The 57,671-nt window shown below is 44.7% G+C and carries 48 protein-coding genes, 1 tRNA gene, 1 rRNA gene, 1 pseudogene and 2 riboswitches (1 of these 53 running past the window's edge); of the genes and pseudogenes, 47 read left to right on the top strand and 4 right to left on the bottom strand.

Features of this window, described 5'->3' with window-relative positions:
• From MUB50_RS13515 to MUB50_RS13385, 27 genes are all read left to right on the top strand, one after another.
• Positions 1-283, top strand: partial view of a class C sortase gene (locus MUB50_RS13515; RefSeq protein WP_244791626.1) — the end only. The gene continues 578 nt to the left of window position 1, outside the view; 283 of the gene's 861 nt are visible here — the last part of the coding sequence; its start codon lies off the left edge, out of view; its stop codon occupies positions 281-283.
• A 3-nt stretch (positions 284-286) separates the two neighbouring features.
• Entirely contained in the window at positions 287-1,207 is a 921-nt protein-coding gene (locus MUB50_RS13510) for a class C sortase (protein WP_244791624.1), read from the top strand.
• Positions 1,197-2,777, top strand: coding sequence for a pilin N-terminal domain-containing protein (locus MUB50_RS13505; RefSeq protein ID WP_244791622.1), 1,581 nt, complete (start codon positions 1,197-1,199; stop codon positions 2,775-2,777). Before MUB50_RS13510 ends, MUB50_RS13505 begins: the two co-directional genes overlap by 11 nt.
• 188 nt (positions 2,778-2,965) lie before the next feature.
• Positions 2,966-3,067, top strand: a riboswitch (SAM riboswitch).
• Between the two features lie 86 nt (positions 3,068-3,153).
• A complete protein-coding gene (gene metK, locus MUB50_RS13500; protein WP_227574293.1) occupies positions 3,154-4,356 on the top strand; it encodes a methionine adenosyltransferase in 1,203 nt (400 codons plus the stop codon).
• A gap of 142 nt (positions 4,357-4,498) precedes the next feature.
• Positions 4,499-5,656 (top strand): sensor histidine kinase, encoded by a 1,158-nt coding sequence (locus MUB50_RS13495; protein ID WP_118625737.1) that lies wholly within the window; start codon positions 4,499-4,501, stop codon positions 5,654-5,656.
• On the top strand, positions 5,649-6,338 hold the full coding sequence (locus MUB50_RS13490; protein WP_015526575.1) for a response regulator transcription factor: 690 nt from the start codon (positions 5,649-5,651) through the stop codon (positions 6,336-6,338). Before MUB50_RS13495 ends, MUB50_RS13490 begins: the two co-directional genes overlap by 8 nt.
• Positions 6,339-6,438: 100 nt before the next feature.
• On the top strand, positions 6,439-6,975 hold the full coding sequence (locus tag MUB50_RS13485) for a Uma2 family endonuclease (protein WP_118516015.1): 537 nt from the start codon (positions 6,439-6,441) through the stop codon (positions 6,973-6,975).
• A 66-nt stretch (positions 6,976-7,041) separates the two neighbouring features.
• Positions 7,042-8,481, top strand: a complete 1,440-nt coding sequence (locus MUB50_RS13480) for an aminotransferase class I/II-fold pyridoxal phosphate-dependent enzyme (RefSeq protein WP_227574295.1) — start codon at positions 7,042-7,044, stop codon at positions 8,479-8,481.
• A 76-nt stretch (positions 8,482-8,557) separates the two neighbouring features.
• Positions 8,558-9,145, top strand: a complete 588-nt coding sequence (locus MUB50_RS13475; RefSeq protein WP_118516008.1) for a guanylate kinase — start codon at positions 8,558-8,560, stop codon at positions 9,143-9,145.
• Positions 9,146-9,246: 101 nt separating this feature from the next.
• Positions 9,247-10,236, top strand: coding sequence for a DNA polymerase III subunit delta' (gene holB, locus MUB50_RS13470; protein ID WP_015526578.1), 990 nt, complete (start codon positions 9,247-9,249; stop codon positions 10,234-10,236).
• A 1-nt stretch (position 10,237) separates the two neighbouring features.
• Positions 10,238-11,137, top strand: coding sequence for a PSP1 domain-containing protein (locus MUB50_RS13465; protein WP_118516007.1), 900 nt, complete (start codon positions 10,238-10,240; stop codon positions 11,135-11,137).
• The gene (locus MUB50_RS13460; protein WP_059086497.1) at positions 11,127-11,867 is read left to right on the top strand and encodes a tRNA1(Val) (adenine(37)-N6)-methyltransferase; all 741 of its coding nucleotides are present in this window, start codon (positions 11,127-11,129) and stop codon (positions 11,865-11,867) included. Before MUB50_RS13465 ends, MUB50_RS13460 begins: the two co-directional genes overlap by 11 nt.
• A gap of 1,137 nt (positions 11,868-13,004) precedes the next feature.
• Complete coding sequence (gene rsmI / locus MUB50_RS13455; RefSeq protein ID WP_244791620.1) at positions 13,005-13,868, top strand: 16S rRNA (cytidine(1402)-2'-O)-methyltransferase; 864 nt, start codon at positions 13,005-13,007, stop codon at positions 13,866-13,868.
• Positions 13,869-14,310: 442 nt separating this feature from the next.
• Positions 14,311-15,300 (top strand): 3-isopropylmalate dehydrogenase, encoded by a 990-nt coding sequence (locus MUB50_RS13450; protein ID WP_244802544.1) that lies wholly within the window; start codon positions 14,311-14,313, stop codon positions 15,298-15,300.
• 350 nt (positions 15,301-15,650) lie between these two features.
• Positions 15,651-17,576 (top strand): DNA topoisomerase (ATP-hydrolyzing) subunit B, encoded by a 1,926-nt coding sequence (gene gyrB / locus MUB50_RS13445; RefSeq protein ID WP_118516005.1) that lies wholly within the window; start codon positions 15,651-15,653, stop codon positions 17,574-17,576.
• A gap of 14 nt (positions 17,577-17,590) precedes the next feature.
• Positions 17,591-20,143 (top strand): DNA gyrase subunit A, encoded by a 2,553-nt coding sequence (gene gyrA, locus MUB50_RS13440; RefSeq protein ID WP_118625749.1) that lies wholly within the window; start codon positions 17,591-17,593, stop codon positions 20,141-20,143.
• Positions 20,144-20,158: 15 nt separating this feature from the next.
• The gene (locus tag MUB50_RS13435; RefSeq protein ID WP_243101222.1) at positions 20,159-20,788 is read left to right on the top strand and encodes a hypothetical protein; all 630 of its coding nucleotides are present in this window, start codon (positions 20,159-20,161) and stop codon (positions 20,786-20,788) included.
• Between the two features lie 23 nt (positions 20,789-20,811).
• On the top strand, positions 20,812-21,522 hold the full coding sequence (locus MUB50_RS13430; protein ID WP_118625751.1) for a lysophospholipid acyltransferase family protein: 711 nt from the start codon (positions 20,812-20,814) through the stop codon (positions 21,520-21,522).
• A gap of 193 nt (positions 21,523-21,715) precedes the next feature.
• On the top strand, positions 21,716-23,182 hold the full coding sequence (locus tag MUB50_RS13425) for an alpha-L-fucosidase (protein WP_118625753.1): 1,467 nt from the start codon (positions 21,716-21,718) through the stop codon (positions 23,180-23,182).
• Between the two features lie 67 nt (positions 23,183-23,249).
• Positions 23,250-24,572 (top strand): alpha-L-fucosidase, encoded by a 1,323-nt coding sequence (locus MUB50_RS13420; RefSeq protein ID WP_118368789.1) that lies wholly within the window; start codon positions 23,250-23,252, stop codon positions 24,570-24,572.
• 95 nt (positions 24,573-24,667) lie between these two features.
• Positions 24,668-25,966: a leucine-rich repeat protein gene (locus MUB50_RS13415; RefSeq protein WP_182434005.1), complete on the top strand. Its 1,299-nt coding sequence runs from the start codon at positions 24,668-24,670 to the stop codon at positions 25,964-25,966.
• 252 nt (positions 25,967-26,218) lie between these two features.
• A complete protein-coding gene (locus MUB50_RS13410; protein WP_118625757.1) occupies positions 26,219-29,764 on the top strand; it encodes a leucine-rich repeat protein in 3,546 nt (1,181 codons plus the stop codon).
• A gap of 332 nt (positions 29,765-30,096) precedes the next feature.
• Complete coding sequence (locus MUB50_RS13405; protein ID WP_118625759.1) at positions 30,097-31,173, top strand: LacI family DNA-binding transcriptional regulator; 1,077 nt, start codon at positions 30,097-30,099, stop codon at positions 31,171-31,173.
• Positions 31,174-31,431: 258 nt separating this feature from the next.
• Entirely contained in the window at positions 31,432-32,457 is a 1,026-nt protein-coding gene (locus MUB50_RS13400) for a sulfate ABC transporter substrate-binding protein (RefSeq protein WP_243101221.1), read from the top strand.
• A gap of 128 nt (positions 32,458-32,585) precedes the next feature.
• Positions 32,586-33,425: a sulfate ABC transporter permease subunit CysT gene (gene cysT, locus MUB50_RS13395; RefSeq protein WP_118625761.1), complete on the top strand. Its 840-nt coding sequence runs from the start codon at positions 32,586-32,588 to the stop codon at positions 33,423-33,425.
• Complete coding sequence (gene cysW / locus MUB50_RS13390; protein ID WP_118625763.1) at positions 33,425-34,261, top strand: sulfate ABC transporter permease subunit CysW; 837 nt, start codon at positions 33,425-33,427, stop codon at positions 34,259-34,261. The genes cysT and cysW overlap by 1 nt, the downstream gene beginning before the upstream one ends.
• Complete coding sequence (locus tag MUB50_RS13385) at positions 34,251-35,309, top strand: sulfate/molybdate ABC transporter ATP-binding protein (RefSeq protein WP_118625765.1); 1,059 nt, start codon at positions 34,251-34,253, stop codon at positions 35,307-35,309. Before cysW ends, MUB50_RS13385 begins: the two co-directional genes overlap by 11 nt.
• A 155-nt stretch (positions 35,310-35,464) precedes the next feature.
• Here MUB50_RS13385 and MUB50_RS13380 read toward each other — a convergent pair whose 3' ends face one another.
• Both MUB50_RS13380 and MUB50_RS13375 read right to left on the bottom strand, forming a co-directional pair.
• Positions 35,465-36,412 carry a serine hydrolase domain-containing protein gene (locus MUB50_RS13380; RefSeq protein WP_118515996.1) on the bottom strand — a complete coding sequence of 316 codons (948 nt, stop codon included), beginning with the start codon at positions 36,410-36,412 and terminating at the stop codon, positions 35,465-35,467.
• 22 nt (positions 36,413-36,434) lie between these two features.
• Positions 36,435-37,268: a MurR/RpiR family transcriptional regulator gene (locus MUB50_RS13375; protein WP_118625769.1), complete on the bottom strand. Its 834-nt coding sequence runs from the start codon at positions 37,266-37,268 to the stop codon at positions 36,435-36,437.
• A gap of 261 nt (positions 37,269-37,529) precedes the next feature.
• Here MUB50_RS13375 and MUB50_RS13370 point away from each other — a divergent pair, with 261 nt between their 5' ends.
• Complete coding sequence (locus MUB50_RS13370) at positions 37,530-38,876, top strand: APC family permease (RefSeq protein WP_118515994.1); 1,347 nt, start codon at positions 37,530-37,532, stop codon at positions 38,874-38,876.
• Positions 38,877-38,881: 5 nt separating this feature from the next.
• Positions 38,882-39,814 carry a serine hydrolase domain-containing protein gene (locus MUB50_RS13365; RefSeq protein WP_182434006.1) on the top strand — a complete coding sequence of 311 codons (933 nt, stop codon included), beginning with the start codon at positions 38,882-38,884 and terminating at the stop codon, positions 39,812-39,814.
• Positions 39,815-40,076: 262 nt separating this feature from the next.
• On the opposite strand, the pseudogene MUB50_RS17395 reads toward MUB50_RS13365, so the two are convergent.
• Positions 40,077-40,280, bottom strand: a pseudogene (locus tag MUB50_RS17395) (transposase); the annotation flags it as partial.
• 365 nt (positions 40,281-40,645) lie between these two features.
• Here MUB50_RS17395 and MUB50_RS13355 point away from each other — a divergent pair.
• From MUB50_RS13355 to MUB50_RS13335, 5 genes are all read left to right on the top strand, one after another.
• Positions 40,646-41,767, top strand: a complete 1,122-nt coding sequence (locus MUB50_RS13355) for an Ig-like domain-containing protein (protein ID WP_182434007.1) — start codon at positions 40,646-40,648, stop codon at positions 41,765-41,767.
• A gap of 57 nt (positions 41,768-41,824) precedes the next feature.
• Positions 41,825-41,932, top strand: a riboswitch (TPP riboswitch).
• 261 nt (positions 41,933-42,193) lie between these two features.
• A complete protein-coding gene (thiS, locus tag MUB50_RS13350) occupies positions 42,194-42,397 on the top strand; it encodes a sulfur carrier protein ThiS (protein ID WP_118515991.1) in 204 nt (67 codons plus the stop codon).
• Positions 42,398-42,576: 179 nt separating this feature from the next.
• Complete coding sequence (locus MUB50_RS13345) at positions 42,577-43,362, top strand: thiazole synthase (protein ID WP_118170203.1); 786 nt, start codon at positions 42,577-42,579, stop codon at positions 43,360-43,362.
• A gap of 193 nt (positions 43,363-43,555) precedes the next feature.
• A complete protein-coding gene (thiH, locus tag MUB50_RS13340) occupies positions 43,556-44,797 on the top strand; it encodes a 2-iminoacetate synthase ThiH (protein WP_118625775.1) in 1,242 nt (413 codons plus the stop codon).
• 526 nt (positions 44,798-45,323) lie between these two features.
• Positions 45,324-46,337 (top strand): sulfate ABC transporter substrate-binding protein, encoded by a 1,014-nt coding sequence (locus tag MUB50_RS13335; RefSeq protein ID WP_118625779.1) that lies wholly within the window; start codon positions 45,324-45,326, stop codon positions 46,335-46,337.
• A 144-nt stretch (positions 46,338-46,481) separates the two neighbouring features.
• Here the strand turns inward: MUB50_RS13335 and MUB50_RS13330 are convergent, their stop codons facing one another.
• Positions 46,482-46,889 carry a hypothetical protein gene (locus tag MUB50_RS13330; RefSeq protein ID WP_244791616.1) on the bottom strand — a complete coding sequence of 136 codons (408 nt, stop codon included), beginning with the start codon at positions 46,887-46,889 and terminating at the stop codon, positions 46,482-46,484.
• A 193-nt stretch (positions 46,890-47,082) separates the two neighbouring features.
• Between MUB50_RS13330 and MUB50_RS13325 the strand changes: the two genes are divergently transcribed.
• The 13 genes from MUB50_RS13325 to MUB50_RS13265 form a co-directional block, all read left to right on the top strand.
• Positions 47,083-48,321 carry an O-acetylhomoserine aminocarboxypropyltransferase/cysteine synthase family protein gene (locus MUB50_RS13325; protein WP_118625781.1) on the top strand — a complete coding sequence of 413 codons (1,239 nt, stop codon included), beginning with the start codon at positions 47,083-47,085 and terminating at the stop codon, positions 48,319-48,321.
• Positions 48,322-48,383: 62 nt separating this feature from the next.
• The gene (locus MUB50_RS13320) at positions 48,384-49,247 is read left to right on the top strand and encodes a 4Fe-4S binding protein (protein WP_118625783.1); all 864 of its coding nucleotides are present in this window, start codon (positions 48,384-48,386) and stop codon (positions 49,245-49,247) included.
• Positions 49,240-49,485 carry a sulfurtransferase TusA family protein gene (locus MUB50_RS13315; RefSeq protein ID WP_015526613.1) on the top strand — a complete coding sequence of 82 codons (246 nt, stop codon included), beginning with the start codon at positions 49,240-49,242 and terminating at the stop codon, positions 49,483-49,485. The genes MUB50_RS13320 and MUB50_RS13315 overlap by 8 nt, the downstream gene beginning before the upstream one ends.
• Before the next feature lie 12 nt (positions 49,486-49,497).
• Positions 49,498-49,707: a sulfur carrier protein ThiS gene (thiS, locus tag MUB50_RS13310; RefSeq protein ID WP_021650460.1), complete on the top strand. Its 210-nt coding sequence runs from the start codon at positions 49,498-49,500 to the stop codon at positions 49,705-49,707.
• Complete coding sequence (thiF, locus tag MUB50_RS13305) at positions 49,707-50,513, top strand: thiazole biosynthesis adenylyltransferase ThiF (protein WP_015526615.1); 807 nt, start codon at positions 49,707-49,709, stop codon at positions 50,511-50,513. The genes thiS (MUB50_RS13310) and thiF overlap by 1 nt, the downstream gene beginning before the upstream one ends.
• 37 nt (positions 50,514-50,550) lie before the next feature.
• On the top strand, positions 50,551-50,967 hold the full coding sequence (locus MUB50_RS13300) for a M67 family metallopeptidase (protein ID WP_118625785.1): 417 nt from the start codon (positions 50,551-50,553) through the stop codon (positions 50,965-50,967).
• 5 nt (positions 50,968-50,972) lie between these two features.
• Positions 50,973-52,679 carry an adenylyl-sulfate reductase subunit alpha gene (locus tag MUB50_RS13295; protein ID WP_118625787.1) on the top strand — a complete coding sequence of 569 codons (1,707 nt, stop codon included), beginning with the start codon at positions 50,973-50,975 and terminating at the stop codon, positions 52,677-52,679.
• On the top strand, positions 52,663-52,974 hold the full coding sequence (locus MUB50_RS13290) for a 4Fe-4S dicluster domain-containing protein (RefSeq protein ID WP_015526617.1): 312 nt from the start codon (positions 52,663-52,665) through the stop codon (positions 52,972-52,974). The genes MUB50_RS13295 and MUB50_RS13290 overlap by 17 nt, the downstream gene beginning before the upstream one ends.
• Before the next feature lie 56 nt (positions 52,975-53,030).
• On the top strand, positions 53,031-53,933 hold the full coding sequence (gene cysD, locus MUB50_RS13285; RefSeq protein WP_015526618.1) for a sulfate adenylyltransferase subunit CysD: 903 nt from the start codon (positions 53,031-53,033) through the stop codon (positions 53,931-53,933).
• Position 53,934: 1 nt separating this feature from the next.
• Positions 53,935-55,620 (top strand): sulfate adenylyltransferase subunit 1, encoded by a 1,686-nt coding sequence (locus tag MUB50_RS13280; protein ID WP_118625791.1) that lies wholly within the window; start codon positions 53,935-53,937, stop codon positions 55,618-55,620.
• A 499-nt stretch (positions 55,621-56,119) separates the two neighbouring features.
• Positions 56,120-56,833 (top strand): TraX family protein, encoded by a 714-nt coding sequence (locus MUB50_RS13275; RefSeq protein WP_021885873.1) that lies wholly within the window; start codon positions 56,120-56,122, stop codon positions 56,831-56,833.
• 297 nt (positions 56,834-57,130) lie between these two features.
• Positions 57,131-57,218 (top strand) — tRNA-Ser (locus MUB50_RS13270).
• Positions 57,219-57,554: 336 nt separating this feature from the next.
• A 16S ribosomal RNA gene (locus tag MUB50_RS13265) occupies positions 57,555-57,671 on the top strand; the annotation flags it as partial.

Genomic DNA, 57,671 nt, shown 5'->3' with positions numbered 1-57,671 from the left:
TCCGGAGCAGACAGAGTCTCTGGGTATCACGGATGGGGATGATTATGTAACGCTGGTTACGTGTACGCCTTATGCGGTGAATACGCACAGACTTCTGGTGAGGGGACACAGAGTTCCGATGAAGGCTGCGAAGGCGGTTCAGAAAACAGAGAAGAAGGTTACCGGAATCACCAATCCGACGCTTCCGATGCTTGCTCTCTGTGTTGTGATCGGAATTGTGATCGCGGTGCTCCTGGTTGCCGGTATCAATTCTGTTCAGAACAAAAAACGACGCAGGAAATAGTTTATGGCTAAAAAGAAAAAAAAGAAAAAGAGTAATGTTGTCCTGAACATTTTTATCGCCCTGGTGTTTCTGGCGGGGGCGGGAGTGTTCCTTTATCCTACGATCAGTGATATGTGGAACCAGTACCGTAACGCCCAGCTGGTCAGTAAGTACGAGGAAGCGGTAACAGAGCTTTCGGACAATGACTATGACAGGCTGTGGAAAGAGGCGAAGGAGTACAATGCCGAGCATCCGGTGAATGCCATTGTAGATGCTTTTGAGGAAGAGGATACTTATGAGCTGAGTCATCCCTATGACGGAGTCCTGGATCCTAACGGTGACGGACTGATGGGCAGTATCGAGATTCCAAAGATCAAAGCGAAGCTGGCTATCTATCACGGACTGAGCAAGACCGTGCTGGAAAAGGGTGTGGGCCACGTGGAGGGCACCAGTCTTCCTATCGGAGGCAAGAGCACCCATGCGGTTCTGGCGGCGCATCGAGGTCTTCCGAATGCGAAGCTTTTTACAGATCTGGATCAGATGGAAAAGGGAGATATTTTTATCCTGCACATTCTTGGCAAGCATCTGGCCTACAAGGTGGATCAGATCAAGACGGTGCTTCCGGATGAGACCAGTGACCTGGATATTGTTGAGGGCGAGGATCATGTGACACTGGTTACGTGTACGCCTTATGCGGTGAATACCCACAGACTTCTCGTTCGTGGTATTCGGACGAAGTATGTGGAAGAAGAAGTTACTAAGAATGACGAAACGATTCCGCAGAAGCTTGCGGTTGTGGATCCGAAGAGGGTTCTTGCCGGCGGTGCGGCAGCGCTTGTTATTCTGATTCTGCTGATTTACCTGATTGTCCGCCGCAAGGATAAAAAACGCAGAATGAAACAGCTTTCAGAAAGGAAAGAGGAGGCAGAGAGCGATGAAAAATAGAAGAAAGCAAGGGAAAATATTCCGGAGCCTTCTGGCTGTTCTGATGCTGACGGCTATGCTGGTCACGAGTGTTTTGCAGCCGGTTTTCGCCGGGGATTATGTAGCTGGAACAAAGGGTAATCTGACGTTGACGGTTCAGCAGGCGGATGAGGAGGGGAACCAGACTCCGCTGCCGGATGTAGGGCTGACGATCTACAAGGTTGGCAGTGTGAATTTTGATGGTAATGTGCATTTCGTGCTGGATGAGGCACTGGCTGCCGCAGCAATCGATTTTGATTCCATCACGACGGCTGACGGCTGGTATGAAGCAGCAGGGCAGCTGGCAGATATGATCAGCAGCGGAAGCGTGGATGTGTGGGGTCTGTCCAGAACCTCTGATGCAGAGGGTAATATTATTGTTACCGATCTGGCTGAGGGCATGTATCTGGTGGTGCAGACAGATGCGAACAGCAGTGTTGCGGTTTCACCGATGCTGATCTCCGTTCCTTTTGCAGATCAGGAGCAGGGCTGGATGTATGATGTGCAGGCATATCCGAAGGCTTCAACGAAACAGCATACACAGATCCAGGTTACGAAGAGGATCTATAATGTTGATGAGAATGACAATGTGATTCCTCTGGAAACGAAGGAGGATGTAACTTATAAGGTTGGCGTTTTTTCGGATCAGGAAGGTACGATCCCGTTCCGTGATGATTATTTAAAGGATATCCATATCCAGAATGCTTCCAGTGGTACAGCTACATGGACGGATGTTCCGGATGGCACCTATTATGTATTTGAGCTGGATGAGGATGGAAATCTTCTTCAGCAGAATACGAAGATCGAGGTGGATGAGGAGAATCTTTACTACTACAATGTAACGAAGCTGAATGGCGAGAGTGAAGAGAAGTCCAATCAGGTTGTGATCGGTGGAGATAGTGGTGCTGCTGAGGCAACGGCTTATGTAAATAACTATTATACAAAGATTTCCGATATATTCAGCCGTAACGGATTTATCAACATTAAGAAGAATGTGATGATCGATGGTGTTGCTTCTACTGTGGATGATACGTTCTATGCAGGTGTGTTCTCCACTGAGAGTAACGGTGAGCTGACGCTTGAGAAGGTAGTGACTCTGAAACAGAATGGTAGTGTTGAGGTAATGTTGGATCTTCCAAAGGATCAGGAGATCAACAGTGTTACTTATACTGTTCTGGAGACGGATAAGGATGGAAATCCGGTTGATGATGATACCTTTAAGTATACAGTTACCGGTCAGGGTGAGGTTACACTGAATAATGATAACCGATATACTGTAACAAAAGAGATCACCAACAGTCTTTCTTCCGAGCCGACACCGATTCCGACTGTTACACCTGGTGGAAATCATGGTGGAAATGATCGGATCACTCCGATCCCGAATAACGGCACAGCGGGCGGAACAGCTCCGAACGATACCAGCGGTACAGCAAGACGTTCTGTAAAGACCGGCGATGATACACCGATCGGCGTATGGGTTGGAATCCTTGCAGCAGCGATCATTGTTGGCGGTGGTGCAGCTTATGGAGTTAGGAGAAAGAAGAAAAAATAAATAACGGATCATTCTGAAGGATGATCGATGGAAGAACCGGGCGATGTGGATGCCCGGTTCTTTTTTTGGAATATTTACGTATTGGGGATGAAAAAGTAACGGGTGATATTTTTTATCGAAAATTGCTCTTGACATTTTGGTATGATAAGTATATTGTATGTGTTGCAGTAAATTTCATAAAAGATAGCCTTTTATTCAGAGTGGTGGAGATACAAAGGATCTGTGAAGCCACGGCAACCCCGGAGAATCCAGGAAGGTGCCAACCTGAGCGAGCAATCGAACAATAAGAGGATTGTTTACAGAACTTAAACAGTCCGGATTGTACGGGCTGTTTTTTATGTGTATAACCGTTGTTTTATTACAAAAGGAGAAGATTATGGAGAAAATTTTATTTACGTCTGAATCTGTAACTGAGGGTCATCCTGACAAGGTCTGCGACTCTATTTCTGATGCGATCCTTGATGCTATGATGGCACAGGATCCGATGAGCCGTGTTGCCTGCGAGACTGCTACTACAACAGGTCTTGTACTTGTTATGGGTGAGATCACAACCAAGGCTAATGTTGATATCCAGAAGATCGTTCGTGATACTATCCGTGAGATCGGATATGACAATGCGGATTATGGCTTTGACGCAGATACCTGTGCGGTTATCACATCACTTGACAAGCAGTCCACAGATATCGCTATGGGTGTTGATAAGGCTCTTGAGCAGAAAGAGGACGATATGAATGAGGACGAACTGGATTCCATCGGTGCCGGTGACCAGGGTCTTCAGTTTGGTTATGCTTCCAATGAGACTGAGGAGTATATGCCATATGCCATCAACATGGCTCACAAGCTTGCTCAGCAGCTGACAAAGGTTCGTAAGGACGGCACTCTGAAATATTTAAGACCGGATGGAAAGACTCAGGTTACTGTTGAGTATGATGAGGCCGGCAAGCCGAAGAGAATCGATGCTGTCGTATGCTCTACACAGCATGATCCGGATGTTACTCAGGAGCAGATCCATGAGGATATTAAGAAGTATGTTTTTGATGCGATCATTCCGGCTGATATGGTTGATGCTGATACTAAGTATTTCATCAATCCGACAGGTCGTTTTGTTATCGGCGGACCTCACGGTGACAGTGGTCTGACAGGACGTAAGATCATCGTTGATACCTACGGCGGAACAGGACGTCACGGCGGCGGTGCTTTCTCCGGTAAGGACTGCACAAAGGTTGACCGTTCTGCTGCTTATGCTGCACGTTATGTTGCAAAGAACATTGTTGCAGCTGGTCTTGCTGACAAGTGTGAGATCCAGCTTTCCTATGCGATCGGTGTTGCTCATCCGACTTCTGTCAGTGTGAATACTTTCGGAACAGGTAAGCTTTCTGAGACCAGACTTGTTGAGATCGTTCGTGAGAATTTTGATCTTCGTCCGGCTGGTATCATCAAGATGCTTGACCTTCGCCGTCCGATCTACAAGCAGACTGCTGCTTATGGTCATTTTGGCCGTACAGATGTTGATCTTCCATGGGAGCATCTGGACAAGGTTGAGACTCTGAAGAAGTATCTTTGCAACAGCTACGAATAATCGTTTCAGAAGAATAAAGAGTGAAGCCCCCGGTAGTATCAGTACCGGGGGCTTTTTTATAGAAAATTTAGAGATAGGGAATATAGTTTATGTTATAATACGTGTATGCGAATGTGTGAATTTATAAAGGACGGAGATACAGATGAAGTTAAAGACGCGTATTATTGTGGGCTTCGTTGCGATCATCCTGCTGCCGCTGCTTCTTTTTTCCGCAAGTCTGTACGGGTTCAGCCAGACGCAGGCGAGGCATGTGCAGGAGAGCAGCAGCCAGGCTTCGGACTCCAGCCAGATGGTCTATGATATTTCTCTGGCGCAGTCTTCCAGTAACCAGGTGAAGCTGATGGCCAAGGATATGATCCTGACCGCAACGATCATCCTTGTTTTTACCGCGTTGTCCGTAGGGTTGTGGATCTATCGGAGTATTGCGGTTCCGCTGGTGAAGCTTAAGAAAGCTACCAAGAACATCAAGGAGGGGAATCTGGATTTTGTGCTGGAGGTTGAGGGAAATGATGAATTTTCCCAGCTTTGCCAGGATTTTGAGGAGATGCGTAAGCGTCTGAAGGAGTCCACGGAAGAGAAGATCCTGATGGATAAGGAGAATAAGGAGCTGATCAGCAATATTTCCCATGATCTGAAGACGCCGATCACTGCGGTGAAGGGTTATGTGGAGGGAATCATGGATGGTGTGGCGGATACGCCGGAGAAGATGGACCGGTATGTGCGTACCATTTATAATAAGACCAATGAGATGGATCATCTGATCAATGAGCTGACCTTTTATTCCAAGATCGATACCAACCGTATTCCGTATACGTTCAGCAAGCTGAATGTGGAGGATTATTTTTCGGATTGTGCGGAGGAGCTTGGGCTTGAGATGGAGACCAGGGGGATCGAGCTTGTGTATGCCAATTATGTGGAGAAGGGTGTGCAGGTTATTGCGGATGGTGAGCAGATCCGCCGTGTGATCCATAATATTGTGAGTAATGCCATCAAGTATATGGAGAAGCCTAGGGGGATCATCCAGCTCCGGGTGAAGGATGTGGGTGATTTTATCCAGGTGGAGATCGAGGATAACGGCAAGGGTATTGCCGCCAAGGATCTGCCGTATATTTTTGACCGTTTTTACCGTACCGATGTTTCCAGGAATTCTTCCAAGGGAGGAAGCGGTATCGGGCTTTCCATCGTAAAGAAGATCATGGAGGATCATGGTGGAAAGGTCTGGGCCACAAGCCGGCTGGGAATCGGAACGATCATGTATTTTGTTCTCAGAAAATATCAGGAGGTACCGATGAATGAGTAGGATTTTGATCATAGAGGATGAGGAAGCGATCGCAGATCTGGAGAAGGATTACTTGGAGCTTTCGGGTTTTGAGGTGGAGATCGAGAACCGTGGTGATACGGGGCTTGTACGTGCCATGAAGGAGGAGTTTGATCTGATCATCCTGGATCTGATGCTTCCGGAGGTGGATGGCTTCGATATCTGCCGGCAGGTCCGTGAGGAGAAGAATACGCCGATCATTATGGTTTCTGCTAAGAAGGATGATATCGATAAGATCCGCGGACTGGGTCTTGGTGCGGATGATTATATGACCAAGCCGTTCAGCCCAAGTGAGCTGGTTGCACGTGTGAAGGCGCATATGGAGCGTTATAACCGGCTGGTTGGTTCCAATGTGCATAAGAATGATGTGATCGAGATCCGTGGTATTAAGATCGATAAGACGGCCAGGCGTGTGTGGGTCAATGGTGAGGAGACGACGTTTACTACCAAGGAGTTTGATCTTTTGACCTTTCTGGCTGAGAATCCGAACAGGGTTTTTACAAAGGAGGAGCTTTTCCGGGAGATCTGGGATATGGAGTCTGTGGGTGATATCGCTACGGTTACGGTGCATATCAAGAAGATCCGTGAGAAGATCGAGTTTAATACGGCCAAGCCTCAGTATATTGAGACAATCTGGGGTGTGGGATACCGGTTTAAGGTGTGAGCCTGCGGGGAAGGCTTCGGATGGAGCTGCTGCAGGGGTATGAGTGCAGATCGGAATGATGGTGTATGATCTGTCGGGTGCTTTTGAGAGGAGTGGAGATATGCCGCTGTTGAGGGAAAGAATTTATACGATAGAGGATATTTATGCTTTGCCGGAGGGTGAAAGAGCGGAACTGATCGATGGACATATTTATTATATGGCGCCGCCGAATACGATGCATCAGAGGATCTCAAGTATCTTGTCCAGAAAGATAGGTAACTATATAGAGGCTAATAAGGGGAAATGTGAGGTGTTTGCCGCACCGTTTGCTGTGTATCTGGATGAGAAAACGAATACTTATGTGGAACCGGATGTTTCTGTTATCTGTGATCCGGATAAGCTGGATGACAGGGGATGCAAGGGGGCTCCGGACTGGATCATCGAGATCGTTTCTCCGGCGAGCAGGCGTATGGATTATTATACCAAGCTGTTTAAATACAGGACTGCCGGTGTGAGAGAGTACTGGATCGTGGATCCTGTGAAGAAGCTGGTAATGGTGTATGATTTTGAAAATGAGGATACGGAGCAGTATACATTTCAGGATTCGATCAAGGTGGGGATCTATGAGGAGCTGAGGATCGATTTTGCTGAGATGTGATAAAAATGGAGGGGAATATCGTCTGGTGATAGCCCCTCCTTGTTTTTAGGATGAAAAGGACGAACTATGGAAGACAGATTATACAAGAAACTGGAAGCGTACGGTAAGAGTGATTTTTATCCGTTTCATATGCCGGGGCATAAGAGGAATCCGCTGGCTGTGGATGGGGATTTTCCGGTGGAGAGGGATATTACGGAGATTGACGGGTTTGATAACCTGCATCATGCTGAGGATATTTTGAAAAGGGCCCAGGAGGATGTCGCACGACTTTATGGTGTGCCGGAGAGTTTTTACAGTATTAATGGAAGCTCCGGGGCGATCCTGGCGGCGGTGTCTGCGGCTGTGGATAAGGGGGGACAGATTCTGGTGGCAAGGAACTGCCATAAGGCGGTTTACCATGCGATTTATCTGCGGGAGCTGAGTGCTACGTATATTTATCCACATGAAGATCCGAAATTGGGGATAAACGGAGGGATTTCACCCGGCCGTGTGGAAATGTATCTGGCGGAAAATCCGGATATCCAGGCGGTGCTGATCACTTCGCCGACTTATGACGGGATCGTGTCGGATGTGGCGAGGATCGCGGAGATCGCACATCACTATGGTGTGCCGTTGATCGTTGATGAGGCTCACGGGGCGCATTTTCGGTTTTCGGATTATTTTCCGGTGTCTGCGGCGCAGCTTGGTGCGGATGTGGTGATCAACAGTGTGCATAAGACGCTGCCCTGTCTGACTCAGACGGGGGTGATCCATCTGTGCAGTGAGCGGGTGAGCCGGGAAAAACTGAAGCGTTTCCTGGGAATCTATCAGAGCAGCAGTCCTTCTTATATTCTTATGAGCAGCATTGATGCGTGCATGGATAAGCTGGAGCGTGAGGGGGATGAGATGTTCCGTGTGTTTACGGAGAATCTGGAAAAAGCACGCAGGCGTCTTTCCGAGTGTAAGTATATCCGGCTGGTGACGCCGCAGGCCTGTGAGTGCCAGAGAGTTTTTGATTTTGACAGATCCAAGATATTGCTTTCTACTGTGAACAGTTCGCTGAACGGCCGGGAGCTGCATCAGATCCTCCGGAGTGAGTTTCATCTGGAAATGGAGATGGAGGCGGAGAATTATGTGCTGGCGCTGGCGGCTGTGGGTGATACTGCGGAGGGTTTTGAGCGGCTTTGTGATGCTATTGAAGAGATCGACCGTCGTGAATCGTTAAAATACAGAGAAGAGGCTGTGGAGAGGGCGCCCTTGAAAAACGGAAAAATGAAGCAGGTCATGCGGATCTCCCAGGCTATGGATGCGGAGAGTGAGCGGTGTCCGCTGGATGAGTGTATCGGACGGACGTCCGGGGAGTTTGCGTATCTTTATCCGCCGGGGATCCCGCTGATCGTTCCGGGGGAACAGATTTCTGGACATTTCGTAAAAAATGTGAGAAGATACCTGGAACAGGGCTTTGAGGTCCAGGGCCTGAGCGACCAGACCAGTGAGACGGTGTGTGTTGTGAGAAATGAGATGTGAGGTGCGTGGCAGCAGACTGTTCTGTGTATTACGGAGCAGAGCGTGTATAGTAACGCATATGCAGCAGAGGAGACATATGGGAAAGATTTTTTACATTATGGGAAAAAGCTCTTCCGGTAAGGACAGTATTTACAGACAGCTGGAGGGGGATCAGGAGCTGGGGCTTAAGCGGCTTGTGATCTATACTACCCGTCCGATCCGGGATGGAGAGGTGAATGGAAGAGAATATTTTTTTGCGGATGAGAATAAACTGAAGGAGTTCCGAAGAAACGGGAAGCTGATCGAGGCGCGTACTTATCAGACGGTTTACGGGCCGTGGACATATTTTACTGCGGATGACGGGCAGGTGTCTGTGGGAAATGACAGCTATCTGGGGATCGGTACACTGGAGTCTTTTGTGAGGCTCCGGGAGTATTACGGCAATGAAGTGATGTGGCCGGTTTATATAGAGGTGGAAGACGGAGAACGTCTGGAGCGTGCGCTTGCCAGGGAGAAGACCCAGGAGGTGCCGAAGTACGAGGAGATGTGCAGGCGTTTTCTGGCAGACCAGAATGATTTTTCCGAGGAAAATATTCTTAAAGCAGGTATATGGAAGCGTTTTGAGAATCATAATCTGGATGAATGTGTGAAGGAGATCGTAAATTATATAAAATCTGTACAATAAGGAAAAATAGTTTTTTTTATACAGAAGATTATGTTATAATTAGTTGAAAGATGTCCGCCGGGTATAACGGAGGGCACAAAAGGCAGAAAGAGGTGATTCTTATGGCAGGATTTCATGACATCATCGGCCATGACGATATAATCAGGCATTTGAAGAATGCGATAGAGACAGGGAAGGTATCCCATTCTTATATTTTTACAGGGGAACCGGGATCCGGCAAGAAGCTTCTTGCGGGGACTTTTGCGGCAGCACTGCAGTGTGAATCGGGAGAGTCTGAACCGTGTATGACTTGTGATTCCTGTAAGAAGGTGATCGGCAAGAATCATCCGGATATCATTACAGTAACTCATGAGAAGCCTGGAAGCATCAGTATTGACGAGGTGCGTGACCAGGTTGTGCGTGATGTGGATATCAAGCCGTACTGCAGTCCGTATAAGATATACATCATTCCGGATGCGGAGATGATGACGGTGCAGGCGCAGAATGCCATTTTGAAAACTATCGAGGAACCGCCGGAATATGCGGTGATCATGCTGCTGACAAGCAATATCGACAGTCTTCTTCCTACGATCCGTTCCAGATGTGTGCGTCTGGATCTGAAGGTGGTGGATGACAGTCTTGTGAAGGAATATCTGATGGAGCATCTTCAGGTGCCGGATTATCAGGCTGAGATCGATGCGTCTTATGCGCAGGGCAGTATCGGCAAGGCGAAGGAGGCTGCTACTTCTCAGGAGTTTGCGGATATGACTGCCAATGCCCTGAAGATTTTGAAATATGCCAATTCCATGGAGGTTTATGAGCTGACAGAGGCGATCAAGACTTTGACTGCTGATAAGAATAATATCAATGATTATCTGGATATTTTCCAGTTCTGGTTCCGCGATGTTCTGATGTTTAAGGCAACAAGGGAAATTGACAACCTGGTTTTTAAACAGGAGATTAATTTTATCAGAGAGCAGGCCAGCGAGCGTTCTTATGAGAATATCGAAAAAATCCTTGAGGCACTGGAGAAGACGAAGGTGCGTCTCCGTGCCAATGTTAATCTCGAACTTGCCCTGGAGCTCCTGTTCCTGACAATTAGGGAGAAATAGAATGGAAAAGGTAGTTGGAGTCAGATTTCGTAACGTTGGTAAGATTTATTATTTTAATCCTAAGAATTACAAGGTGAAGGTCGGCGATCATGTGATCGTGGAGACTGCCCGTGGTGTGGAGTATGGCCGTGTTGTCCTGGAGCCGCGCAGCGTGAAGGAGGACGAGGTGGTCCATCCGCTGAAGGAGGTTCTCCGTGTTGCAACGAAGGAGGACGAGGACCATGAGGCTGAGAACCGCCGGAAGGAGAAAGAGGCTTTTAAGATCTGCAAGAAGAAGATCCGTGAGCATGGGCTTGAGATGAAGCTGATCGATGCGGAGTATACCTTTGATAATAACAAGGTACTGTTTTATTTTACAGCGGATGGCCGTATTGATTTCCGGCAGCTGGTTAAGGATCTGGCGTCTGTGTTTAAGACCAGGATCGAGCTTCGTCAGATCGGTGTCCGTGATGAGACGAAGATCCTTGGCGGTATTGGTATTTGTGGAAGGACGCTTTGCTGTCATACGTATCTTTCGGAGTTTGCGCCGGTTTCCATCAAGATGGCGAAGGAGCAGAATCTTTCTCTGAACCAGACGAAGATTTCAGGTGTTTGTGGTCGTCTGATGTGCTGTCTGAAGAATGAGCAGGAGACTTATGAGGAGCTGAACCGGAATCTTCCGGGTATCGGTGATATTGTGACGACGCCGCAGGGTGTTTCGGGTACGGTCCAGAGTGTGAATGTTCTCCGGCAGATGGTTAAGATCGTGGTTGAGGTGAATGACGAGAAGGAGATCCAGGAGTTTCCGGTCCGTGATCTGAGGTTCCGCCCTAAGAGAAAAAAGGGTAAGGGTGGTGCCGGTTCTGCTGACCACGAGGAGAAAGAGGTTAAAAAGGGAGATTCGAAGCCGAATGAGAAGTGATCTGGTTTATTGCGGTGAGCGTGTGGATGATCTTCAGAATGGGTTGTTTGTGATCCAGGATCCGAAGAAGTTTTGCTTTGGGATGGATGCGGTTCTGTTGTCTGGCTTTGCCCGGGTGAAGAGGGGTGAGGTTGCTCTGGATATGGGGACCGGTACGGGGATCATTCCGATCTTGCTTTCTGATCGTACGGATGGGGAGCATTTCACGGGGCTGGAGATCCAGCATGAGTGTGCGGAGATGGCTGACCGTAGTGTGAGGTATAATGGTCTTGAGGACAGGGTTCGGATCGTTGAGGGTGATATCAGGGAGGCTGCCGGGATTTTTGGGGCGGCTTCTTTTGATGTGGTGACGTGTAATCCGCCGTATATGATCGGGCAGCATGGGTTGACGAATCCGCATCTTCCGAAGGCGATCGCGAGGCATGAGATTTTGTGTTCGTTTGATGATGTGGCTTGTCAGGCTGCCCGGGTCCTGAAGGACAGGGGGCGGTTTTTTCTGGTGCACAGGCCGTTTCGGCTTGTGGAGCTGATGGCAACTTTGACGAAGTATAAGCTGGAGCCTAAGAGGATGCAGCTGGTGTATCCTTTTATTGATAAGGAGCCGAATATGGTGTTGATCGAGGCTTGTAAGGGCGGGAATTCCAGGATTCGGGTTGAGCGGCCGCTGGTGGTTTATGAGCGGCCGGGGGTTTATACGGAGGATGTTTTGGAGTTGTATCGGATGGTGTGATGTTGTGGCTTAGGGTGGCTTGGGGTGGCTGCTCGGGAGGTTTTGGGCCATCGGCGCTGCGCTGGATGGCTGGGAGGTGATGGTGGCTGTGGGTCTTCTGTTGGTGAAGGGGCGGTGAGGGGAGGCAGGCTGCTGGTGGTGACACGCTGCGCCCCCTGCTCGGCTGCGGCGCCGGTTTGCTGCCATTCGCGCAAACTCGCTTCGCTCAAACAGTGCGCTCGGTGGCAGCAGCTATCCTCACCTCGCTGACGGGGGCTCCGCTAACGTCACCACCAGCAGCCTGCCTCCCCTCACCTGAGATTCAAAGCGAGAGATCGCAGCGCGTAGCGCGCTGAGTATCGAAGAATACAGACACCTTGCCAGAAGTGAATCACGGAGAAAGTGAAGAAATGAAATAATATCGGCACAGCGTAGTGCGTTGAATATCGAAGCATACAGACACCTTGCCAGAAGTGAATCACGGAGAAAGTGAGGAAATGAAATAATATCGGCATAGCGTAGTGCGCTGAGTATCGAAGAATACAGAGACCTTGCCGGAAGTGAATCACGGAGAAAGTGAAGAAATGAAATAATATCGGCATAGCGTAGTGCGCTGAGTATCGAAGAATACAGACACCTTGCCAGAGGTGAATCACGGAGAAAGTGAAGAAATGAAATAATATCGGCATAGCGTAGTGCGCTGAGTATCGAAGAATACAGACACCTTGCCAGAGGTGAATCACGGAGAAAGTGAAGAAATAAAATAATATCGGCACAGCGTAGTGCGCTGAGTATCGAAGAATACAGACACCTTGCCAGAAGTGAATCACGGAGAAGGTGAAGAAATAAAACAACATCGGCACAGCGTAGCGCGCTGAATACCGAAGCATACAGACACAAGTCAACAAATAAGAACAACGAATCCCTTGCACTACTTAAAAAAAGCCCAAGGGGTGTGCAGAGGGGGCGCGGCTTTGCGGCCCCTTTGCGGTTTTAAAAGCTTCCAAACTTAAACAAACCCCCGCTGTCAAGCGGAAACCCCTGCGGTCGAGCGGAATCCCCCCCGCGGTCGAGCGGAATCCCCCCGGAGGTCAAGCGAAATCCCCCACGGCCAAGTGGAAAAAAACTCCCCGCGGTCAAGCGAGAAAAGAGGCAAATATGAAACAAAACGGAAAACTATACTTATGTGCCACCCCCATAGGAAACCTCGAAGACATCACCCTTCGAGTACTAAAAACCCTTCGGGAAGTGGACTTAATCGCCGCGGAAGATACCCGCAACAGCATAAAACTGCTGAATCATTTTGATATAAAAACCCCCATGACCAGCTACCACGAATACAATAAGATAGATAAGGGCCATGTCCTTGTGGAAAAGCTGCTGGCAGGTACAAACATTGCGTTGATCACAGATGCAGGTACTCCGGGTATCTCAGATCCCGGGGAGGAGCTTGCCGCCATGTGCTATGAAGCCGGAATTGAAGTGACTTCGCTTCCGGGTCCTGCTGCCTGCATCACTGCTCTGACTTTGTCAGGCCTGCATACCAAGCGTTTTGCTTTCGAGGCTTTTCTTCCGGCGGATAAGAAAGAACGAAAAACGATCCTGGAGGAGCTTTCCTGTGAAACCAGGACTATTATCCTGTATGAGGCGCCTCACAGGCTTGTACGGACCCTTGGTGAGCTCAGAGAGGCGCTTGGCAACCGCCGGATGACTCTTTGTAGAGAGCTGACCAAGAAGCATGAGACGGCATTCCGGACTACGATCGATGATCTGATGGATTTTTATAAAGATGAGAAGCCGCTGGGTGAGTGTGTTCTCGTGATCGAGGGCAGGAGCCGCAGTGAGATGGAGGCGGAGAAGCGTGCTTCCTGGGAGGAGATTTCCATTGCGGAGCATGTGGCAATGTATGAGCAGCAGGGGAATTCCAGGAAGGATGCCATGAAGCTTGCTGCCAAGGATCGTGGTGTTTCCAAGCGGGATATTTATAAGGCGCTTCTGGATGGAGAAGGTTCTGCTGAATGATCAGGTGTAAGTTGCGGCACGGATCGTAATAACGTGATCGTGGATGATTGAATAAGCTGCATACTGTGACCAAGGATTTTTTGGGAGCGTATGTGGCTTTTTTTATAGTAATAAAAAGATTACTGTTCATTGGCATCGCGAAGCGTGTTGCTGAGAACGGAGTGAACAGTAATATAAAAAGTACTGTGCGGATTTTGTCGAAATGATTTGCTTGCAGTACAGACCATATTGTGGTAAGCTGATCTTATCAAAAATAAAAAGCAGTTCCGGGATTCTATGGAAATGCTGTAAAAGCATATTTTTCTAAAAATAATCTTATTTTTCTATTACATTTCATATATCAGGCAGATTGCCTGTCATCTCAGAAAATTCATGCTTTTTTCCATTTTTCAGCAGGAGTTTTCAGATGAGGCTCCTTGAGATCAAAATAGAGGAGTCGTGTATGATCGTAAACAAAAACAGAACAAACAGCTCTAACCTGCGGCAGTGGCATCCTGCATTTTTTGCTGATATCCAGATAGAACTGGAGTCAGAAAGGGAGAATCTGATTTTTGAGAATGAGCATCAGCTTGGGACGAAACCAATGGAGATCGATGCGCTTGTGATCAAAAAGAAGACCGATATCCCCATTAATAAAAACATCGGAAGGATCTTCCGGAAATATAATATCATTGAGTATAAGAGTCCGACGGATTATATAAGCATCAATGATTTTTATAAGGTGTGTGGATATGCATTTTTTTATAAAGCGGATACGGTAACTGAGGATGAAATCCCAATTGAGGAGATTACGATCTCTTTGGTAAGCAGGGCATATCCCCGGAAGATGCTCCGACATTTGAGGGAGTTTTGGAAATGCCGGATAAAAAAGATAGAAGAAGGAATTTATTACGTAACAGGATCTAAGATCCCAATTCAGGTTATTGTAACGGAACAGTTGTCGAAGCAGAAAAATCTGTGGCTGAGAAGTCTGACTGATAGAATAAAAGATAAGGAAGATATGAAACGACTTCTCAATGAATACAGAGAAAAGCAGAAAAATCCTTTGTACGAATCAGTCATGCAGATGATCGTAAGGGCTAATGAAGAAAAATTCAGGGAGGCGGATTGTATGTGTGAAGCATTAAATCGGATCATACAGGATCAGATTGAGGAAAAGATAAGAAAAAGTTTACAGGCTGGCTATGATGAAGGTTATGGAATTGGAATGCAGGATGGAATAAAGGATGGGATGCAGCAGGGAATGCAGCAGGGGATGCAGCAGGGAATGCAGCAGGGGATGCAGCAGGGAATGCAGCAGGGAGAACATAGTATTAACAGTTTGATCCTCTGTCTTGCTGAACTGGGCAGGACGTCTGATATTATAAAATCGGCATCAGATCCGGAATACCAGAAGAAATTGTTAAAAGAATTTGGGCTTTTACTGGAGTAGCTGAATATTCCATATATTTTAAGCGCATATTGTGCTGTGTAATTTGAAATTGCATTCAATAAGATACTTTTTTGCCTGTATTTCCTATGATTTTGCGTGGAAATACAGGCTTTTTTGTGCTATAATAAACTCTGTATTCGTATGTAAAAAATATTTATTTTACAGGTATAAATGACACTTCCGGAGTGGGTTTGAGAATTGCTTTCTGCAAAATGAAAATACAGTATTTTCTGAAATTAACAGATCAGTTTTTCTTGCTCAGGATTTGATGTAATAATTTCTGAAGCTGCTATGGTTCTGCAGAAATGAATTTTCAAATACGTCCGGATGACAAGAACAGGAGGAATGACATGGGCGCAGAGAATACAGAATACGGCGCGGATCAGATCCAGATCCTGGAAGGACTGGAAGCCGTACGTAAGAGGCCTGGAATGTATATCGGAAGTACCTCCAGCCGTGGACTTCATCATCTCGTATATGAGATCGTGGATAACGCAGTCGATGAAGCACTGGCTGGTTTTTGTACGGAGATCCATGTAGATATCAATCCGGATAATTCCATTACAGTTACAGATAATGGTCGTGGTATTCCGGTTGGCATCAATCATAAGGCTGGTATTCCGGCAGTTGAGGTTGTATTTACCATTCTTCACGCAGGCGGTAAGTTCGGCGGTGGAGGATATAAGGTTTCCGGTGGCCTTCACGGTGTTGGTGCATCTGTTGTAAATGCACTTTCCGAATGGCTGGAGGTTACCATCTACCGAGAGGGTAAGGAATACAGACAGAGATATGAGCGTGGCAAGACTATGTACCCGCTGAAGGTGGTAGGTGACTGTGAGCCGGGGCTTTCCGGTACGAAGGTTTATTTCCTTCCGGACAAGGAGATCTTTGAGGAGACTGTTTATGATTATGATATCTTAAAACAGAGACTTCGTGAGATGGCTTTCCTGACTAAGGGTCTTCGTATCGTACTGGAGGATAAGAGAGAAGGCCAGGAGCGCGAGAAGGTATTCCACTATGAGGGTGGTATCCGTGAGTTTGTAAGTTATCTGAACAGAAGCAAGGAGGCTCTTTACCCGGAGATCATTTACTGTGAGGGTGAGAAGGACGGCGTGTCTGTAGAGGTTGCGCTGCAGCATAATGACTCCTATACAGAGAACACCTATGGCTTTGTAAACAATATCAATACACCGGAGGGTGGTACGCATATTACCGGTTTCCGTAATGCGATCACCAATACATTTAATGATTATGCACGTAAGAACAAGCTTCTTAAGGACAGTGAGCCAAACTTAAGCGGTGATGATATCCGTGAGGGCCTGACTGCGATCGTCAGTGTTAAGATCGAGAATCCGCAGTTTGAGGGTCAGACTAAGCAGAAGCTTGGAAACAGTGAGGCCAGAGGTGCGGTAGACAGTGTTGTAAGTAAACAGCTGGAGATTTTCCTGGAGCAGAATCCTGCAGTTGCCAAGGCTACAGTTGAGAAATCTGTTCTTGCACAGAGAGCCAGAGAGGCAGCCAGAAAGGCACGTGACCTTACAAGAAGAAAATCCGCACTGGACAGTATGTCACTTCCGGGAAAGCTTGCAGACTGTTCTGACAAGAATCCGGAGAACTGTGAGATTTATATCGTAGAGGGAGATTCCGCGGGTGGTTCTGCCAAGACAGCGAGAAACCGTGCCACACAGGCGATCCTTCCACTTCGTGGTAAGATCCTGAATGTTGAGAAGGCACGTCTGGATAAAATTTACGGAAACAAAGAGATCAAGGCAATGATCACTGCCTTCGGAACCGGAATCCATGAGGATTTTGATATTTCCAAGCTTCGTTATCACAAGATCATCATTATGACCGATGCCGATGTTGACGGTGCACATATCGCAACACTGCTTCTGACCTTCCTGTATCGGTTCATGCCGGAGCTGATCAAGCAGGGATATGTATACTTGGCGCAGCCTCCTCTCTATAAAGTGGAGAAGAACAAAAAGGTATGGTATGCATATGACGATAATGAGCTGAACAATATCCTTACCGAGATCGGACGTGACGGAAACAATAAGATCCAGCGTTATAAAGGTCTGGGTGAGATGGATGCCGAGCAGCTCTGGGAGACTACTATGGACCCTGAGAAGAGAATCCTTCTCCGTGTGACCATGGACGAAGCTGCCACATCTGAGATCGATCTGACATTTACCACTCTTATGGGAGACAAGGTAGAGCCAAGACGTGAATTTATCGAAGAAAATGCAAGATTCGTTAAGAATCTTGATATCTAGGAGAATAAAGAAGAATGGAAGATAATATTTTTGACAAAGTCCACGAAGTGGATCTGGAAAAAACGATGAAGGAATCTTACATCGACTATGCCATGAGTGTTATCGCCTCACGAGCCTTGCCTGATGTAAGAGACGGTCTGAAGCCGGTACAGCGCCGAGTTCTGTACTCTATGATCGAGCTGAATAATGGTCCTGACAAGCCACACAGAAAATGTGCGCGTATTGTCGGTGATACCATGGGTAAATATCATCCGCATGGTGACAGTTCCATCTATGGTGCGCTGGTTAATATGGCTCAGGAATGGTCCACAAGATATCCGCTGGTTGATGGACATGGAAACTTTGGTTCTGTGGATGGTGACGGTGCGGCTGCCATGCGATATACAGAGGCACGTCTCAGCAAGATATCCATGGAGATGCTTGCTGACATCAACAAGGATACGGTTGATTTTCAGCCGAACTTTGATGAGACAGAGCGTGAACCGGTTGTGCTTCCGGCACGTTTTCCGAACCTTTTGGTAAACGGTACTACAGGTATTGCGGTAGGTATGGCAACCAATATTCCGCCGCATAACCTTCGTGAAACTATCAATGCAGTTGTTAAGATCATTGACAACATTGTGGAAGAAGACAGAGAAACAGCTATGGAGGAGCTTCTTGAGATCGTAAAGGGACCAGACTTCCCTACAGGAGCGACCATCCTCGGAACGAGAGGCATCGAGGAAGCTTACCGTACCGGACGTGGCAAGATCCGTGTCCGTGCGGTGACAAATATCGAAACTTTGCCAAACGGTAAATCTCGTATCGTAGTTACCGAGCTTCCGTACCTTGTAAACAAGGCACGTCTGATCGAGAAGATCGCAGAGCTTGTCCGTGATAAAAAGATCGATGGGATCACAGACCTGAACGACCATTCCAGCCGTGAGGGTATGCGAATCTGTATTGATCTTCGCAAGGATGCCAATGCCAACGTGATCCTGAATCTGCTCTACAAGCATACACAGCTGCAGGATACTTTTGGTGTGATCATGCTTTCTCTTGTTCCGAATCATGGAAGCATGGAACCGAAGGTTCTGAATCTGAAAGAGATGCTGGAGTACTATCTGGAGCATCAGGAGAATGTAGTTCGCAGAAGAACACAGTATGATCTTAATAAGGCACAGGAGAGAGCCCATATTTTGGAGGGTCTTCTGAAGGCACTTGATAATATTGACGAAGTGATCCGCATCATCCGCGGTTCCCGCAACGTACAGATCGCCAAGCAGGAGCTGATCGACCGTTTTGAGCTGACAGATGTGCAGGCACAGGCAATCGTGGATATGCGTCTCCGTGCACTGACAGGTCTGGAAAGAGAGAAGCTGGAGGCTGAGTATGCAGAGCTTATGGAGAAGATCCGCAAGTTCCAGGCAATCCTTGCTGACCGCAAGCTCCTTCTCAGGGTGATTCGTGAGGAGATTCTTGCCATTGCAGAGAAATACGGCGATGACAGAAAGACTTCCATCGGATACGATGTATATGATATCTCTACAGAGGATCTGATTCCGAGAGAAAATACAGTGATCGCAATGACAAAGCTTGGTTATATCAAGCGTATGACCGTTGACAACTTCCGCAGCCAGAACCGTGGCGGCAGAGGAATCAAGGGTATGCAGACTATTGAGGATGACTATATCGAAGAGCTTCTGATGACGACAACGCACCATTACCTCATGTTCTTTACTAATACAGGACGTGTATACAGACTGAAGGCATATGAGATCCCGGAGGCCGGTCGTACAGCCAGAGGAACTGCAATCATCAATCTTCTGCAGCTTGCACCGGGAGAAAAGATCACAGCTGTGATCCCGCTTCGTAAATATGAAGAGGGTCACTATCTGATGATGGCCACCAAGAAAGGTCTTGTGAAGAAAACTCCGATCAAGGATTACGAGAATGTCCGTAAGACAGGTCTTACAGCAATCGTTCTCCGTGATGATGACGAGCTGATAGAGGTTAAGGCTACTGATAATAACAAGGATATTATTCTTGTGACCAGGGACGGACAGTGTATCCGCTTTAAGGAAACGGATGTCCGCAGCACAGGCCGTGCGTCCATGGGAGTAAGAGGTATGAATCTTACTGACGGTGATGAAGTTGTTGCCATGCAGCTGAACACCCAGGGAGATTATCTGCTTGTAGCTTCTGAGAACGGAATGGGCAAACGTACAGCCATGAGTGAGTTTGCTGTCCAGAACCGTGGCGGTAAGGGTGTGAAGTGCTACAAGATCACCGAGAAGACCGGAAATGTTGTCGGCGCCAAGGCTGTCAACGAAGAGAACGAGATTATGATGATCACTACAGAGGGTATCATTATCCGTCTGCAGTGTGCGGATATCTCTGTCCTTGGAAGGATCACCTCCGGTGTGAAGATGATCAATCTTACAGAGGGTGTAACCGTTGCAAGTATCGCCAAGGTAAGAGATAAAGATCCGGAAGCAGATACAAATGCCGAAAAAGCTGACGGAGAAACCGGCGATAACGAAGAAGGCTCTGCAGAGGAAGCTGTCACAGGCAGTGAAGAAGAATAAGGTCGAGGATAAGTCATGACGACGACAAAGAAAAAACGCAGAAAAAAATCTGTAAAGAAGCTGAAATACTCTAATAAAAAACTGAATTTTGTCCACATTGCGACACTGGCGGGGATCATTTTGATCCTGCTGGTGATCGTTCTGGCGGCCAGGGGCTGCGGAAAGATCAGCCACAGAACTCCGGAGGGAGTTGTGGAAGGCTACATCAAAGCGGCAGCAGCAGGCAAGAATAAAAAGATGCAGAGCTGTTACAGTGCGGATAAGCTATCGGATGAGGCGAAAACAGAGATTTCCTCCACGATAAAATATTTCCAGGCCCATGGAGTAAAGGATGTAAATATCGACAGCTGTGGCTCCATTTCTGAAAACAAAAATTATTCTTATGTTTATATCCGCTATAATCTTGTTCTGGAGAACGAGCAGGAATATCCATGTATCAGTACCTATCTTGTAAAGGTCCAGGACAAAAAGTATTATCTGTATGCGCCTTCTGAGATTTCAGATAAGATCAGCCAACAGGCTGCCCAAGACTATCAGAAATTTATGACTACGAAAACCTATACAGATTATACAAAAGCTTATGAGGTTTTTCTGAAAAAGAATCCGGGATACGAGGATAAGATCGCAGGGAAACTGAACGGATAAAGCAGAGGCGGGAGGATGTAAGAATGAAGCGGATTTTACTGATGGTGCTCAGAAATATAGTCTTTGTTCCTTACTGGTGGATCAAACTTTGCTGGTATGCAGCGCATACAGATGATTATCCGGAAGAGAAGAAATACGCATTCCTGAGACAGGTAGATGAGCGTGCCATTGAAGGCGGAAATATCCATATTGATGTGCATGGAGCTGAAAATATCCCAAGAGAAAAGGGGTTTATGTTTTTTCCGAATCACCAGGGTCTGTTTGATGTGCTGGCGATCATCCGGGCCTGCCCGGTTCCTTTTTCGGTAGTTGCAAAGAAGGAAGTTGGAGAGATTCCTTTTCTGAAGCAGGTTTTTGCCTGTATGAAGGCCTTTATCATTGACAGGGAAGACCTGAAGCAGTCCATGCAGGTTATTGTCAATGTAATACGGGAAGTGAAGGCTGGTCGTAATTATCTGATCTTTCCGGAGGGAACCAGAAGTAAAAACGGAAATCATCCGGGACCGTTTAAGGGCGGCAGCTTCAAGACTGCTACCAAGACGAAATGCCCGATCGTTCCGGTTGCACTGATCGATTCCTTTAAGGCTTTTGATACAGGTTCTACAGAGAGGATCACCGTACAGGTGCATATCCTTCCTCCGATGTATTATGAGGAATACAAAGATATGCATACCACAGAGATCGCAGAAGAAGTGAAGAGACGGATCGAAAAGGTGATCGAAGAGAATATCTGATAAAAACAGAAAATACTCCGATGATGTTCAAATAAAAACATCATCGGAGTATTTTTTACTTTTGAAATGTATATATTGCACAAAAACGAAACGCTTTATTTGTGAATTGTCAAACGTATACAACCGAAAAGTTTGATGGTAACATATAAGCATCTGTTGAAAATGACCAAAAAATATAAAAGAGGACTACAAAATGAAAAAAGAAGAATACCTTTCTCTGATCGATGAGGTGATCGCACAGGGACCATACACGGATACCTGGGATTCTCTTTGTGAGCATCCTGTACCGAAGTGGTATGCAAGAGATAAATTCGGAATTTTTATCCACTGGGGTGTTTACAGTGTTCCGGCATTCGGAAACGAATGGTATCCCAGAAATATGTATGTGAAAGGCTCTAAGGAGAACCTGCATCATACAGAGAAATACGGAACTCTGGATAAATTCGGCTACAAGGATTTTATTCCTCAGTTTAAGGCTGAGAAGTTTGATCCGAAGGAATGGGCGGCATTATTTAAAGAGGCGGGGGCGAAGTTCGTAGTTCCGGTAGCGGAGCATCACGATGGATTTCAGATGTATGCCAGTGACCTTTGTCGCTGGAACGCCGCTGAGATGGGACCAAAGAGAGATATTCTCGGAGAACTGAAGACAGAGGTTGAGAAAGAGGGAATGGTTCTCGGTGCTTCTTCTCACAGAGCAGAGCATTACTGGTTCTTTAACGGAGGTCGTCAGATTCCGGAGGCTGATGTCAATGATCCGGAATATGCGGATCTTTATGGGCCGGCAGCAGGAATTACCAGAGATATGACTGATATTTATGACAATCCCCCGACGGAGGAGCATATGCAGGATTGGCTTGTCCGCACCTGCGAGATCGTAGATAAATATCAGCCATCCATCGTATATTTTGACTGGTGGATACAGCAGTATGCATGGAAACCGTATCTTCGTAAATTTGCAGCATATTATTACAACCGTTCTGCACAGTGGGGAAAAGAAACAGCCATTGATGCCAAATTTGACGCATATGTTTACGGCAGCGCAGTCAATGATCTGGAAAGAGGGCAGTTAGACCATATCACACCGGATCTGTGGCAGAATGATACTTCTGTAGCCAAGAATTCCTGGGGTTATACCATTGGAAATGATTATAAGAAGCCTTCCGATGTAGTGCTGGATCTGATCGATGTAGTCAGCAAAAATGGTGCACTTCTTCTTAATATCGGACCGAAGCCGGATGGAACAATTCCGGAAGAGGATGCATATATCCTGAGAGAAATGGGAAAATGGCTGAAGGTAAACGGAGAGGCAATATACGGAACCAGATACTGGAAGATATTCGGAGAGGGACCGACGGTAGTTCCGGAGGGACATTTCACGGATACCTATGATAAGAACTTTACTTCTGAGGATATCCGTTTTACAAGTAAGAGCAATCATATTTATGCGACTGTTCTGCACTGGCCGGAGGATGGAGAAATCCATATCAAAGCTCTTGGCAATGATATGAAGCTTTTGAAATCCACGATCCGGGATATTGAGATCCTCGGAACAGATCTGCATCCGGCATTTGCGAGAAATAAAGAACTGGATATTTCCTGCGGAAGAGGGGTTATTGAGGCGGGTGATATGCCAGTGGTATTGAAGATCACAGTAGAATAGCTGTTGGGGGAAGCAAGTAAATTATAATGTCCTTTTTAAAGGACAGAAAGGATAAGGTATTTAAATTATGGGAGATGTAAGATTCACAGGAAACTGGAACTCTGTAAATGCACACACAGTTCCAAAATGGTATGATGATTGTAAATTTGGAATTTTTATCCACTGGGGAATTTATTCCGTGCCGGCTTTTGCACCGCATACATGGGAACTGGGAGAGGTTGATTCCAAGGAATGGTTTGCGGATAATCCGTATGCAGAATGGTATTACAATTCTCTGAACATTGGAAAAGGCCCTACATATAAGCATCATATAGAAAAATACGGAAAAGATTTCAAATATGAAGATTTTATTCCTATGTGGAAAGCTGAAAACTGGGATCCAAAGCAGTGGGCAGAGATCTTCAAAGAAGCAGGTGCGGAGTATGTTGTTCTGACAACCAAGCATCATGACGGATTCTGCCTGTTCCCAAGTAAATATACACATTTCAATTCCGTAGAAATGGGACCGAAGAGAAATATCACCGGTGAGCTGACAGAAGCTGTCCGTGACGCAGGAATCCGTATGGGCCTGTATTATTCCGGACTGATCGACTGGCAGTATGCAAACGATCCTATTTTTGAGGATGATGATCTGTTTGGAACAGCCAGCCCGACATTTGCATATGCAGATTATTCCTATAATCAGATGAAAGAGCTTGTAGATGATTATGCACCGAGTGTGTTCTGGAATGATATCGGATGGCCGACACAGAGTGAAGAGATGATGCCGTATTTCTTAGCACATTATTACAATAAGGTTCCGGAAGGTGTGGTAAATGACCGTTTCAACGGACGTTATCACGATTTCCTTACTAAGGAATATAAATCCGGTTCTGTAAACAGAAATGAGAAATGGGAGATGTGCCGTGGAATGGGCTTATCCTTCGGTTATAATGCCAACGAAGGCGATGACAAGCTGATCTCTGTTCCGGATCTGATCTCACTTCTTGTCGGAACAGTGGCAAATAACGGAAATCTTCTCCTGAACATCGGACCGAAGGCAGACGGAACTATCCCGGAGGAGCAGGTAAGAAGACTGAAGATCCTGGGTGCATGGCTGAAGGTAAACCATGACGGTATTTACGGAACACGCTGCAGTGACCGTGAATCTGAGCTGCTTGAGAATGGAATCGAGCTTCATTATACACAGAAAGACGGAAATCTGAATGTGTTTGCAGATCATCTTAAGGAAGGCGCAAATGAATTCCTGATCAAAGGCTACCACGGAGCGCTGAGACCATTTGATCCGGCAGTGAAGGTAGAAACTGAAGATACTGCAGAGGGACTTCTTGTGAAAATCCCGGAATATAAAGAAGATATGTATGTGGTTGGATTAACCAACAGATTCTAAATGATGAACATGAGGACCGGATGTATGCTGGTCCTTTTGTTGCTGCATGGGAGAAGATCGTGGATATCCGATCGATTCTCAGGGAGGGAGCTTTTATGTTTGGGAAAAAAATCGCAATACTGTTATCAACGGCAATGATCCTGACAGGGTCCTGTGTATCTTCTGTGGCTGTACATGCACAGACCGGTTATGCGGCTGAATATGCACAGGAAGCATCGGCAGCAGGCGTGCAGAGCACTGCAAAGCTTGTTGCGAAGGGCTCCTGCGGAAGTAAAGCTGTTTACCGGTTGTACTCCAATGGAAACCTGCAGATACAGGGAAAAGGGGAGGTTAAGGTTACCGATAATTTTTCATACAGATCAGCAATGATAAAAACAGTAACCGTTGCATCTGGGATCACGGGAATCGGTGACAGAACCTTTTCAGGCTGCAGAAATATGAAGAGGATTTCGTTGCCGGGAACTTTGCGGAGTATTGGGGTAAGAGCATTTGGAGATACTGCGATCACCAGGATCAAGCTTCCTGATGGACTGAAAAGCATTGGTGCATATGCTTTTTACCAGAGTAAGCTTACGAGTCTGGATGTACCGAAAACTGTAACAAAAATTGATGAATATGCTTTCAGTTACTGTAACAGTCTGGAATCTGTCAGCATTCCGGGAAGTGTGAAAATATTACCGGAATCGTTATTTGAGGCGGATATGAAGCTGAAAAAGGTTACGCTTGGACCGGGTGTTTCCAGGATAGAAAGAGCGGCCTTTCGGCATTGCGGTTTGACAGGAGTAAGTTTTCCGGACAGTGTCACGGTTATTGGTGAAGGTGCGTTTTCTTTTTGTGCAGATCTCAGAAAGGTGTCGTTGCCGAAGAAGCTTACAGAGATCGGGAACGGTGCATTTAATAATTGTCGAAAACTGGGGAATATTACAGTACCTGCCAGTGTGAAAAAGATCAGAAGCCATGCTTTTTATGATTGCCTGGCTATGAAAAAGATTACGATCCTCAACAGTAAAACAGTGATAGAAAAAGAAGCGATCGGCTATAATTTCAATAGTGGAAAAAATAAAACTTTTGTCATTGCCGGAAAAAAGAGTTCTACTGCTCAGACTTATGCAAAGAAAAATGGGTTCCGTTTTTTGAACAATACTGCCGCAGTAAGGACCGCAAAGATGACCGGCGTGCCCAAAACAAAAACCATACTTCGTGGAAAAACATACACGATCCAGGCAGTGACCGTGCCGTATTACAGCGACGAGAAGATTCTTTTCCGTTCCTCGGATCGCAGGATCGCTACGGTAAATTCCAAAGGTGTTGTAAAGGGAATCCGAAAAGGGACGGCCGTGATCACCGTGCAGAGCGGAGCGAAAAAACTGAACTGTAAGGTAACGGTGAAGTAACGATGAAGCAGGCGTACGTAAAATCGCCATAACAGTGAAAGAATACAAAAGAAAATAAAAACAGAAGCCCGGCAGATGAAACATGGAGATTTTTCACATGTGCAGCTGCCGGGTTTTTATAGTAGAAAAAATGTTAAAAAATGTCTGTAAACAGACAAAATATGACAAAAATATTCTAAACAAAGCTTGATTAAATGTGATGGGAAATTTATAATTTTATTATAAATGTGAATTTGAAAATGGGGGAAATCTATGAAGAAAAAGAATATTGCATGGCTGCTGTCTGCGGCTATGATCCTGACAACAGCGGCGGCTCCGGTGGAGACAGTGTCTGTGTATGCGGCTGAGGAATTTCAGGCAGATGAAACAGAAGTAGCAGGAACAGAAAACGGAGATACAGCGACAGAGACAACAGCGGAAATTGCAGTAGATGCAGCGGAAAATGAAACTGCAGGAGCGGATGAAAGTGAGGAAACTGTCGCTGCAGCGTCAGACGCAGAAGGCGAGGAAGAAATTGAAAGTGAAGTATCCGATGAGAATGCGCAGGCTGACGATACCAGTAATCTGGAGATGTTTGACGACAGTGCAGAGGAACTGAATGTAGAGACAGAAGCAGACAGCTCTGAGAATGTAGAACTGGAAGCAGAAGTGGAAAATGGTTTTTCAGATGGAGAAGCTGTGATAGCTGGTGCGGGCGACAGTTCGGAAGTTGTTGACAGTGGAAGCTGTGGAAGTAATGCTACTTATAAGCTGTATGGGGATGGACGGCTTGTGATTGAAGGTAGTGGTGTGGCATTTTCCTGGCAGTTTAGAAATGATGAAAGGATTAAAAGCATAGAAATTGGAGAAGGAATTACTTCTCTTAATTGTGGGTCATGGGATGGTATATTTCAGGATTGTAAGAATTTAACCAGTGTTACATTACCAAAAAGTTTAACAAGTTTGGGAAATTATACATTTTCAGGTTGTAGTAATTTAAGTACAATTATATTGTCGGAAAACCTGACAAGTATTGGAGAATGCGCATTCAGCAATTGCGATAGTTTAAGCAGTATTAATATTCCTAAGAGTGTGTCAACAATAGAAAGAGAGACATTTTATGGATGCAGCAATCTGAAAGATGTTGTATTAAAGGATGGAGTAACGACTATAGGTGAAGGTGCATTTCAGTATTGCAGCAGTCTGAGCAATATTAATATTCCTAAAAGTGTAACATCAATAAAACAGAGAGCATTTAGCCAATGTGGAAAGCTGAATAATATTGTATTACCGGAGGGACTTACAACTATTGAAGAAAGTATGTTCTATAATTGCAATAGTCTGAGCAGTATTAATATTCCCAACAGTGTGACATCAATTGGAAAGGCTGCGTTTGAGAACTGCAGCAGCTTAAGCAATATTGTTTTGCCGGATAGCCTGACAACTTTAGGAGAGAACGCATTTGGAAATTGTGAGAAGCTCAGCAATGTAACACTTTCCAAAAATCTGAAAAGTATAGAAGCGAATACTTTTTATAATTGCAGTAGCCTAACAGCTATTGAAATTCCGGATAATCTGACAGATATAGGAACAGGAGTATTTTCCGGTTGTTCAGATTTGAGAAGTGTTAAACTTCCATACGGACTTAAACGTATAAATAATTCTATGTTTTCAGGGTGCGGAAGATTGAACAGTATTGTAATTCCAGACGGTGTCACAGAAATTGGAGAAGCGGCTTTTTCAGGCTGTGGAAGACTGACGGAAATTAATCTGCCAGCTGGAATGACAACGATTGAAGCTGGCGCATTTAGGAACACTGGGGTAACAGAGTTCAAATTACCAAATGGTCTGAAAACAATCGGAGACAGTGCATTTTCAAGTGGTCAATACAGTACGATGATAGTTCCGGGATCCGTAACAGATATAGGAAAATATGCATTTGCAAGTAATGACAATTTAAAAACAGTTGAACTTCCGGACAGTATCACCGAAATCAAAGACGGTACATTTGATGATGATGACAATCTTGAAAGCATAAAATTCCCGAAGAATCTGAAAACAATTGGAGAGCATGCATTTACCTGGTGTCGTAGCATTAAGAGTCTAGAACTTCCAGATAGTGTAACAGAAATTGGGGAATATGCATTTTCAATCTGTTATGGTCTCGAAGCAATTCATTTATCAAAAGGACTGACAAGTGTTGTATATGGTACATTTGTAGACTGCAGTAAACTTAAAGACATCACCATCCCAGAAAATGTAACCAAGATTGACACCGATGCATTTAAAGGCTGCCAGGCGCTCAGAAGTGTTTACATTCCAGGAAATTCTGTAAAAATCGAGAAACGTGCGATCGGCTACAATTCAGATACTGAGAAGAACAGTACACTTGTGATCATAGGCCATAAAGGTTCCACAGCCGAAACCTATGCAGCAGGAGAAAGCTTTGCCTTCCATAATGTTGCAGATCCGTTAACACATTATGCAAGTGTTGAGCCAACCTGTATAAACGAGGGAAATATCGAATACTGGCATTGTAATGTATGTGGAAAAGATTTCAGTAATGAGGCAGGAACTGTAGTTTCCGGTGAGACCAAAATCGAGAAGCTTGAACATAAATTTACCTGGGTTGACTGGAAAGAAGCAACCTGTACCGAAGATGGAAACAGGGAGTACTGGCACTGTGAATCTTGTGGAAAAAATTATGATGATCCATACGATGGTAATGAATTAGAATCTGTAGTATATCCTGCAACAGGCCATGAACTGGAATTAGTTCCGGGATTAGCTGCCAATTGCTGGAACTCAGGCAGACGTGAATACTATCAGTGCATGAAATGCGGAAAGTGTTTTCTGGACAAAGAGGCAAAAAAGGAGATTTTTGATCCGAATGATGAGTTGATTACTCCTATACTGGGGCATGAATGGTCAGAATGGAAATTGCGGGAGATTGCAACAGGTGCTCATGGATACCAGATTGGAAAAAGCTACCCGATAGATGCATCAGAGGCTTATCAGAATGAGAGAACTTGTAAGCGGTGCGGACAGATAGAATTTGGAGAAATTCTGACTTATACGGTCCATGTTAATGTAGATCAGATTACCCTGAAATATGGCCAGTCCACAACTGCAGTCCGTGCTTCCGGTTTTACAAAAGGAGATTATGTAAAGAGTGTAACAGCAAGAAATAAGAATCTTGTAACAGTGTCCAATGTCAGCAAAAATGGTACATTCAAACTTACTGCAAAAAACAAATCCGGAAAAACGTATGTGGATATTAATTTAAAAAGTGGAGTATCAGTTGCTGTAATGATAACCGTTCAGAAAGGCAAGGTATCTACCCGCTACATCACCAACCTGAAATCCACCCGCATCTACAAAGGAAAAACAGTAACTCTGAAACCAGTTCTTGACCCGATCACAAGTCAGGATAAGGTTACATACAGCACTTCCAACAAGAACATCGCAACTGTAAATTCCAAAGGTGTTGTCACAGGAAAACAGGTAGGCACTGCCAAGATCACAGTAAAAGCCGGAAGCAAAAAATCAGTTGTTACCATCAAGGTAATGCCAAAAGTCAAAACAACAAAACTCACCGGTGTACCAAAAACAAAGACCGTGAACAGAGGAAAAACCTTCACCATCAAAGCCGTTGCAACACCAAGAAATACCGATGAGAAGGTCACTTACAGATCATCTAACAGAAAGATCGCAACGGTCACATCCAAAGGTGTTGTAAAAGGCATCAAAAAAGGAACTGCAACCATTACCGTTCAGAGTGGTTCCAAAAAACTGACCTGTAAGGTAACGGTTAAATAATTCAAAGGATATTAGTAATCAGCATTTGTTATTTACTCATAGTTACATCTTATATGTTTGAGCACGCAAAACAGACTGGAACTTGATAAGAATATATATCAGGTTCTCAGTCTGTTTTTATATATTGCAGGCAAAAAAAGAACACGTTTTCACAAAATAAGATTGACTTTTTTCAAAACTCTCATTATCATATAAAGCATATTTAATTACTATGAAATAAGGAATGATAAAAAGTTCTGTTACACTGATGATGCTGAGTTACACAGATGACGTTGAGCAGCTTACAGGACTGGCAGCGGGCAAATTTTTTTTCAGAGGGAGGGGACGGGTACATGTCCATCAAGAAGATCGCAGAAAAGGCAGGGGTTTCACCGGCGACGGTTTCCAGAGTTTTGAATAATCCCAATTATAAATGTTCTGTTTCCGGACTCAGGGATAAGATATGGAAAACAGCTATCGAGATGAATTATGTGCCCAACGAGGCGGCCCGGAATCTGAAAAAAGGCGTTTCCGCAAAGCAGGAGAAAACCTGGTACATCAATATCCTGATGACAAGAACCGATTCTTCCACGACCGATCCGTTTTTTGCAGAGCTGCTTCGGGTGATCGAAAGTGAGATCCATGATAAAAACTGCATTCTTTCCAAAGTATGGTATATGTCTGTGTTTTCCGATGACCGGAAGTGCCGAAGAGAGAATCTGGACCGGTTGATCGACGGAATGTATGACGAGGTGGACGAGAAAAGGGATGGTCTGATCATTATCGGCAGATGTAATAAAGAGGCTTTGAAGAAGCTGAATAAGAAGTATAAGAGTGTGGTATCGGTGAACCGGAATTCTACCAATTATGAAGTGGATGAGGTCCTTTGTGATGGGAAAAAGATCGCAGCAGCGGCGGTGGAATATCTGATCTCCCTGGGTCACAAAAATATCGGATATGTTGGCCAGTGCCACAGCGAAGACCGGTATAACGGATATCTGGAAACACTGAAAAAGCATGATCTGGATGTGATACCTGAATATGTTATCGAAACAAAGCAGACTGAGGCCGAGGGTTATGAAGCTATGGAAAAGTTTTTTCAGTCGGACGACATGCCGACCGGAATTTACTGTGCCAATGATATTTCGGCGATCGGAATGCTGAAGTGCCTGAATAAATTTCGGAACCGGTATTATATGCCTTCGATCATATCCAGTGATGATATCCAGGAGGCACAGTTTACCAGGCCGATGCTGACAACGATGAGCCTGCCTAAGAAAGATATGGGAAAATTTGCATTATACCTGCTGCTGGACCGGCTGAAGGGCGGGCATTCCGGTATTGTGCGAATGGAGCTGGAAGGCAGACTGATGATACGGAACAGCTGCAGCAGTGTGGAGGACAGTATGTGGAGCGATTATTGTATATGAGGATTGCGGATACGCAGATATAATGACAGACAGGATGCGGTTGCGCTATGGCCAGAATATTTTCTGTGAAAACGTTTTCAAATATTCATATTTAATTAATGGGAATAATATGGTTTAATGTATTCAATTCAAATAAAAAAATTACAGAACCACAGTAAACGGAAAGAACAGGTATGATTTGACAGTGAAATGAAGCATTTACATTGTTGGGAAAAAGATTTCTAAATAAAAATGTGGTTGTAAAGGAGTACACAGATCATGAAAAGAAAACGCATCGCAGGTGTCTGCATCACACTGGCAGCAGTGGTACTGGCAGGAACTTTTGCAGTATCGGGAAACAATACAAAGGATAAAAATCACGTGGAGATCATCAATGTATCCTATGATCCGACCAGAGAATTTTATGAAGCATATAATAAGATTTTTTCAAAATATTGGAAAGAGAAAACAGGTCAGAGTGTGGATGTGATCCAGTCTCATGGCGGTTCCGGAAAGCAGGCTCTAGAGATTTCCAATGGACTTCCTGCAGATGTGGCGACACTTGCGCTGGAATATGATATCGATGCGATCCGGAATGCCGGTCTGATCGACAAGGGATGGATTGATGAATATCCGGATGACAGTGCTCCTTATACTTCCACCATTGTATTTCTTGTTCGGAAGGGAAATCCGAAGAATATCCAAGACTGGGATGATCTGACAAAGGATGGTGTGGGGGTGATCACTCCCAATCCGAAAACATCCGGTGGCGCCCGCTGGAATTACATGGCAGCATGGGCTTATGCCAATGAGAAATATAACGGCAATGAGACAGAGATGAAAGCCTTTATCAAGAAGCTTTACAAAAATGTCCTGGTTCTGGATTCCGGAGCAAGAGGGGCCACAACCTCTTTCGTGGAAAACGGGCAGGGTGATGTGCTGATCGCCTGGGAAAATGAAGCGTTTCTTTCTGTAAGGGATAATCCGGATGATTACGAGATCGTAACGCCGGGCATCAGTATCCTGGCACAGCCATCCGTTGCTGTTGTAGATGAAAATGTGAAAAAGCATGATAATGCAGAAGCTGCGAAAGCATATCTGAAATATCTGTATTCCGATGAAGCTCAGGAGCTGATCGCTGAGAATTACTACAGACCGGTTGATCAGACGATCCTGAAAAAGCATGCAGATACTTTTAACCTGAAAGTGAAGCTGACCACGATCAAAGATTTCGGCGGCTGGGATGCAGTTCAGAAAAAGCATTTCGCAGACGGCGGAGTGTTTGATGAGATCTATGAAGAGTAGAAGAGTCAGAGATTTGCAGCAGCTCAGAGATTTGTAGAAGAGTCTGAGGTTTTGTAACAGATCAGAGATTTGCAGAAGAGTCAGAGATTTGCAGCAGATCAGAGACTTAGAAAAGAGGGGAGACAGAAATGAAGAAACAACAGAGTAAACGTGTGATACCGGGCTTTGGACTGACAATGGGAGTAACTTTGGCGATGCTGAGTATCGTAGTTCTGATCCCTCTTGCGTCTTTGGCAGTATACTCGGCGCGGCTGGGTTTTCGGGAATTTATTGAGGTGATCACACGGCCGAGGGTCCTGTCGGGATTCTATGTAAGCTTTATTACCGCATTTGCTGCCACAGTGGTCAATGCCATTATGGGACTGGTCCTTGCGTGGGTGCTGGTAAGATATGATTTTCCGGGAAAAAGGATCATGGATGGAATGATCGAGCTGCCTTTTGCGCTGCCCACAGCGGTTGCCGGTATCTCGCTGACCTCACTGACTTCCGATAAAGGTCTGGTGGGAAGCTTTTTTGCAAAGTTCGGCATTAAGATCGCGTATACCAGGATCGGTATCACGGTGGCATTGATCTTTGTGGGAATCCCTTTTGTAGTCAGGGCTATTCAGCCGGTTCTGGAGAAGCTGGACGGTTCTTATGAGGAGGCGGCCCGTGTCATGGGTGCAAAGCCATTCACCGTTTTTCGCAGAGTTATTCTTCCGGAGCTTCTGCCGGCAATGCTTTCCGGGGCGGGACTTGCCTTCGGACGCTGCCTGGGAGAATACGGAAGCGTTGTTTTTATCGCAGGAAACAAGCCTTATTATACAGAGATCACGCCGCTGATCATCATGTCAAAGCTTCAGGAGTTTGACTATGAAAGCGCAACAGCTATCGCACTGGTTACACTGGCAGTATCATTCCTGATCCTGTTTGGTGTGAATCTGGTGCAGGCAAGAAATACGAAACGTATCAGAGGGAGGGATGCATAATGGATGAAAAAAAGAAGCAGGCTTCCGGGCCGGTGAAATGGATCCTTATCGGGATTTCCGTGATCTTTCTTTTTGTGATACTGGTACTGCCTCTGGTGGTCGTTGTAACCCAGGCGCTGAGCAAGGGCTGGCAGTGCTACGTGCAGGCGTTGACAGATGAGTACACGCTGAAAGCGCTGAAGCTGACCATTGGGGCGACGGCTGCGGCTGTTGTATGCAACACGATCTTTGGTCTGTGTGCGGCATGGGCAATGACCAGATTTCATTTTCGGGGAAAAAAGCTTCTTACCACTTTGATCGATGTTCCGGTTACAGTATCACCGGTTATCGCAGGTCTTATCTATATCCTGGTTTTTGGAAAGCAGAGTCTTCTTTATTCTGTTCTTGAAAGTGCAGGAATCCAGATTGTATTTGCAGTTCCGGGAATTATCCTGGCAACGATTTTTGTCACGTTTCCATTTGTGTCCAGAGAGATCATACCGGTTCTGGAATCCATAGGGTCCGATGAGGAAGAGGCGGCAGCACTGATGGGAGCAAAAGGCTGGACGATTTTTACCAGAGTGACATTTCCGCATATCAAGTGGGCATTCCTCTATGGCGTTGTGCTGTGTACAGCCAGAGCTATGGGAGAGTTTGGAGCCGTGTCTGTACTGTCCGGACATCTCCGTGGAAAAACAAATACACTTCCGCTTCATGTGGAAATTCTTTATAACGAATTCCAGTATGTTCCGGCATTTGCGGTTTCTTCGATCCTGGTGATTCTGGCGGTGATCCTTCTGATCGCAAGAAATGTTCTGGAGCATAAGGGAAAGGGGGAAAAAGGCGATGTACGTTGAGTTAAAAAATATCAATAAAACATATGGGGATTACAAGGCATCTGATAATGTAAGCTTTGGTATCGAAAAGGGAAAGCTGATCGGTCTTCTGGGTCCCAGTGGAAGCGGAAAGACTACGATTCTCCGTATGATCGCCGGTCTGGAGCAGCCGGACAGCGGAGAGATCATAATCGATGGAAGAGTGGTCAATGATGAGCCTGCCAGCGAGCGAGGCATTGGATTTGTTTTCCAGAATTACGCTCTTTTCCGGTATATGACGGTGTATGATAATATTGCATTTGGCCTGAAGGTACAGAAGGCGGATAAGAAGTATATCAGACAGAGAGTTATGGAACTGGTAGAGCTGATCGGGCTGAAAGGTCTGGAAAAAAGATATCCAAGTCAGCTGTCCGGCGGTCAGAGACAGCGAGTTGCTTTTGCCCGGGCGCTGGCTCCCAATCCACAGCTGCTTCTTTTGGATGAGCCTTTTGCGGCTATTGATGCGAAGATCCGTACGGAGCTTCGAAGCTGGCTGAAGGATATGATCGAGAAGCTGGGGATCACCAGCATTTTTGTTACCCATGATCAGGATGAGGCTATTGAGGTGGCAGATGAGATCATCATCACCAATCGTGGTCGCATTGAACAGAAGGGAACTCCACTGGAGGTTTACCAGAATCCGGATACTGCGTTTACGGCGGGATTTTTTGGGCAGACTTCCGTGATCGATGATTACCAGGTGTTCAATCATTTCGAGGAAGTTCCGGGAGGCGAAAAAGCCATCGTCCGTCCGGAGTTTGTAAAAGTGACAAAGAAGAACGAGGAACAGAAATATAAAAGCTCCGCAACAGAGGGCGTCGTAGAACGAGTATCATTCCGCGGCAGCAGCCTGGAATTGAAAGTCCGTGTAGGAAACACCATACTCAGCGCCAGAAGAAGCCTTGACGAAGAACCTGTCCTGGAAGGTGAAGTTGTGGATGTGTTTGTGCAGAGGATTTTTGTAACGAAGGGAAATGAGGCAGTGCTGCTACATAATACAGCTATGGTTGAGGATTGGCTTGTGATATAAAAAAATGCCGCGGGAGCGGCATTTTTTTATGAGCAAGTAGCGTTAGCGGATTGCGAATATCATATGATGCGGCCGCGGGAGCGGCATTTTTTTATGAGCAAGTAGCGAAGCGGATTGCGAATATCATATGACATGGCCGCGGGAGCGGCATTTTTTTATATATGTGAAATTTTCACACCGTAATATTCTGCAAGAGAATCTACCAAGTCATCACGGATTTTTTTGTGGTCATTGCCATCCAGGGACATGACACAGGATACCATCTGATGTTTTTTGTCAATGATGCAGTATTGGCCGTAATTGCCGGACAGGATCAGAGTATCTTCCATAGGTCCCATATATATGAAATATCCATAACCATAGCTCTGGTAATCTGGATGTTCCGTCAGTGGATTGTAAGAATCAATGTGTTTCTGACAGGCATCAATAACGAATTTTTTTGGGACGATCTGTTTTCCGTTCAGGGAACCCTCATGCAGAAGCAGATGTCCAAAACGAGCCAGTTCATCAATTGTTAGATACAGTCCGTTAGCTGCCATGCAATGTCCTTGAGGGCAAAGGGTCCAGTCAGGATTCGGAATACCAACCGGTTCAAAGAAACGATATCGCAGATAATTCAGCAGACCCGTTCCGGATTTCTCTTCCAGAAGAACAGACAAAATATAGGAACAGAAATTGCTGTACACAAAATGAGTACCGGGTGTATAGGGAAAAGAATCATTCTGAAAGAAATATCTTACCCAGTCCTTTTCTCTGTATCGTTCCGGTCCATCGCAGAAAAAGAGAGGATCGTTCTGACCGGATGACATGGTAAGAAGATCACGGATCTTTATTTTGTAAAGATTTTCGGAAGGATTTGACGGAAAATATTTTTCAAACCAAGGATAAATATATTCATCAAGTGTGATCAGTCCTTCACGTTCTGCGATACCTGCAGCCATTGCAACAAAGGGCTTGCTGACAGACCATATATTTAATCGGGTTTTTACCGGAAAAAGTCTGAATTCTTCTTTTAAAACGTCATTTTTGTATATCTGGGCATAGATAATATTGGAATGATGCTGTTTCGATTTTTCCAAGAAAATATCTAAAATTTCATGCATGATAATCCCCCCCCTGAAATTATTATTCGTAAAAAAGATCAAAGTCTGAATAAAGTTCTTCCAGGTCATGAAGTCGTGTACTGATGGATTTGCACCTGGTTTTTCGGATTTTTGCAACAATACTGTCAAACAGACAATAGAGGCATGAGAAGGAGTTAAATCCCATTTCATTGAGATTGATCTCTGTAATGATAGCGTGGTCTGCCAGCGCCCATGCCGGTGATGAAATGCTGTCTGTGACGGCGAGTATCTTTGCACCATGGCTTTTGGCAACCTGTGCATATTTCAGAGACCATTTGGTATAGCGGGCAAAAGAGATCAGAAGAACAACTGTATCCTCGGATGCTTCTGTGAGATATTCGAAATTGGAATCGTAAAATTCGTGAACCACCTTGGTATTTCCAAGAAGCTGATTCAGCAGAGTTCCCATCCAGAGTGCTGCACTGTAAGAGGAACGGGCACCGACAATCAGACGTTTTTTCGCATTGGTCAGATGAGTAACGATCTGATCCATATCTTCCCGATTCAGGTGGGAAGCCCAGTTTTCCATGGAATGGAGCTCTTTTGCAATGATGGTCTGATAGAAATTTCCGTTATCCAGTGTGTCATCTGATGTAGTTGTGGGAATGGAAAGGATGTCATTCTGTACAGTTCTCTGCATTTCAGAAAAACTTTCAAAACCCAGAGAATAAGCAAGGCGTATGATAGTGGTTTCGCTTACGGAAATTTCCTTGCTGAGTTTCGCAAGGGTGGAATAACTGAAAGAATCAAGGTGTTGTAATATATATTCGGCAACTTTCTTCTGACCGGCAGAAAGAGAAGATATTTTTTCACGGATCAACTGTTCTACTTTCATGAAAAACCTCCTGTTTTGTGTAGTTTGTATAATGAATTATAACAGGTGCGAAGTTTAATTACAATATAATGGAGCAAAAAATTCTTCTAAAACAAAATAAAATGTAAATAATGCACAATTAAAAAGGCGGATTTTTAATGATATTGTCAATAGAAATTCTGAATTTTAAATGATAATATAGCATTAAATAATTCGCATGACGTCAGAAAAAGAATTAAATACACTATCGACATTGGAACTTATATGAAAAGGGGGGCTTTTATGTTATCAACAGCAAAGGAAGTAAAAGAAAAAACAGGTTATCTGAAACGAAGTGATCTTTATACGATTGGTGTAGGACAGGCAATTGGTTCGGGAGTTCTGACATTAATCGGTCCGGCGATTTTGCTGACAGGACAGTCAGCGTGGCTGGCGTATGTAGCTGCATGTATCTGGGGATTTATGATGATCGCACCGATCCCGTGGATCACATCCACACTGAAACTTGGAGGGGGCTTTTATTCTCTGGTAGGAGATATGGCCGGCAAACGAGTAGCCGGTATGTATGCGGTTGGATTTTTACCACAGACGATTAACCTTGCGACTTATGGTGTTGCCATCGGTATGTATGCCAATTCCCTTTGGCCGCAAATCAATGCGAAATGGTTTGGTATCGCGGCATTGAGTGTATTCTTTGTAATTAATCTCTGCGGCGTGGATGTAATGGCGAAAGTTCAGAAAATCCTGGTTATTTTACTGTTTGTCGCACTGGGGCTGTTTATTATTCTTGGTGTTCTGCAGCTGAAAAATCCGGTATTTGACTTTACAGCACCAGACTTTTTTTCAAACGGACCATCTGGATTTTTCTCAGCAATCCTGCTATATGTATATTCAACAAACGGTTACTCCTGTATCATGAATTATGGTAAACAGGCGAAGGATGCACATAAGGATATTCCAAAGGCACTTCTGTACTGCGTACCGACACTAATGGTTGTATATGGTGGTGTTGCACTTGTAGCCAGTGGTGTGCTTCCATTGGATCAGGTGGCAGGACAGCCACTTACTCTGGTAGCTAAAAATATTTTAAATCCGGCTCTTTTTACAGTATTTATGATCGGTGGTCCGGTGCTTGCACTTTCATCTTCTATTAACTCTACAATTTCCAATAACTGTATTCCGGTTGCTCAGTCCTGTAAAGATGGATGGCTTCCGAAATCTTGGGCAGCACAAAATGGACGCGGTGCTTACTGGAAACTGATGACATTTACTTATCTCATGGGAATTTTACCGGTATTACTGGATTTTTCTATCAGTGATGTTGTAAATAATATTATGCTTCTGGCATCTGCTCTGGCATTTTTACAGATTTACGCATATTTTCAGCTCCCAAAGAAACATGCGGAAGCTTGGGAAAAATCACCAATGCATATTTCTAACGGAAAATATTATTTCCTCTGCTGTTTGAGCCTGCTCGCATATATCTGCATTTTTATCAATTCCTGCAGAAGCCTGAAACTTCCGGTAGTAATCATCAGCCTGATAGCCATTGTAGTATGCATGGCTTACGGATGGTTTAGAAGTGCAAGTCCTGATGTAAAGATGGAAACAAGTGTGTGGGAGGATTAATGTTTATGAATAAAGACCAAAACCTGATCAATGAATTTGCTATCAAAACTTTAAAAGAAAATCTCAATGTTATGTATGCGCAGATATGGCGTGAAGGACAGTTAACGGCAGAATATAAGAGAATGCCGGTGAAAACCCGTTTGAATACCTGGTCTGCATGCAAAGGCGTGGTATCCTGTGCAGTGGGAATTGCACTGGATGAGGGATTGATTCATCTGGATGAGAAGATCGTTGATATTTTTCCGGAATATGCTCCGGAGAAAGCAGAAGGATATCTTGGTGATGTGACTCTGGAAAATATGCTGACAATGACTACCGGTCTGGAAAGCTCGCTATTTTTCTGTGACTGGCCGGAACGTTATACAACGCCGGACTGGATCAGATATTTCTTTGAAAATGCGAAGGTTGTAAATAAACCAGGAACTCAGTGGCTGTACAGTAATTTCAATACCTATATGATCAGCTGTGCTATTGAGAAACGTGCGGGTGTCAATCTTCTGGAATATCTGAGAAATCGATTTTTTGAACCATTGGGAATTGGAAATCCGGACTGGACTTTGTGCCCGAAAGGTCATGTACATGCGGCGAATGGTCTTTATGTAAATATTGATGAGTTCACCAGATATGGACAGATGATTCTTCATAAAGGAAAATATAATGGAAAACAGTTGGTGCCGGAAGAATATATGAAAGTTGCGACTTCCAATCTTGTAGACAATTCAGCGGCAGGAAGTTCGGGAAATCTATATTCCGGTTTTGGATATGGATATCAGTTTGTAATGAATCCGGAAGCCGGTTCCTATCGATCCGATGGAAATTATGGTCAGTTCTGTCTGGCGTTTCCTGACAAGGATGCAGTAGTAACTGTAATGTCTCTGGAGGGGGATTTCCAGAAAATAGGAAATCATCTATGGACTACAGTGGTTCCGGAATTGTAATATATTCTGGTTGACAAATCCGTGGGGAAAGCATAAGCTAATCCCATCTTCGACAGTTAAATAAAAATAAAGTGGCAGAAACCCTTGATTTTACAAGGGCACTGAAAAAAGGGCGTGTGAAAAAATGAGAAATCATTTTGGAGCACGCTCCTTTTTATGCTCTTTTAGGACAAATCGTAGAATTGAGGAGAGATTCAGAGCATACTTTCCCCTCTCCCCATAAATTCGGTTGTTTTTGAAATTGTGCGGCTGTTTTTACTTTCATTCTTTTGTACCACCGGTCATTTTTCATGATTCCAAAAGTTCCTTCCGCCTGGATGGAACGATTCATTCTAAGCAATGCTCCCTGAATACTTTCCAGATTACGGATCACTTCCTGGTGCATTACCGTCAACTCCTGATTGACCCGTACTGTACGGTTTCCTTTGACCTTTTTGTATTTCTCTGCATAAGGACGTCCGCTACAGGATATTTTGGATAAAAGCCATAGGTCTCATGAAATTTTTTCATGAGAGGAATAAAACAGTCCATATCTGAACGGTACCTGGATTTTTCAGTTGCTTTTTTCCATACCCAGGAATACTTGTTTGCAGTTGCTTCAAATTTTGATCCATCTATATATAAGTGCTGCAGATCGACGTGCTCGGTTTCAAAGATCTTTTTGTTGGCTATGTTTTTTTACAGCCCCTTTTTATGCCATTGTAAAAACTGCCGAATTTCACCGAAAGCTCCGATTTGGCGAAAAATATCATAGCAGGAATATTTTTTATAATGTATACTATATTTGTTAGGAAATCCAGATACACCACAAAGCAGAAAGGAAAAAAGCGTATGAAAAGAAATTGGAAAAAAGCTTTATGTGGCATTTTGACAGGTTTTATGCTTGCGACGGCGACACCAGCTGCGGTTCCGGAGCTGATCAGCGTGGCAGAAGTACAGGCGGCAGTAACTGTAGCAGCGCCGGCCATGTCTTCTATTAAGATCGTCGGAAAGAATAAGATCATTTTCAGCTGGAAACAGGTAAAAGGAACAGCCGGATACCGTGTATACCGCAAGACCGGAAACAGCGGATGGAAAGCAGTAAAAACCATCACAGGAAGTAAGAATGTTACATTTACCGACACAAAAGTAAGCACCGGAGCACGTTATACTTATACGGTAAAAGCTTACCGGAAATCCGGAAAAAATATAATCTGGAGCGGTTATAATAAAAAAGGCCTGACAGCGATCGCAGGGCTGAATTCTCTTACCCTGAATAAGACCAGCCTGACACTGACACCGAAAAAAACTTATACACTGAAGATCAACGGCACCAGTCTGAAACCGTCATGGAAGAGCAGCAACACAAAGGTTGTCAGTGTAACTTCAGCCGGAAAGGTCACCGCAGTAAAAACAGGAACAGCGAATATCACAGCGATCCTTGGCGGCAGAAAATTCACCTGCAAGGTTACTGTAAAAAATCCTGCATCGGCTAACGCAAAACTGACGCAGAATTATGCCAAACTGAAAAAATATATCAGTCAGAAAGGCAGATATACCGAAGACGGAAGTCAGTTTATAAATGTCAAAGTAAATGAAGAAAGTACTCTGATAATCGGTTATCTGAAGAAAGAAGATAAGATAGATATTGGAATGCTGATTTCTGTGCCTTCCGATGGAGTACTTGCCGGACTGGATATTATCGGAAACTGTGTGAAATCTGATACGGTCAGTGTGAAGTCCGCCCTGTCTTCGGATGGAGTCTTTGTGCTGCTGACTTCTTCCACAAAAGCATCTGCTTATAAAGGTCAGAATCTGACTTTCCTGTATACAAACGGAAAAAAAGCGATGACAGATCTGCAGGATACTTCCAACATTATGATGAAAGCGACAATGATAGCAGCAAATGCTTATCTGAAAAAGAATTTAAACCTGACAATGAATGATCTGGGATTCACTGCTTATAAATTATAAATAAGACAAAAATTTATTATTCTTGACATGAAGCAGGATCGGAATTATACTAAATCATGTAAATAACGGGGGAGCTTGTGACGGCAGGCTGAGAGGAAGTCTTCAACTTCGACCCTTATACCTGATTTGGATAATGCCAACGTAGGAACGTATAAGATGAATTTACGGGAGATACCTTGGCGTATCTCCTTTTTTATTGGATGCGGATGTTTTATCCGACTGAATATACGTAAGATCAGGATTTACAGAGAAATATTTTACAATTAAACATGGGAAATTTTGAGAGTGAACAGAGTTCATGAAGGGGTGCACCACCACGGGTGTATTTCTTTGTGAACTCTTTTTTTACGGATCGCGAATATCCGATTGACCGGAAGAGATTGCGAATTACTTCTGACTTGGCGAAATTTCCGGAAAGGAGAGAACATGATCACAGTAAACGGTGAGAGCAGAACCCTGGAAGCTCCGGTGACCGTAACGGAATATCTGGAAGCATGTAACTATGTTCCGGTGCAGGTGGTAGTAGAACTGAATGAAGAGATCATCAAGAGAGAGACTTACGACACGACCGTGCTGAAAGACGGAGACGTTGTGGAAATCCTGCAGTTTATGGGCGGCGGAAGCTGCTGAGACAGAAAGAATAAGAATGGATACAGAAAATCCTGTTCAGAAGTCTGAAGATGGGCAGGAATATCCGGCTGTGGGATGGGCAGAATCGCAGATAACTGCTGACTTGAAATTTGAATAACTGAGCAGTTATTGCAGCTGAAATACAATGCAGATAAATAACAGAAAGGTGGACATAAAAAATGACAACAGCAAACACAAATGAAGACAAACTGATCCTGGGAGGCCATGAGTTTACTTCCCGTTTTATCCTTGGTTCCGGAAAATTTTCTCTGGAGCTTGTAAAAGCATGTATCGAAAAAGCAGGAACTCAGATCGTAACACTTGCCCTGCGCCGTGCAAATGAGGGCGGACTTGCCAATATTCTTGACTATGTGCCGAAGGATGTTACGCTTCTTCCGAACACCTCAGGAGCCAGAAATGCTCAGGAAGCAGTACGCATTGCAAGGCTTTCCCGCGAGCTTGGCTGCGGAGATTTTGTAAAGATTGAAGTTATCCATGACTCCAAATATCTTCTTCCGGATAACTATGAGACCATCAAGGCAACAGAAATCCTTGCAAAAGAGGGCTTTGTAGTTATGCCATACATGTATCCGGATCTGAATGCAGCCAGAGATCTGGTGAACGCAGGAGCTGCCTGTGTAATGCCACTTGGCTCTCCAATAGGTTCCAACAAGGGAATCTGTACAAAAGAATTCATCCAGATCCTTATCGATGAGATCGATCTTCCGATCATCGTGGACGCAGGAATCGGCCGTCCATCACAGGCATGTGAGGCTATGGAAATGGGTGCTGCAGCAGTTATGGCAAATACGGCTATTGCAACAGCAGGAGATGTCCGCGTTATGGCAGAGGCATTTAAGAAAGCTATTGAGGCAGGAAGAAGCGCATACCTTTCCGGCATGGGAAGAACTCTGGAGAGAGGTGCAAGCGCGTCCTCACCGCTGACCGGATTTTTGCATGAGTAAAATAATGACAGTATATTGAAAGATTCGGAAATATACGGTTATTAAGGGGAAATCTGTGTAGTGAAAGCGGATTACGAATATTCACTTGATACAGATTAACCAGAGCAGAAAAGAAAACAAATGGCTAAAAACAGATACTGAAATATTACAAATTTGAAAATAATAAAAGTACGAGAGGAGAGACACAGCAACAATGGCAGAAACAATACAGGCCAGTCAGCAGGACGGCCATTTTAATGAAAGTATCGTAAATGAAGAAATTCTGGAAGATATGAAAAAGAACCGTATCGATCACATGAAGTACCTTCCGGATATGGAACAGCTGGAAGAATCTGATGTAATGGATCAGGTTATTTCCGCAATGAACGCATATGATTATGATAAGTACACAGAGGCAGATGTACGGAGAGCGCTTGCTCATGACAACCGTACACCGGAGGATTTTAAAGCATTGCTTTCACCGGCAGCACTACCTCTTCTGGAAGAAATCGCACAGGCTGCACGGATCGAAACAAGGAAACATTTCGGAAACAGTATCTGCATGTTTACACCGATCTACATTGCAAATTACTGTGAGAACTACTGTATTTACTGTGGATTTAACTGCCACAACAAGATCCGCCGTGCACAGCTGAATGCAGACGAGATCGAGAAGGAGATGGCAGCTATTGCAGAAACCGGACTCCAGGAGATCCTGATCCTTACCGGAGAGAGCAAAACGAAATCTAATGTAGAATATATCGGAAAGGCCTGTGAGATTGCCCGAAAATATTTCAAGGTAGTCGGTCTTGAGGTGTATCCGATGAATTCTGATGAGTACGCATATCTTCATAAATGCGGCGCAGATTATGTGACAGTTTTCCAGGAAACCTATAATTCCGATAAATACGAAACCCTGCATCTTGCAGGTCACAAGAGGATTTTTCCATACAGGTTAAATACACAGGAGCGTGCACTGAAGGGCGGCATGCGAGGTGTTGGCTTTGCGGCACTTTTGGGACTGGATGATTTCCGCAAGGATGCTTTTGCAACGGGATATCATGCATATCTTCTGCAGAGAAAATATCCACATGCAGAGATCGCTTTTTCCTGCCCGAGACTTCGTCCGATCATCAATAATGACCGGATCAACCCGAAGGATGTCCACGAACCACAGCTTTTGCAGGTAGTCTGTGCATATCGTCTGTTTATGCCGTTTGCAAGTATTACCGTATCCACCAGAGAGTGCGAGCGTGTCCGTGACAATCTGGTAAATATTGCAGCAACCAAGATCTCTGCAGGTGTCAGCACAGGAATCGGAAGCCATGTGGATGATATCGAGGATAAAGGTGATGATCAGTTTGAAATCTCAGACGGAAGATCCGTGGACGAAGTCTTTAACGCCCTGAAAGACCATGGCCTGCAGCCGGTGATGAATGATTATATTTATCTGTGAGATGAAGGCGACGAAATCGGATCGCACAGACAACAGAGGATAACTTCTGTGGAATATGTGGAAAACCATCCGCCCGGAAGAGCGATTTTTCAGGGTGAGTGTGGATAACTGTTTCGGAAAAACGAATGTTACATGCCCCGGAAGGTTCTTTCGGGGCGTTTCAGGAAAGTTCACTGCTTCGATCGTAAATATCCGTCTGACACTGACCCAAAATTTCACAGATGAAGGAAAACATCCCGCAAAAACAAGATATACTTTGGCAAAATTCCCGAAAAACACGGAAATTATAAGACTGATGACGTTTTCACATATACTCCGGGAACAATAAAATACGATGCAAAAATCAACAAAAACAACATAATATCAGGTGGAATCAAATACAAAAATCTGTGAAACTAGCATAAACAGCCATATTTTCGAAAACTCCTGAAAACGGTTTCCAATCTAATAGTTTTCTTATGGACTTACTCATGTTTATAATAGCCCCAACAACAAAACACGAGGCAAAACACAGGGGGTAAGTATTATGAAAAGAAGATGGAAATCAGCAGCAGTTCTTGCAGCAATAGCAACAATTGGAAGCCTTACAGGCGTAACCACCTATGCGGCGGACAGTGTCAGCATCACCAATGTATCTTATGATCCGACCAGAGAGCTTTACGAGCAGTACAACAAAATCTTCCAGAAGCACTGGAAGGAAAAAACAGGCCAGGATGTGGAGATCACACAGTCCCATGGCGGTTCCGGCAAGCAGGCACTTGAGGTTTCCAACGGACTGGAAGCAGATGTGGTAACACTGGCACTGGAGTATGATGTGGATGCGATCCAGGATGCAGGACTCATCGATGACGGATGGGTGGATGAATTTCCGGAGGACAGCTCTCCCTACACTTCGACTATTGTATTTCTTGTGAGAAAAGGAAATCCGAAGAACATCAAAGACTGGGACGATCTGGTAAAGAAAGACGTAGGTGTGATCACACCAAACCCGAAAACCTCCGGCGGAGCAAGATGGAACTATCTGGCAGCCTGGGCCTATGCAAAAGATAAATATAACGGAGACGAGGACAAAATTAAAGAATTCATCGGAGACCTTTACAAAAACGTACTTGTCCTGGACACCGGAGCCAGAGGCGCAACGACCTCTTTCGTGGAAAACGGACAGGGTGATGTACTGATCGCCTGGGAAAATGAAGCCTATCTTTCCGTAAAAGATTATCCGGACGACTACGAGATCGTAACACCAAGCATCAGCATCCTTGCACAGCCGTCTGTAGCAGTAGTCGATAAAGTCGTAGACAAAAGAGGCACCAGGGATGTGGCAGAGGAATATCTGAATTATCTCTATTCCGATGAAGCACAGTGGATTGCAGGGGATAATTATTACCGCCCATCCAATCAGGATATCCTGAAAGAGTACTCCGATGTCTTTGACCTGAACATCAATCTTGTCACCATTGATGATTTCGGTGGATGGAAAAAGGCACAGGAAACACATTTCTCAGATGGAGGGATTTTTGATCAGATTTACGAAGGATAGACAGCAGAAGCTATAGTCGGACGGAATAACACAAAGAAGCTGCAGAACAGTGGAAAAACAGAGTCTGCAGCTTCTTTTATGTAAATATGATGTGCCTTTTGCGACTGGAAAATCTGTACCTGATATATAGCAACTGTCAACATCTCATGCAGCTATGGATTTTCCGGTCTGCAAAATAACGGCAGAGGGGGCAATGTGAATCACAAGGTGGATCAGGCATGCCGGCATGCCGCCACGATAACCGCCGCTGGTAAAAAACATCACCGGAAAAACGATCAGAAAGATCACGACAATGGTGATCAGGTAGCTGCGCTGATATTTTCCACTGTAATAGGAATAAAGAAAAAGTCCTCCGGAGACTGCAACCAGCGCAAAATTGATTAGTACATTTTCCCAGGAACCGGTCCCGAGACTGAGAAAGGTCATGATCAGGCTGATTACAGTACCTCCCAGGGCGAGGATGTTGAACAGCCGGACGCGGAAATCAAGGGTGGGACTGAATAAAGAATGAGAAATATTCCGGAGTTTCGGGTTTATATTGATAGGGATCACCTCCTGTTCTTAATGCAGGTTTGTATGCCTGCGGGCATCTTTCTTTTGGTGCTGTAATTATCGTAACTGCTATAATTGTATCATGCTGTCATATAGTTGTGTACACAAAAAAATACATTTAATACAGTTTTCCTATTGACATACTATGAATAGTAGGTTAATATAAGTGTCAACAAAAGAAAGGGAAGAGGCTATGAACGAATACGGCTTTAATACAGGACTGCTCCACGGCACTAATGAGAAATATCCGCAGGGAGCCACACAGGTTCCAATCTATCAGAGCAGCGCATTCCGACATGACAGTGCGGAAGACCTGGAGAAAATTTTTGACAATAAAAAAATGGGCTTCTCCTATACAAGGATCAACAATCCTACGGTAGAGTCCTTTGAGAAGAGAGTGACCATGCTGGAGGATGGGATCGGAAGTGTGGCCTGTGCATCCGGAATGGCAGCGCTGACCAATGCGTTTCTGAACATTCTTCAGGCGGGAGACGAGATCGTGGCAGCCTGCGGACTGTACGGCGGAACCGTGGAACTGTTCGATGATCTGAAGCCTTTCGGGATTTCCGTAAAATATGTGAAAGAGAATAAGCCGGAAGCTTTTGAGGCAGAGATCACAGAGAAGACGAGAATTGTTTTTGCGGAGACCATCGGAAACCCCAAGCTGGACGTTACCGATATCCAGGCAGTTGCAGAAGTGGCACATAAGTATGACGTACCGCTGATCGTAGACAACACCGTGGCAACACCGTATCTGATCCAGCCACTGAAGCTTGGAGCTGACATTGTGGTTCATTCCTCTTCCAAATATATTAATGGAAGCAGTGATGCGATCAGCGGCATTCTTGTCTGTGGTAAGGGTCTGAAATGGGACCCTGACCGATATCCGGGACTTGCTCCATACCGGAAATTCGGACCATTTGCATACATCGCCAAGCTTAGAAACGGACTTTTCCGGAACACTGGCGCGTGTCTTGCTCCGCAGAATGCTTTCCTTAATAACCTGGGACTGGAAACTCTGGGACTTCGAATGCAGAGACAGTGTGATAATGCACTGGAGCTTGCGAGATTTTTACAGGGCCTGGGTGATGACATTGAAGTAAATTATCCGGGACTGGAAGAAAGCTCTTATCACGAAATTGCGGAAAAGCAGTTTAAGAATGGCTACGGAGCTATCGTAACCGTAAGAACCGGAAGCAAGGAGAAGGCTTTTTCCATTATTAATTCATTGAAGATCCCGCTGATCATCTCCAATATCGGAGATACGAAGACCCTGGTGATTCATCCGGAATCCACCATTGCGGCACACATCTCCGATGAAGAGAAGCAGCAGTCCGGAGTATTCGAGGATCTGATCCGTATCAGTGTGGGAATTGAAGATATTGAAGATTTAAAAGAAGATTTCAAACAAGCGATAGAAAATAACCGATAAAATATGGTACACCGAAAACGATGTACCAGGAGTTGCACCAGCAGAGAAATGGAGAGTTCGTTATGGCAAAAGTAGATTACGCTACATTAAAAAAAGGTGGTTTCATGAGACAGAAGCAGAAAAATAATTTTTCCCTTCGTCTTGCCTGTGTAGGCGGTACACTTACCGCAGAAAACCTTAAGAAGATCGCAGAGGTAGCTGAGAAATACGGTGACGGATATGTACATCTTACTTCCAGACAGGGAGTTGAGATCCCGTTCATTAAATTAGATGATATTGATGATGTAAAGGATGATCTTGCAAAAGGCGGATGCAAGCCTGGTGTCTGCGGACCGAGAGTCCGTACAGTTACAGCCTGCCAGGGCAACGCTGTCTGTCCAAGCGGAAATATCAACAGCTATGACATTGCGGTGAAATTAAATGAGAGATATTTCGGAAGAGAGCTTCCTCATAAATTTAAATTCGGTGTTACCGGATGTCAGAACAACTGTCTGAAGGCAGAGGAGAATGATGTAGGGATCAAGGGAGCAGCTGAGGTCAGCTGGAAAGAGGATGCATGTATCCACTGCGGCGTCTGCGAAAAGGCCTGCAGAGAAAACGCCATCTCCTTTGAGGATGACAAGCTGGTGATCGATACAGAGAAATGTAACTACTGTGGCAGATGTGCAAAATCCTGTCCTGTGGATGTATGGGATGTAAACGAAGCATATATCGTTTCCTTTGGAGGAACGTTTGGAAATCACATCAGCAGGGGACAGGAATTCCTTCCGCTGATCACCTCTGAGGAGCAGCTTTTCAGAGTGACCGATGCAGCGATCCGGTTCTTTGAGGATCATGCAAATCCGGGAGAGCGTTTTAAATTTACCATCGACCGGGTAGGTGCTGAAAAACTTCAGAAAGTTTTGAAAGGAGCATACAATGGCTGATATTAAGATTGATGATACAGTAGATATTACCGATGTAGTTTGCCCGGTAACCTTTGTAAAAGCAAAAGTAGCACTTGAGGAGCTGGATGACGGACAGATCCTGGCGATCAAAATGAACGATGGCGAGCCGGTACAGAATGTGCCGAGAAGCGTGAAGGAAGAAGGACATCAGATCCTGAAACTCGAGGACAACGAAGACGGAACTTATACACTGATCGTAAGAAAAGTTGAAGAATAGGAGAACAGAGAAATGACAATCACAGTTGCAGGAAATAAAAAGGAATACGAAGACGGACTGAAGCTTACAGAGCTTATTGAGAAAGAGGATATCGAAAGTCCTGAGTATGTAACCGTAACTATCAACGATGAATTCATCAGTAAGGCAGACGTTCCGGAGACAGAGGTAAAGGACGGCGATGTTGTTGAGTTCCTGTACTACATGGGAGGAGGCGCAAGATAATGGCTTTTACAAATGAGCAGCTTGAGCGGTACTCCCGCCATATCATCCTGAAAGAGGTCGGAGTAAAAGGTCAGAAAAAGCTTCTGAATGCAAAGGTTCTGATCATCGGAGCCGGCGGACTTGGAGCACCGGCAGCCCTCTACCTTGCAGCAGCAGGTGTGGGAACAATCGGGATCGCGGATGCAGATGAGGTGGATCTTTCCAATCTTCAGCGACAGGTCATCCACACAACTGCAGATGTAGGCAAACTGAAGGTAGAGTCTGCGGCTGAGACCATGAAAGCAATCAACCCGGACGTTACTGTAAATACATATCATACCTTTGTAGATTCCAGCAACATCATGGATCTGATCAAAGATTACGATTTCATTCTTGACGGAACAGACAACTTTCCTGCAAAATTCCTGATCAACGATGCCTGTGTAATGGCTGAGAAACCGTTTTCACATGCAGGAATCATCCGTTTCCAGGGACAGCTGATGACTTACGTTCCGGGACAGGGCCCATGCTACAGATGTGCATTTCAGAGCCCGCCGCCTAAGGATGCCGTACCGACCTGTAAGCAGGCTGGCGTGATCGGAGCTATGGGCGGAGTGATCGGAAGCCTTCAGGCAATGGAAGCTATCAAGTATATCATCGGACAGGGCGATCTCCTTACAGGAAGACTTCTCACCTACGATGCACTGAAGATGACCTTCCGTACTGTGAAGCTTCCGAAGAATCATCATTGCCCGGTATGCGGCGATGATCCGACGATCACAGAACTGATCGATTATGAGCAGGCTGTGTGTGAATTGAAACACTGAAAATTAAGTATAGAAACCCATTGGAGGCTGCGAAGAAATGCTGAAATTAAAAAAAGAAGATTACGAGAAAATATTAGACCACTGCAGAAAAGGACTTCCCAATGAGTCCTGCGGCCTTCTGGGAGGGAACATTGAGGGCGATGTAAAAACCATCGAGAAGGTGTATCTGCTGACAAATATCGATGAAAGCAACGAACACTTTTCCATGGACCCGAAGGAACAGCTGAGCGCGATCAAAGATATCCGTCAGAACGGATATCAGATGATCGGAAACTTTCATTCTCATCCGGAGTCTCCGTCAAGGCCTTCCGAAGAAGATAAACGACTTGCATTTGACCCGAACATCGAATATCTGATCCTCTCCCTTATGGATGCAGAAAATCCGGTGTTGAAGGCTTTTGGCGTAGATAAAGAGAAAAATGTAACTGTACATGAGCTTCAGATAACAGAGTGATGAGTATGAAAAACAGATTAAACACAAAGGAAATTACAACAGACGTGCTGATCATAGGCGGAGGTACTGCAGGCTGCTATGCGGCGCTGGTTCTCTCAGAACAGAAAGCCGGCAGAGTACTGATCGCAGAAAAAGCAAATATCAGACGAAGCGGCTGTCTGGCAGCAGGTGTTAATGCAATCAATGCCTACATTGTAAAAGGCCGCAAGCCGCAGGATTATGTAGATTATGCCACAAAGGATGCCGCCGGTATCGTAAGGCAGGACCTTCTTCTTACAGCAGCGGAGAATTTCAACGAAGTTACCGCAAAAATGGAGAAGCTTGGGCTTGTGATCCTGAAGGATGAAAATGGTGATTATGTAGCCAGAGGAAACCGTAATATCAAGATCAATGGCGAAAATTTTAAACCTCTTCTTGCTGATGCAGTTCATAAAGCTGAGAACGTAGACGTTCTGAATTATGTAAATATCACAGACCTTCTTGTAAAAGACGGACAGGTTTACGGAGCGGTTGGTTTCTCTATTATGGAAGAAACCGCATACATTATCCGGGCAAAGGCAGTTCTTGCTGCAACAGGCGGAGCGGCCGGACTTTATAAACCAAACAATCCCGGATTTTCCAGGCATAAGATGTGGTATCCGCCGTTTAACACAGGTGCCGGATACGCAATGGGAATTCTGGCAGGTGCGGAGATGACGTCCTTTGAGATGCGTTTTATCGCACTTCGCTGCAAGGATACCATTGCTCCTACGGGAACCATCGCACAGGGTGTCGGCGCAAAACAGATCAATGCAGCTGGCGAGATCTATGAGACAAAATACGGACTGACCACAAGCGAGAGAGTTTACGGAACAGTTCGGGAAAATCAGCTTGGCCACGGCCCGTGTTACCTGAAGACTACAGGGATCACGAAGGAACAGGATGAAGATCTTCTGAAGGCTTATCTCAACATGGCACCGAGCCAGACTCTGAAATGGATCGAAAGCGGAAAGAACCCCAGCGAGCAGGATGTGGAGATCCAGGGAACAGAGCCATATATCGTAGGCGGTCATACAGCCAGCGGTTACTGGGTAAATACAGGCCGTGAAACTACGGTAAAGGGACTATATGCAGCAGGTGATGTTGCAGGCGGATGCCCGCAGAAATATGTAACAGGAGCTCTTGCAGAAGGAAAGCTTGCAGCATTGGATATGGTGAAACAGTTTAAGGCCGGAACTCTGAAGGAAGCAGATGTTCAGACTGAGACAGAGATCAAGGTTCAGGAAGAGGAGATTCTTTCCCAGTACGAAAAGTTCCGAAATGAAGACGCACCGGCATTTTCCGTGGAAGAGCTGGAAGAGGCTATGCAGAAAGTCATGGATGAATATGCGGGAGGAATTGCTTCTAATTATCAGTTTAATGAGAAGCAGCTTGCTCTTGCAGATGAAAAAATCGTTCAGCTTCAGGCTCTTGCCGAAAAAACAGCGGCAGCAGATATGCATGAGCTGATGTTTGCATATGAACTTCGTGAGCGTCTCATTGTGTGCCGTTCACTGATCGCTCATCTGAAAAACCGCAAAGAGACCAGATGGCATTCTTTTAACGAAAATCTGGATCATCCGGAAACAGATGAGAAATTTTATAAATATGTAAATTCGAAACTGGAAAACGGCGATATCAGGATAATTTTCCGTGACATTGTAAAGGAGGACACATATGAGCATACGAATTGATCAGAAAAAATGTGTTGGCTGCAGAAAATGCAGTGAAGTATGTCCGGGAACCCTGATCGTCATGGAAGACAAAAAAGCCGTGATGAAATATCCGAAAAACTGCTGGGGCTGCGTTTCCTGTGTAAAGGAATGTAAAGCCGGTGCCATCGACTTTTTCCTTGGTGCAGATATCGGCGGTAACGGAAGTATCATGAATGTAAAAAGCGAAGGGGATATCCTTCACTGGATCATTACAAAAACGGACGGTTCTACATCCGTGATCGATGTGGATCGACGGAATTCGAATAAATATTAGACCAGAAGATAAGTGCTGCCGGTTCTGGCGGCCGGAACAGGAGGATGAGATCAGATATGAGTGGATTATCACATTTGGATGAGCTGGAAGCAGAGGCAATTTATATCATCCGTGAAGTTGCAGCAGAGTGCGAGAAGCCGGTAATGCTTTATTCTATAGGAAAAGACAGTTCTGTAATGCTTCATCTTGCAATGAAGGCTTTTTATCCTGAGAAACCGCCATTCCCGTTTCTTCACGTAAATACGACATGGAAATTTAAAGAGATGATTGAGTTCCGTGACAAAACCGCGAAGGATCTGGGGATCGAAATGCTTGAGTACATTAATCAGGATGGTGTGAAGCAGGGAATCAATCCTTTTGACAGTGGCTCCGCATACACAGATATCATGAAAACGCAGGCTCTGAAGCAGGCTCTTAAGAAATATGGTTTTACAGCTGCTTTTGGCGGCGGTCGTCGTGACGAGGAGAAAAGCCGTGCAAAAGAGCGTATCTTCTCCTTCCGTAACGCAGAGCAGGCATGGGATCCGAAGAACCAGCGTCCGGAGATGTGGAAGCTTTATAATACGGAGATCAATAAAGGCGAAAGCATCCGTGTTTTCCCGATTTCCAACTGGACTGAGACTGATATCTGGCAGTACATTAAGAGAGAAAATATCCCGATCGTTCCTCTTTATTTTGCAAAAGAGCGTCCGGTTGTATACAGAGACGGAAATATTATCATGGTGGATGACGACAGGATGCGCCTGAACCCGGGTGAGGAGCCGCAGATGAAAAAGGTGCGTTTCCGTACTCTCGGATGCTATCCTCTGACAGGTGGTATCGAGTCTGACGCGGAGACACTGGACGAGATCATTGACGAGACTTTAAGCTCTGTGGAATCTGAGAGAACCACACGTGTTATTGATTCCGACGGCGGAGCTGCAAGCATGGAAAAAAGAAAGAGAGAGGGGTACTTCTAGGATGAGCGGATTACTGAAATTTATCACTTGCGGAAGTGTGGATGATGGAAAATCTACACTGATCGGTCATATTCTTTATGATTCCAAGCTTTTATATGCGGACCAGGAAAAAGCCCTTCTTCTGGACAGCAAGGTAGGTTCCAGAGGTGGTGCCATTGATTATTCTCTTCTTCTGGATGGCCTGATGGCAGAACGTGAGCAGGGAATCACCATTGATGTTGCGTATCGTTATTTTACAACCGATAAAAGAAGTTTTATCGTTGCGGATACTCCCGGACATGAGGAGTACACAAGGAACATGGCGGTTGGAGCTTCCTTTGCTCAGCTTTCCATTATTCTTGTGGATGCGAAGCAGAGGGTTCTGGTTCAGACAAGGCGTCATGCACGTATCTGCGCTCTGATGGGTATCCATCATTTTGTATTTGCTGTTAACAAAATGGATCTTGTTGATTACAGTGAGAGTCGTTTTAATGAGATTGTAAAGGATATCAATGAGCTTTCTGAGACTCTGGGGCTTCAGGATGTTGTGATTATTCCTGTCAGTGCTACAGAGGGTGATAACGTAACGAAGAAGTCTCCGAATATGCCCTGGTATACGGGTAAAGCTCTTTTGGAGCATCTTGAGACTGTGGATGTTTCAGAGGCTGAGAATGTCAGCGAATTTTATCTTCCTGTTCAGCGTGTTTCCCGTCCAAACCATGAATTTCGCGGTTTCCAGGGCCAGATCGAGAGTGGCCGGGTTCATGTAGGCGATATCATCACAACGCTCCCAAGCAACGAGACAGCGGCTGTTAAGACGATCCTGGTGGGTAGTGATGATCGTGAGGAGGCTGTTGCCGGCCAGGCTGTTACGATCCAGCTGGATAAAGAGGTTGATGTAAGCCGTGGATGTGTTCTTACCAATAATAATGAGATTCCTGTTGCAAAGGGATTTGAGGCTACTCTTCTATGGATGGATGATTCCAGGCTTGAAGTGGGCAAGGAGTATCTTGTGAAGCTTGGTACCAAGAAGATCGCAGGTGTGGTTAAGAGTATTGAGTTTAAGACGGATGTAAATACCGGGGAGCATCTGCATGCGGATACGATTGAGAAGAATGAGATCGCTCTTTGCAAAATCGGTCTTTCTGATAAGGTTGTGCTGGATGAGTTTAAGAGGAATAAGACTCTTGGTGAGCTGATCCTGATCGACCGTGTGAGTCATATGACTTCTGCATGTGGTGTTGTGGAATCGGTTGATACTGAGGGGGAGAAGCCTTATTTCCAGAAGGATGATGTGAAGGTTGGCGGTTATGTTTTTGAGGAGTTTTATTTTAACCTTGAGAATGCGCTGCTTTCCAAGGCGGATAAAGAGGTTAAGACTTACCATGTAGGGGACGTGGTGCCTGTTGAGGGTGACAGCTTTGAGTATCCGGGCTATTTTGATATTGTTTCTCTGGAGGATAATGCGGCTGTTCTGATCCGTGATAAAAAGGTACTGGATATTATTACGTTAGACAAGTATGCCTTTATGGGACTTCCTGTTGTGGATGAGAGAGGCTTTGCCCTCGAAATCCGCAGCGATGCCGATTACCAGCAGTTCCTGGATGAGTTTAAATCAACTGATAATAAGTCAGAGTTCCATAATAAGTGGTTCAAGTTTGAGACATACAGAAAGATTGTCTGCACAGATAATTTCTGGATGATCTGATAAAAAATATATCTTTCATTTGCATCCAGCTCTTCATTTCAGCCTCTGTTTTCGCTGTATGCGTTACTGTTCACACGATGTGCGACCAGCAACGCATCTCGCCATTTTAAATCGCCTTTGGCGATGGGGCGAGATGCATTCAAGCCAAAACATGCATCCTCCGTGTCAATCAGCGAAGTGATTGACACGGGAGTGAACAGTAACCTGTATGCTACTGCAATTTCTCCAACAATTCCAGATAAAGTTTCTGCACCTTAATCTTTTATTTTTGTATATTCACTCTTTGAGTGGACTTTCCTCCTTCGATTTTCTTTAAAGCTTTATGCTTCATAAACTCTTCTTTTATATAGTTTTTTCAAAACAACTATAGTAATATAGAGTTATCACAATCTTAGCTTCCTACTATTCAACGGTTCCTTTTCGCCATATCCAGTGGGGTGGGTAAAGATGACCCAATAAGTGAATGTAATTGAAGAAATTAAAAAAAGGACTATTTTTTATGAACAATATAAAAGAAAGAATAAAAATATTTTCAGGGGCACAGCTTAAATACATTGCTTTTCTATCTATGCTTATCGATCACACAAACAAAGCGTTAATCTATCCGAATTTGGATGGAGGAGCATTGAATCGGTTGAGTGACTTTTTTGATATTTTAGGAAGAATCGCATTTCCAATATTCATCTTCCTTCTCGTGGAAGGCTATTTCCACACAAAAAATAAATGGAAGTATTTAATTACACTTCTTGTATTTGGAGTAATATCAGAAATTCCTTTTGATATGTGTACAACAGCTACATTTTTTGAAGCCAACTGGAACAATATTATGTTTACGTTAGCCTTGGTGCTTGCCATGATCTGGCTGATTGATGTACTCAAGGAAAAGATGGCAGCATTGCCGAAAGCTTTATGGTATTTCGTATCATTTCTCATTGTGGCAGTATTGTGCTTTGCTGCAATGAATCTAGGATTAGATTATGAACACCATGCGGTGCTGATTGGATATTTCTATTATATTTTTCATGACCGACAGGCACTTGCGATTCCATTTTCCTATCTTTCCATGTTCAAAGAACCATGGGCTTTGCTTGGATTTGGCCTGACACTTACTTATAATGGAGAACGTGGAAAACAGAATAAGTGGTTTAATTATCTTTTTTATCCAGTACATTTGCTGATTTTAGGAATTATAAGAATGTGTCTTAAGATTTGAATATGAAATTTTAAAAAGGACTTTTCTTTTAAAATGAACGAAAAGTCCTCTTTTTGCGTAGATGACTGTTATTTCACAGCCCCTTTTCTAATGGATCTAAAGGCTGTAAAGCCATTAACACTACAGTATATCTCTTGTTCGATTCCATATCTATCATAGTAGAATAAAATTAATGTAAAAAAAATAAAAAAAGTGTTGACAAATTATAGTACGTTCAGCTATAATTAACCATGCGTTTCGGATGAAACACAGAAGAAATGCGCTCCAATTTAATAAGAAATTATAAGTTCGGAGTCTGGAGAAGTACTCAAGAGGCCGAAGAGGTGCCCCTGCTAAGGGTATAGGTCGCTAACGCGGCGCGAGGGTTCAAATCCCTCCTTCTCCGTTATTTTTTTGAAAAAAATAAATTTTTCAAAAAAATGAAAAAAACTTGTTGACAAATGCTTGCAGACATGATAAAGTAAACAAGCTGTCAACGAGACAGAGATTCATCAAAAAAGAGTTTGAAAAAAGTTGAAAAAAGTACTTGACAAACGATTTGAGATGAGATAAAATAAATGAGCTGTCTGAGAGACAGACGCAACAAACCTTGATAACTAAACAGTGAAACACATACGATTCTCGAAAATTTCTTTACATTTAAAGAACGGTTTAAACAAACCAAAAGCAGTAAAAACGAGAGATAGCCAAACGGTTGTCTTGAGTAAATGAATCAAACATTTTATCAGAGAGTTTGATCCTGGCTCAGGATGAACGCTGGCGGCGTGCTTAACACATGCAAGTCGAACGGGAATTACTTTATTGAAACTTCGGTCGATTTAATTTAATTCTAGTGGCG

Source organism: Blautia sp. NSJ-140, from assembly GCF_022868965.1.
Lineage (GTDB): Bacteria > Bacillota > Clostridia > Lachnospirales > Lachnospiraceae > Blautia_A.
The sequence above is the reverse complement of the archived record's forward strand: the minus strand, read 5'-3'. Positions and strand labels throughout refer to the sequence as shown.

Excerpts from the sequence above, each read along its gene's own strand:
- MUB50_RS13435 (WP_243101222.1), top strand. The coding sequence starts at position 20,159 with ATGACGACGACAAAGAAAAAACGCAGAAAAAAATCTGTAAAGAAGCTG.
- MUB50_RS13465 (WP_118516007.1), top strand. The coding sequence starts at position 10,238 with ATGGAAAAGGTAGTTGGAGTCAGATTTCGTAACGTTGGTAAGATTTAT.
- MUB50_RS13295 (WP_118625787.1), top strand. The coding sequence starts at position 50,973 with ATGAAAAACAGATTAAACACAAAGGAAATTACAACAGACGTGCTGATC.
- MUB50_RS13510 (WP_244791624.1), top strand. The coding sequence starts at position 287 with ATGGCTAAAAAGAAAAAAAAGAAAAAGAGTAATGTTGTCCTGAACATT.
- thiS (WP_118515991.1), top strand. The coding sequence starts at position 42,194 with ATGATCACAGTAAACGGTGAGAGCAGAACCCTGGAAGCTCCGGTGACC.
- MUB50_RS13380 (WP_118515996.1), bottom strand. The coding sequence starts at position 36,412 with ATGCATGAAATTTTAGATATTTTCTTGGAAAAATCGAAACAGCATCAT.
- MUB50_RS13335 (WP_118625779.1), top strand. The coding sequence starts at position 45,324 with ATGAAAAGAAGATGGAAATCAGCAGCAGTTCTTGCAGCAATAGCAACA.
- MUB50_RS13505 (WP_244791622.1), top strand. The coding sequence starts at position 1,197 with ATGAAAAATAGAAGAAAGCAAGGGAAAATATTCCGGAGCCTTCTGGCT.
- holB (WP_015526578.1), top strand. The coding sequence starts at position 9,247 with ATGGCAGGATTTCATGACATCATCGGCCATGACGATATAATCAGGCAT.
- MUB50_RS13425 (WP_118625753.1), top strand. The coding sequence starts at position 21,716 with ATGAAAAAAGAAGAATACCTTTCTCTGATCGATGAGGTGATCGCACAG.
- MUB50_RS13430 (WP_118625751.1), top strand. The coding sequence starts at position 20,812 with ATGAAGCGGATTTTACTGATGGTGCTCAGAAATATAGTCTTTGTTCCT.
- MUB50_RS13290 (WP_015526617.1), top strand. The coding sequence starts at position 52,663 with ATGAGCATACGAATTGATCAGAAAAAATGTGTTGGCTGCAGAAAATGC.
- gyrB (WP_118516005.1), top strand. The coding sequence starts at position 15,651 with ATGGGCGCAGAGAATACAGAATACGGCGCGGATCAGATCCAGATCCTG.
- rsmI (WP_244791620.1), top strand. The coding sequence starts at position 13,005 with ATGAAACAAAACGGAAAACTATACTTATGTGCCACCCCCATAGGAAAC.
- cysT (WP_118625761.1), top strand. The coding sequence starts at position 32,586 with ATGAAGAAACAACAGAGTAAACGTGTGATACCGGGCTTTGGACTGACA.
- MUB50_RS13355 (WP_182434007.1), top strand. The coding sequence starts at position 40,646 with ATGAAAAGAAATTGGAAAAAAGCTTTATGTGGCATTTTGACAGGTTTT.
- MUB50_RS13480 (WP_227574295.1), top strand. The coding sequence starts at position 7,042 with ATGGAAGACAGATTATACAAGAAACTGGAAGCGTACGGTAAGAGTGAT.
- MUB50_RS13400 (WP_243101221.1), top strand. The coding sequence starts at position 31,432 with ATGAAAAGAAAACGCATCGCAGGTGTCTGCATCACACTGGCAGCAGTG.
- MUB50_RS13410 (WP_118625757.1), top strand. The coding sequence starts at position 26,219 with ATGAAGAAAAAGAATATTGCATGGCTGCTGTCTGCGGCTATGATCCTG.
- MUB50_RS13345 (WP_118170203.1), top strand. The coding sequence starts at position 42,577 with ATGACAACAGCAAACACAAATGAAGACAAACTGATCCTGGGAGGCCAT.
- MUB50_RS13405 (WP_118625759.1), top strand. The coding sequence starts at position 30,097 with ATGTCCATCAAGAAGATCGCAGAAAAGGCAGGGGTTTCACCGGCGACG.
- MUB50_RS13495 (WP_118625737.1), top strand. The coding sequence starts at position 4,499 with ATGAAGTTAAAGACGCGTATTATTGTGGGCTTCGTTGCGATCATCCTG.
- thiS (WP_021650460.1), top strand. The coding sequence starts at position 49,498 with ATGACAATCACAGTTGCAGGAAATAAAAAGGAATACGAAGACGGACTG.
- MUB50_RS13490 (WP_015526575.1), top strand. The coding sequence starts at position 5,649 with ATGAGTAGGATTTTGATCATAGAGGATGAGGAAGCGATCGCAGATCTG.
- MUB50_RS13320 (WP_118625783.1), top strand. The coding sequence starts at position 48,384 with ATGGCAAAAGTAGATTACGCTACATTAAAAAAAGGTGGTTTCATGAGA.
- MUB50_RS13375 (WP_118625769.1), bottom strand. The coding sequence starts at position 37,268 with ATGAAAGTAGAACAGTTGATCCGTGAAAAAATATCTTCTCTTTCTGCC.
- MUB50_RS13415 (WP_182434005.1), top strand. The coding sequence starts at position 24,668 with ATGTTTGGGAAAAAAATCGCAATACTGTTATCAACGGCAATGATCCTG.
- thiF (WP_015526615.1), top strand. The coding sequence starts at position 49,707 with ATGGCTTTTACAAATGAGCAGCTTGAGCGGTACTCCCGCCATATCATC.
- cysD (WP_015526618.1), top strand. The coding sequence starts at position 53,031 with ATGAGTGGATTATCACATTTGGATGAGCTGGAAGCAGAGGCAATTTAT.
- thiH (WP_118625775.1), top strand. The coding sequence starts at position 43,556 with ATGGCAGAAACAATACAGGCCAGTCAGCAGGACGGCCATTTTAATGAA.
- cysW (WP_118625763.1), top strand. The coding sequence starts at position 33,425 with ATGGATGAAAAAAAGAAGCAGGCTTCCGGGCCGGTGAAATGGATCCTT.
- MUB50_RS13450 (WP_244802544.1), top strand. The coding sequence starts at position 14,311 with ATGATCGTAAACAAAAACAGAACAAACAGCTCTAACCTGCGGCAGTGG.
- MUB50_RS13365 (WP_182434006.1), top strand. The coding sequence starts at position 38,882 with ATGAATAAAGACCAAAACCTGATCAATGAATTTGCTATCAAAACTTTA.
- MUB50_RS13370 (WP_118515994.1), top strand. The coding sequence starts at position 37,530 with ATGTTATCAACAGCAAAGGAAGTAAAAGAAAAAACAGGTTATCTGAAA.
- MUB50_RS13315 (WP_015526613.1), top strand. The coding sequence starts at position 49,240 with ATGGCTGATATTAAGATTGATGATACAGTAGATATTACCGATGTAGTT.
- MUB50_RS13485 (WP_118516015.1), top strand. The coding sequence starts at position 6,439 with ATGCCGCTGTTGAGGGAAAGAATTTATACGATAGAGGATATTTATGCT.
- MUB50_RS13385 (WP_118625765.1), top strand. The coding sequence starts at position 34,251 with ATGTACGTTGAGTTAAAAAATATCAATAAAACATATGGGGATTACAAG.
- MUB50_RS13475 (WP_118516008.1), top strand. The coding sequence starts at position 8,558 with ATGGGAAAGATTTTTTACATTATGGGAAAAAGCTCTTCCGGTAAGGAC.
- MUB50_RS13300 (WP_118625785.1), top strand. The coding sequence starts at position 50,551 with ATGCTGAAATTAAAAAAAGAAGATTACGAGAAAATATTAGACCACTGC.
- metK (WP_227574293.1), top strand. The coding sequence starts at position 3,154 with ATGGAGAAAATTTTATTTACGTCTGAATCTGTAACTGAGGGTCATCCT.
- MUB50_RS13420 (WP_118368789.1), top strand. The coding sequence starts at position 23,250 with ATGGGAGATGTAAGATTCACAGGAAACTGGAACTCTGTAAATGCACAC.
- MUB50_RS13275 (WP_021885873.1), top strand. The coding sequence starts at position 56,120 with ATGAACAATATAAAAGAAAGAATAAAAATATTTTCAGGGGCACAGCTT.
- gyrA (WP_118625749.1), top strand. The coding sequence starts at position 17,591 with ATGGAAGATAATATTTTTGACAAAGTCCACGAAGTGGATCTGGAAAAA.
- MUB50_RS13325 (WP_118625781.1), top strand. The coding sequence starts at position 47,083 with ATGAACGAATACGGCTTTAATACAGGACTGCTCCACGGCACTAATGAG.
- MUB50_RS13460 (WP_059086497.1), top strand. The coding sequence starts at position 11,127 with ATGAGAAGTGATCTGGTTTATTGCGGTGAGCGTGTGGATGATCTTCAG.
- MUB50_RS13280 (WP_118625791.1), top strand. The coding sequence starts at position 53,935 with ATGAGCGGATTACTGAAATTTATCACTTGCGGAAGTGTGGATGATGGA.